This window comes from Thiothrix nivea DSM 5205 (assembly GCF_000260135.1).
Lineage (GTDB): Bacteria > Pseudomonadota > Gammaproteobacteria > Thiotrichales > Thiotrichaceae > Thiothrix > Thiothrix nivea.
Map to the genome: position 1 here is coordinate 2,010,711 of NZ_JH651384.1, position 57,671 is coordinate 2,068,381.

56 protein-coding genes (1 of these 56 only partly in view) are annotated in these 57,671 nt (G+C 54.6%); 24 read left to right on the plus strand and 32 right to left on the minus strand.

Going from position 1 to position 57,671, the window contains the following annotated elements:
* The 10 genes from THINI_RS10020 to THINI_RS10065 form a co-directional block, all read left to right on the plus strand.
* Positions 1-416 carry the 3' portion of a sulfite exporter TauE/SafE family protein gene (locus THINI_RS10020; protein ID WP_002708478.1) on the plus strand. Its footprint begins 286 nt before the window's first position, so 416 of the gene's 702 nt are visible here — the last part of the coding sequence; its start codon lies off the left edge, out of view; the stop codon is at positions 414-416.
* 114 nt (positions 417-530) lie between these two features.
* A complete protein-coding gene (locus THINI_RS10025) occupies positions 531-2,822 on the plus strand; it encodes an NADP-dependent isocitrate dehydrogenase (protein WP_002708479.1) in 2,292 nt (763 codons plus the stop codon).
* A gap of 174 nt (positions 2,823-2,996) precedes the next feature.
* Positions 2,997-3,803 carry a TatD family hydrolase gene (locus THINI_RS10030; protein WP_002708480.1) on the plus strand — a complete coding sequence of 269 codons (807 nt, stop codon included), beginning with the start codon at positions 2,997-2,999 and terminating at the stop codon, positions 3,801-3,803.
* Between the two features lie 86 nt (positions 3,804-3,889).
* Complete coding sequence (gene nadA / locus THINI_RS10035) at positions 3,890-4,942, plus strand: quinolinate synthase NadA (RefSeq protein WP_002708481.1); 1,053 nt, start codon at positions 3,890-3,892, stop codon at positions 4,940-4,942.
* Between the two features lie 311 nt (positions 4,943-5,253).
* The gene (locus THINI_RS10040) at positions 5,254-5,949 is read left to right on the plus strand and encodes a response regulator transcription factor (RefSeq protein ID WP_002708482.1); all 696 of its coding nucleotides are present in this window, start codon (positions 5,254-5,256) and stop codon (positions 5,947-5,949) included.
* Positions 5,940-7,577, plus strand: coding sequence for a sensor histidine kinase (locus THINI_RS10045; RefSeq protein WP_002708483.1), 1,638 nt, complete (start codon positions 5,940-5,942; stop codon positions 7,575-7,577). Before THINI_RS10040 ends, THINI_RS10045 begins: the two co-directional genes overlap by 10 nt.
* Before the next feature lie 96 nt (positions 7,578-7,673).
* Positions 7,674-9,008, plus strand: coding sequence for an NfeD family protein (locus THINI_RS10050; RefSeq protein ID WP_002708484.1), 1,335 nt, complete (start codon positions 7,674-7,676; stop codon positions 9,006-9,008).
* Positions 9,008-9,805: a slipin family protein gene (locus tag THINI_RS10055; RefSeq protein ID WP_002708485.1), complete on the plus strand. Its 798-nt coding sequence runs from the start codon at positions 9,008-9,010 to the stop codon at positions 9,803-9,805. The genes THINI_RS10050 and THINI_RS10055 overlap by 1 nt, the downstream gene beginning before the upstream one ends.
* Before the next feature lie 41 nt (positions 9,806-9,846).
* A complete protein-coding gene (locus THINI_RS10060; RefSeq protein ID WP_002708486.1) occupies positions 9,847-10,674 on the plus strand; it encodes a hypothetical protein in 828 nt (275 codons plus the stop codon).
* Positions 10,675-10,839: 165 nt separating this feature from the next.
* On the plus strand, positions 10,840-11,376 hold the full coding sequence (locus THINI_RS10065) for a M23 family metallopeptidase (RefSeq protein WP_245536610.1): 537 nt from the start codon (positions 10,840-10,842) through the stop codon (positions 11,374-11,376).
* A gap of 57 nt (positions 11,377-11,433) precedes the next feature.
* Here the strand turns inward: THINI_RS10065 and THINI_RS10070 are convergent, their stop codons facing one another.
* The 12 genes from THINI_RS10070 to rplU all read right to left on the minus strand — a co-directional run bounded on the left by THINI_RS10070 (position 11,434) and on the right by rplU (position 26,915).
* A complete protein-coding gene (locus THINI_RS10070; protein WP_002708488.1) occupies positions 11,434-17,277 on the minus strand; it encodes a CHAT domain-containing protein in 5,844 nt (1,947 codons plus the stop codon).
* A gap of 14 nt (positions 17,278-17,291) precedes the next feature.
* Complete coding sequence (locus THINI_RS26485; RefSeq protein WP_002708489.1) at positions 17,292-18,440, minus strand: L,D-transpeptidase; 1,149 nt, start codon at positions 18,438-18,440, stop codon at positions 17,292-17,294.
* A 34-nt stretch (positions 18,441-18,474) separates the two neighbouring features.
* The gene (locus THINI_RS10080; RefSeq protein ID WP_002708490.1) at positions 18,475-20,049 is read right to left on the minus strand and encodes a TIR domain-containing protein; all 1,575 of its coding nucleotides are present in this window, start codon (positions 20,047-20,049) and stop codon (positions 18,475-18,477) included.
* A gap of 101 nt (positions 20,050-20,150) precedes the next feature.
* The gene (locus THINI_RS10085) at positions 20,151-20,651 is read right to left on the minus strand and encodes a methylated-DNA--[protein]-cysteine S-methyltransferase (protein WP_002708491.1); all 501 of its coding nucleotides are present in this window, start codon (positions 20,649-20,651) and stop codon (positions 20,151-20,153) included.
* 133 nt (positions 20,652-20,784) lie between these two features.
* On the minus strand, positions 20,785-21,600 hold the full coding sequence (locus THINI_RS27005; RefSeq protein WP_169314611.1) for a lytic transglycosylase domain-containing protein: 816 nt from the start codon (positions 21,598-21,600) through the stop codon (positions 20,785-20,787).
* 309 nt (positions 21,601-21,909) lie between these two features.
* On the minus strand, positions 21,910-22,305 hold the full coding sequence (gene apaG / locus THINI_RS10095; protein ID WP_245536611.1) for a Co2+/Mg2+ efflux protein ApaG: 396 nt from the start codon (positions 22,303-22,305) through the stop codon (positions 21,910-21,912).
* 75 nt (positions 22,306-22,380) lie between these two features.
* Positions 22,381-23,514, minus strand: a complete 1,134-nt coding sequence (gene proB, locus THINI_RS10100) for a glutamate 5-kinase (protein ID WP_002708495.1) — start codon at positions 23,512-23,514, stop codon at positions 22,381-22,383.
* Positions 23,504-24,520 carry an Obg family GTPase CgtA gene (gene cgtA, locus THINI_RS10105; protein ID WP_002708496.1) on the minus strand — a complete coding sequence of 339 codons (1,017 nt, stop codon included), beginning with the start codon at positions 24,518-24,520 and terminating at the stop codon, positions 23,504-23,506. Before cgtA ends, proB begins: the two co-directional genes overlap by 11 nt.
* A 5-nt stretch (positions 24,521-24,525) precedes the next feature.
* Positions 24,526-25,254, minus strand: a complete 729-nt coding sequence (locus THINI_RS10110; protein WP_002708497.1) for a helix-turn-helix domain-containing protein — start codon at positions 25,252-25,254, stop codon at positions 24,526-24,528.
* Complete coding sequence (locus THINI_RS10115) at positions 25,247-26,179, minus strand: Dam family site-specific DNA-(adenine-N6)-methyltransferase (RefSeq protein ID WP_040839359.1); 933 nt, start codon at positions 26,177-26,179, stop codon at positions 25,247-25,249. The genes THINI_RS10110 and THINI_RS10115 overlap by 8 nt, the downstream gene beginning before the upstream one ends.
* A 134-nt stretch (positions 26,180-26,313) precedes the next feature.
* The gene (gene rpmA / locus THINI_RS10120; RefSeq protein ID WP_002708499.1) at positions 26,314-26,586 is read right to left on the minus strand and encodes a 50S ribosomal protein L27; all 273 of its coding nucleotides are present in this window, start codon (positions 26,584-26,586) and stop codon (positions 26,314-26,316) included.
* A gap of 17 nt (positions 26,587-26,603) precedes the next feature.
* A complete protein-coding gene (gene rplU, locus THINI_RS10125; RefSeq protein ID WP_002708500.1) occupies positions 26,604-26,915 on the minus strand; it encodes a 50S ribosomal protein L21 in 312 nt (103 codons plus the stop codon).
* Positions 26,916-27,081: 166 nt separating this feature from the next.
* Between rplU and ispB the strand changes: the two genes are divergently transcribed.
* Entirely contained in the window at positions 27,082-28,050 is a 969-nt protein-coding gene (ispB, locus tag THINI_RS10130) for an octaprenyl diphosphate synthase (RefSeq protein WP_002708501.1), read from the plus strand.
* A 7-nt stretch (positions 28,051-28,057) separates the two neighbouring features.
* On the opposite strand, the gene THINI_RS10135 is transcribed toward ispB, so the two are convergent.
* From THINI_RS10135 to THINI_RS10145, 3 genes are all read right to left on the minus strand, one after another.
* Complete coding sequence (locus THINI_RS10135) at positions 28,058-28,639, minus strand: DUF3501 family protein (RefSeq protein ID WP_002708502.1); 582 nt, start codon at positions 28,637-28,639, stop codon at positions 28,058-28,060.
* 11 nt (positions 28,640-28,650) lie between these two features.
* A complete protein-coding gene (locus tag THINI_RS10140) occupies positions 28,651-29,994 on the minus strand; it encodes a (Fe-S)-binding protein (protein ID WP_002708503.1) in 1,344 nt (447 codons plus the stop codon).
* 122 nt (positions 29,995-30,116) lie between these two features.
* Positions 30,117-30,536, minus strand: coding sequence for a rubrerythrin family protein (locus tag THINI_RS10145; protein WP_002708504.1), 420 nt, complete (start codon positions 30,534-30,536; stop codon positions 30,117-30,119).
* A gap of 138 nt (positions 30,537-30,674) precedes the next feature.
* Between THINI_RS10145 and THINI_RS10150 the strand changes: the two genes are divergently transcribed.
* On the plus strand, positions 30,675-32,006 hold the full coding sequence (locus tag THINI_RS10150; RefSeq protein WP_002708505.1) for a DUF3530 family protein: 1,332 nt from the start codon (positions 30,675-30,677) through the stop codon (positions 32,004-32,006).
* Positions 32,007-32,069: 63 nt separating this feature from the next.
* Here the strand turns inward: THINI_RS10150 and THINI_RS23385 are convergent, their stop codons facing one another.
* The 3 genes from THINI_RS23385 to THINI_RS10165 form a co-directional block, all read right to left on the minus strand.
* Complete coding sequence (locus tag THINI_RS23385; RefSeq protein ID WP_002708506.1) at positions 32,070-32,663, minus strand: C40 family peptidase; 594 nt, start codon at positions 32,661-32,663, stop codon at positions 32,070-32,072.
* A gap of 320 nt (positions 32,664-32,983) precedes the next feature.
* Positions 32,984-33,796, minus strand: coding sequence for an adenosylmethionine decarboxylase (gene speD / locus THINI_RS10160; RefSeq protein ID WP_002708507.1), 813 nt, complete (start codon positions 33,794-33,796; stop codon positions 32,984-32,986).
* 110 nt (positions 33,797-33,906) lie between these two features.
* On the minus strand, positions 33,907-34,326 hold the full coding sequence (locus THINI_RS10165) for an OsmC family protein (RefSeq protein WP_002708508.1): 420 nt from the start codon (positions 34,324-34,326) through the stop codon (positions 33,907-33,909).
* Positions 34,327-34,446: 120 nt separating this feature from the next.
* Between THINI_RS10165 and THINI_RS10170 the strand changes: the two genes are divergently transcribed.
* The gene (locus THINI_RS10170; RefSeq protein WP_002708509.1) at positions 34,447-34,698 is read left to right on the plus strand and encodes an HP1242/YdcH family protein; all 252 of its coding nucleotides are present in this window, start codon (positions 34,447-34,449) and stop codon (positions 34,696-34,698) included.
* 9 nt (positions 34,699-34,707) lie between these two features.
* Here the strand turns inward: THINI_RS10170 and gshB are convergent, their stop codons facing one another.
* The 6 genes from gshB to THINI_RS10200 form a co-directional block, all read right to left on the minus strand.
* Entirely contained in the window at positions 34,708-35,667 is a 960-nt protein-coding gene (gene gshB / locus THINI_RS10175; RefSeq protein WP_002708510.1) for a glutathione synthase, read from the minus strand.
* Positions 35,668-35,684: 17 nt separating this feature from the next.
* Positions 35,685-36,695, minus strand: coding sequence for an NAD(P)H-dependent glycerol-3-phosphate dehydrogenase (locus tag THINI_RS10180; RefSeq protein WP_002708511.1), 1,011 nt, complete (start codon positions 36,693-36,695; stop codon positions 35,685-35,687).
* A complete protein-coding gene (gene secB / locus THINI_RS10185) occupies positions 36,692-37,147 on the minus strand; it encodes a protein-export chaperone SecB (protein ID WP_002708512.1) in 456 nt (151 codons plus the stop codon). The genes THINI_RS10180 and secB overlap by 4 nt, the downstream gene beginning before the upstream one ends.
* 26 nt (positions 37,148-37,173) lie before the next feature.
* On the minus strand, positions 37,174-37,416 hold the full coding sequence (grxC, locus tag THINI_RS10190) for a glutaredoxin 3 (protein ID WP_245536612.1): 243 nt from the start codon (positions 37,414-37,416) through the stop codon (positions 37,174-37,176).
* Positions 37,417-37,433: 17 nt separating this feature from the next.
* Positions 37,434-37,859, minus strand: coding sequence for a rhodanese-like domain-containing protein (locus THINI_RS10195; protein ID WP_002708514.1), 426 nt, complete (start codon positions 37,857-37,859; stop codon positions 37,434-37,436).
* Between the two features lie 98 nt (positions 37,860-37,957).
* Positions 37,958-38,302: an ArsR/SmtB family transcription factor gene (locus THINI_RS10200; RefSeq protein WP_002708515.1), complete on the minus strand. Its 345-nt coding sequence runs from the start codon at positions 38,300-38,302 to the stop codon at positions 37,958-37,960.
* Positions 38,303-38,565: 263 nt separating this feature from the next.
* Here THINI_RS10200 and THINI_RS10205 point away from each other — a divergent pair, with 263 nt between their 5' ends.
* From THINI_RS10205 to THINI_RS10225, 5 genes are all read left to right on the plus strand, one after another.
* Positions 38,566-39,768 carry a murein hydrolase activator EnvC family protein gene (locus tag THINI_RS10205; protein WP_002708516.1) on the plus strand — a complete coding sequence of 401 codons (1,203 nt, stop codon included), beginning with the start codon at positions 38,566-38,568 and terminating at the stop codon, positions 39,766-39,768.
* Positions 39,769-39,947: 179 nt separating this feature from the next.
* Positions 39,948-41,351, plus strand: a complete 1,404-nt coding sequence (locus THINI_RS10210; RefSeq protein ID WP_002708517.1) for a S41 family peptidase — start codon at positions 39,948-39,950, stop codon at positions 41,349-41,351.
* Positions 41,351-41,902, plus strand: a complete 552-nt coding sequence (locus THINI_RS10215) for a DJ-1 family glyoxalase III (RefSeq protein ID WP_002708518.1) — start codon at positions 41,351-41,353, stop codon at positions 41,900-41,902. Before THINI_RS10210 ends, THINI_RS10215 begins: the two co-directional genes overlap by 1 nt.
* On the plus strand, positions 41,899-42,387 hold the full coding sequence (moaC, locus tag THINI_RS10220; RefSeq protein ID WP_002708519.1) for a cyclic pyranopterin monophosphate synthase MoaC: 489 nt from the start codon (positions 41,899-41,901) through the stop codon (positions 42,385-42,387). Before THINI_RS10215 ends, moaC begins: the two co-directional genes overlap by 4 nt.
* A gap of 127 nt (positions 42,388-42,514) precedes the next feature.
* Positions 42,515-42,859: a hypothetical protein gene (locus tag THINI_RS10225; protein ID WP_002708520.1), complete on the plus strand. Its 345-nt coding sequence runs from the start codon at positions 42,515-42,517 to the stop codon at positions 42,857-42,859.
* 12 nt (positions 42,860-42,871) lie between these two features.
* On the opposite strand, the gene THINI_RS10230 is transcribed toward THINI_RS10225, so the two are convergent.
* The 7 genes from THINI_RS10230 to THINI_RS10260 form a co-directional block, all read right to left on the minus strand.
* Positions 42,872-43,315: a molybdenum cofactor biosynthesis protein MoaE gene (locus THINI_RS10230; RefSeq protein WP_002708521.1), complete on the minus strand. Its 444-nt coding sequence runs from the start codon at positions 43,313-43,315 to the stop codon at positions 42,872-42,874.
* 3 nt (positions 43,316-43,318) lie between these two features.
* Positions 43,319-43,552 (minus strand): molybdopterin converting factor subunit 1, encoded by a 234-nt coding sequence (gene moaD, locus THINI_RS10235; RefSeq protein WP_002708522.1) that lies wholly within the window; start codon positions 43,550-43,552, stop codon positions 43,319-43,321.
* Between the two features lie 113 nt (positions 43,553-43,665).
* On the minus strand, positions 43,666-45,504 hold the full coding sequence (glmS, locus tag THINI_RS10240; protein ID WP_002708523.1) for a glutamine--fructose-6-phosphate transaminase (isomerizing): 1,839 nt from the start codon (positions 45,502-45,504) through the stop codon (positions 43,666-43,668).
* A complete protein-coding gene (glmU, locus tag THINI_RS10245) occupies positions 45,504-46,883 on the minus strand; it encodes a bifunctional UDP-N-acetylglucosamine diphosphorylase/glucosamine-1-phosphate N-acetyltransferase GlmU (protein WP_002708524.1) in 1,380 nt (459 codons plus the stop codon). The genes glmS and glmU overlap by 1 nt, the downstream gene beginning before the upstream one ends.
* A gap of 62 nt (positions 46,884-46,945) precedes the next feature.
* Positions 46,946-47,638 carry an acireductone synthase gene (mtnC, locus tag THINI_RS10250; protein ID WP_002708525.1) on the minus strand — a complete coding sequence of 231 codons (693 nt, stop codon included), beginning with the start codon at positions 47,636-47,638 and terminating at the stop codon, positions 46,946-46,948.
* Positions 47,638-48,180: a 1,2-dihydroxy-3-keto-5-methylthiopentene dioxygenase gene (locus tag THINI_RS10255; protein ID WP_002708526.1), complete on the minus strand. Its 543-nt coding sequence runs from the start codon at positions 48,178-48,180 to the stop codon at positions 47,638-47,640. Before THINI_RS10255 ends, mtnC begins: the two co-directional genes overlap by 1 nt.
* 6 nt (positions 48,181-48,186) lie before the next feature.
* Positions 48,187-48,801 (minus strand): methylthioribulose 1-phosphate dehydratase, encoded by a 615-nt coding sequence (locus THINI_RS10260; protein WP_002708527.1) that lies wholly within the window; start codon positions 48,799-48,801, stop codon positions 48,187-48,189.
* A gap of 168 nt (positions 48,802-48,969) precedes the next feature.
* Here THINI_RS10260 and THINI_RS10265 point away from each other — a divergent pair, with 168 nt between their 5' ends.
* The 3 genes from THINI_RS10265 to lon all read left to right on the plus strand — a co-directional run bounded on the left by THINI_RS10265 (position 48,970) and on the right by lon (position 52,801).
* On the plus strand, positions 48,970-49,425 hold the full coding sequence (locus THINI_RS10265) for a hypothetical protein (RefSeq protein WP_002708528.1): 456 nt from the start codon (positions 48,970-48,972) through the stop codon (positions 49,423-49,425).
* A 562-nt stretch (positions 49,426-49,987) separates the two neighbouring features.
* Positions 49,988-50,383 (plus strand): Hsp20/alpha crystallin family protein, encoded by a 396-nt coding sequence (locus THINI_RS10270; RefSeq protein WP_002708529.1) that lies wholly within the window; start codon positions 49,988-49,990, stop codon positions 50,381-50,383.
* A 6-nt stretch (positions 50,384-50,389) separates the two neighbouring features.
* Entirely contained in the window at positions 50,390-52,801 is a 2,412-nt protein-coding gene (gene lon / locus THINI_RS10275) for an endopeptidase La (protein ID WP_245536613.1), read from the plus strand.
* Between the two features lie 41 nt (positions 52,802-52,842).
* On the opposite strand, the gene THINI_RS10280 is transcribed toward lon, so the two are convergent.
* Entirely contained in the window at positions 52,843-54,414 is a 1,572-nt protein-coding gene (locus THINI_RS10280; protein ID WP_002708531.1) for an ATP-binding protein, read from the minus strand.
* Positions 54,415-54,666: 252 nt separating this feature from the next.
* On the opposite strand from THINI_RS10280, the gene THINI_RS10285 reads away from it, so the two are divergent.
* From THINI_RS10285 to THINI_RS10295, 3 genes are all read left to right on the plus strand, one after another.
* Positions 54,667-55,332, plus strand: a complete 666-nt coding sequence (locus THINI_RS10285; protein WP_040839364.1) for a response regulator — start codon at positions 54,667-54,669, stop codon at positions 55,330-55,332.
* Between the two features lie 407 nt (positions 55,333-55,739).
* Positions 55,740-56,441, plus strand: a complete 702-nt coding sequence (locus THINI_RS10290) for a lipoprotein (RefSeq protein ID WP_002708533.1) — start codon at positions 55,740-55,742, stop codon at positions 56,439-56,441.
* Between the two features lie 27 nt (positions 56,442-56,468).
* Positions 56,469-57,671: a clostripain-related cysteine peptidase gene (locus THINI_RS10295; RefSeq protein WP_169314612.1), complete on the plus strand. Its 1,203-nt coding sequence runs from the start codon at positions 56,469-56,471 to the stop codon at positions 57,669-57,671.

A 57,671-nucleotide genomic window follows, 5' to 3' on the forward strand; every position in this document is an offset into this window, starting at 1 on the left:
TCATCCTGTTCAACGTGTGGGGCGGCGGCATCCGTTTCCGGGAAAGCCCCAGGGGTGAATTCCTGACCATTGGTTTCGTGCAGACCGGCATGGGGATGCTGTCAGGCACAACCGGGCCATTGGCGCAGTCGACGCTGGTGCGCAAAGGGCTGGAACGGGATGAAATCGTGGTGACTTCCGCCGTTTTCATGAGCATTTCGCACCTCATCAAGCTGGCCTTGTTTGGGGTTATTGGATTCAATTTTGCGGAATACTGGCCGGTGATGCTGGCGATGATGGTGGCGGTAATTGCCGGAACCTGGGTGGGGACGCGACTGCGGCGTCGGGTTCCCAACGAGCAGTTCAAGCTTGCGCTCAAGTGGTTGCTGACGTTGCTGGCCATTCGGATCATCTTGCAGGCTTTGTTGTCTACCTGAAGCGAGAAGATGCAAATTGTCGACAATAATTATTTTGATAGATGGATTTGGTAGCGATTTACGAATATATTTTATAATATTGTCGTACAATACCGCTATCAGGAACCATTCCATATGAATAATGAAACACCCAAGGTCATTTACACGCTGACGGATGAAGCGCCGCTGCTGGCGACGTGTTCCCTGCTCCCTATCATCCGTACCTTCGCCTCTGGCGCTGGCATCAAGATCATCAAAAACGACCTGTCGCTGCCTGCCCGTACCCTTGCCGAATTCGCCGACTACCTGACGGAAGAACAAAAGGTTTCTGACGACCTGGGGGTACTGGCTGAACTGACACAGAAGGCTGACAGCAACATCATCAAGCTGCCCAACATCAGCGCATCCGTCCCGCAACTGATCGCAACCGTCAAAGAATTACAGGCAGCAGGTTACCCACTGCCGGATTATCCGGAAGATCCGCAAACCGAGGCAGACAAGGAACTGCTGCGCCGTTACTCCAAAGTGCTGGGGAGTGCGGTCAATCCGGTGCTGCGTGAAGGCAACTCTGACCGCCGCGTACCGGCTGCGGTCAAGCGTTACGCGCAAACCTACCCGCATGAAATGAAGGAATGGAGCCAGGCATCACGCACCCACGTTTCCCACATGAAGGATGGCGACTTCTACCACAGCGAAAAATGCCTGACTCTGGATCGCGCCTGCGATGTCAGCATGGATCTGGTCACAAAGAGCGGCAAAACCATCCTGCTCAAGCCGAAGGTTTCCCTGCTGGAAGGCGAAATCATCGACAGCATGTTCATGAGCAAAAAAGCCCTGTGCGAGTTCTATGAAAAGCAGATTGAGGATGCGCAGAAGACCGGCGTCATGTTCTCGCTGCACGTCAAAGCCACCATGATGAAAGTCTCGCACCCGATCGTGTTCGGCCACTGCGTGAAGATTTTCTACAAGGAACTGTTCGATAAACACGGTGAACTGTTCAAGGAGATCGGTGTCAACCCGAACAACGGCATGAGCAGCGTGTACGAAAAGATTGCCACCCTGCCGACCTCACTGCGCGAAGAAATCGAGCAGGATATTCACTCCTGCTACGAACACCGCCCGGAACTGGCAATGGTGGATTCTGCCAAGGGCATTTCCAACCTGCATTCCCCGAACTACGTGATCGTCGATGCCTCCATGCCTGCCATGATCCGCAACGGTGGCAAAATGTACGGCCCGGATGGCCGTTTGAAAGACACCAAAGCAGTCATGCCGGAAAGTACCTTCGCGCGTATTTATCAGGAAATGATCAACTTCTGCAAAACCAATGGCTCGTTCGACCCCAGAACGCTGGGTACTGTGCCCAACGTCGGCCTGATGGCGCAAAAGGCGGAAGAATACGGCTCCCACGACAAGACCTTTGAAATCCCTGAAGACGGCGTGGCGCGTATTGTGGATGATCAGGGCAAGGTGCTGATCGAGCAAAACGTGGAAGCCGGTGACATCTGGCGCATGTGCCAGACCAAAGACCTGCCGGTACGTGACTGGGTTGCACTGGCTGTCCGCCGCGCGCGTGAATCCCAACTGCCCGCCGTGTTCTGGCTGGATGAATACCGCCCGCATGAAGCCGAACTGATCAAGAAGGTGAAAACCTACCTGCAAGATCACGACCTGACCGACGTTGATATTTGCATCATGTCGCCACTGCGCGCGATGCGTTTCAGTCTGGAACGTATTATCCGTGGCAAGAGCACCATTTCCGTCACCGGCAACATCCTGCGCGACTACCTGACTGACCTGTTCCCGATTATGGAAGTGGGCACCAGCGCCAAAATGCTGTCCGTCGTCCCGCTGATGAGCGGCGGCGGTTTGTATGAAACCGGCGCGGGCGGTACGGCTCCGGTACTGGTGAAGCAATTGCTGGAAGAAAACCACCTGAGCTGGGATTCCCTCGGCGAGTTCCTGGCACTGACCGTTTCCTTCGAGCAGGTCGCCAGACAATACGGCAGCAACAAGGCCAAAGTGCTGGCTGAAACGCTGGATCAGGCCATCGGCGATGTCTTGCTGAACGACAAGTCACCCAAGCCTCGCACCGGCGAGCTGGATACGCGCGGCAATCACTTCTATCTGGCGATGTACTGGGCGCAGGAACTGGCCAAACAAACCGGAGAGCCTGAAATGGCGGAACACTTCGGCAAGCTGGCCAAAGTCCTGGAGGAAAATGAGGAAAAGATCATCGGTGAAATCAGTGCTGTCCAGGGGCAGCCGGTGGATATTGGCGGTTACTTCTTCGCTGATTCCGAAATGACCAAAGCGGCGATGCGCCCAAGTGCGACCTTCGTTGAGGCCATTATGGCTGCACGGATGCCGGGCTTCACTGCTGCGGAACTGGACGCACGTAAAGTAACGCCTGAGAAAATTGTCTGAACCGGGACTCGTATGATGTGGCAGATTAACTGTGATTTTTGGGTGTGCCACCGTCAAAATCACAGTTAATCACGCCAATCTGCGTAATCCCGGTTCAGACATTCCCCTAAACTTGAGTTTTCCTGCCTAACAACCCAAAATTCACGCCTCCAGCAGTAAACGCAAGCACCCCCAATGAGCAAAAAACGCGCCATCCCCATCTTCAGCCACCCGATCATCGAAACCCACTGCCATCTGGACTATCTGGAAGGCGAAGCGCTGGAAACCGCCCTACAAGCCGCGCAAGCTGTGAACGTCGAGCGTATCATCACCATTGGCGTATCACCCGACAACCTGGAAGCGGTCATGGCGCTGGCGCAACAATACCCGCAAGTATGGGGAACGCAAGGCATCCACCCACATGATGCCAACGACTACAACAACGCGGTGGAAACGCAAATCCGCGCCAATGCCTTGCATGACAAGATCGTGGCAATCGGCGAAATCGGGCTGGATTACCATTACGACTATTCCGACCGCACCAAACAGCGCACCGCATTCGAGCGCCAGTTACAGATTGCCATCGACCTCGATTTGCCGATCGTGGTGCATACCCGTGAGGCAGATGCGGATACGCAAGCCATCCTCGCCAATTTCGTCGGCCAGATGCCCAAACGCGGCGTCATCCACAGCTTCACCTCCGGGCAGGCACTGGCGGAATACTGCCTCGGCGAAGGCTTCTGCATCGGTTTCAACGGCATCAGCACCTTCAAGGCGGCAGACAACGTGCGTGACATCATCGCCCTGACCCCGCTGGAGCAAATCCTGCTGGAAACCGACGCCCCCTACCTCACCCCCGTTCCCTACCGTGGCCACAAGAACGAGCCAAAATACCTGCCCTTCATCGCCGAACAAGTCGCGCAAGTGAAAGGCATAACGCCAGACGAATTGCTGCCGCAGGTCTGGCGCAACAGCATGGCTGTCTTCTTCCCCGCAGCTTAATGGCTCTTCCTGACCGGCAACCTTGAATCTTCCCCGATTCTGCCCCATGCTTGAGCCATTATTTATATAAAGGTTAAGCACTTGCCATGACTGCCAAATTCCCCAATATCCCCGTCATCCAGGCTCCCCTGACTGCCCGCATCGAATCGCTGCGCCCACATTACACGCCGGAACAGAAAGAACAGGTCAAAACCAACATCGCACAAAAACTCAAGGAGCAGGACGCCGTGCTGGTCGCGCACTACTACGTCGACCGGGATTTGCAGGAACTAGCGGAAGCCACCGGCGGCTACGTCTCCGACTCGCTGGACATGGCGCGTTTCGGCAATGAACACCCCGCCACCACCCTGATCGTCGCCGGGGTACGTTTCATGGGCGAAACTGCCAAAATCCTCAACCCGGAAAAGCGCGTGCTGATGCCCACCCTGGAAGCCGAATGTTCGCTGGATCTGGAATGCCCTGCGCCTGAATTCATCGCCTTCTGCGACCAGCACCCCGACCACACCGTGGTGGTGTATTCCAATACCAGCGCGGAAGTGAAAGCACGCGCCGATTACGTCGTCACCTCCAGCATCGCGGTCGACCTGGTTTCCTGGCTGGACGAACAGGGCAAGAAAATCATCTGGGCACCCGACCGCCACCTCGGCAACTACATCAAGCGCGTCACCGGGGCGGATATGTTGCTGTGGCAGGCAGCCTGCGTGGTGCATGACGAATTCAAGTCGCGCGCGCTCGGCGAGCTGATCGGGAAATACCCCGACGCCGCCGTGCTGGTGCACCCGGAATCACCGGAAGAAATCATCAAACTGGCGGATGCGGTCGGCTCCACCACCCAAATCATCAATGCGGCCAAAAACCTGCCCAACAAGCGCTTCATTGTCGCCACCGACCACGGCATTTTCTACAAGATGCAGCAAGCCGCCCCCGACAAGGAATTCATCGAAGCCCCTACCATGGGTGAAGGCGCGACCTGCCGCAGTTGCGCGCACTGCCCGTGGATGGCGATGAATGGTTTGCACAACCTGCTGGAGGTGCTGGAAACCGGCAAAAACGAGATTTTCGTCGAGGAAAGCATCCGCGTGAAAGCCTTGCAGTCCACCCAGCGGATGCTGGATTTCGCCAAAATGCGCAAGGGCTAACCCGTGTATCTGCACACAATCTGCAAAACTTTTCCTGCATATCTCCACGGAATTGAAATATTCGCTGCACAACGCCTGGGTAGCATATGTACCTGACACTACTCACCGAACCGGGTGCTGACGATGAAAAAAATAATCTGCCTATCGTTAACGTCAGTTGTCCCGGTGGGTTTTAAAAACCCGAAGACTCCCCGGAATCCGGTCGGCGGCACGACACCCGCTGGCCGGAATTCCGCATCTTTCTGCCATTACCCTGTTGATTGTTCTAGCGTGATGCCCCCATCCTTGTCTACAGGCAATGGAGGATCAACATGAACAAACACATTCTGATTGCAGACGACGACCCGCACATACGCGACGTGATCAGTTTCGCGCTGGAAAAGGCCAATATGCAGGTCACGCAAGCCGAAGACGGGCGGCAGGCGCTGGAGCTGTTCCGCACCCACCCCACCGACCTGATCGTGCTCGACATCAATATGCCGGAACTCGACGGGCTGGAAGTCTGCCGCGAAATCCGTAAGTTTTCGGAAGCGCCGATCCTGTTCCTGTCCTCCCGCGATGATGAAATCGACCGCATTCTGGGGCTGGAAATCGGTGGCGATGATTACGTCACCAAACCCTTCAGCCCACGTGAACTGGTGGCGCGCATCAACGTCATCCTCAAACGCACGCAAGCCCTACCCCGGGCAGCAGAACCCGCCGCAGGCGAATTGCGCCATGGCAGGCTCAGTATCCAGCCGGAACAGCACTCGGCAAGCTGGAATGCCCAAGCCATCAGCCTGACCGCCACCGAATTCGCCATGTTGCAAATGTTTGTGCGCCAGCCCGCCCGCGTGTTCAGCCGCGACAGCATCATGAACAGCGCCTACGATGGCAATGTGTACGTCAGCGACCGCACCATCGACAGCCATATCCGTCATATCCGCCAGAAATTCGCCGAAACGGGCTGTGATAACGTGATTGAAACCGTGCACGGGGTTGGGTATAAACTTGCTTCATGCCAATAAACGCCCGCCTGCCGCTGCCCCGCAAAACGCTATTCCGCCTGCGCAGCATCTTGCTGATCGTGATGCTGACCATTTTGCTATTACCGTTGGGCGGGCTGTATTTTTTCCGCATTTATGAAAACGAACTGGTGCAGCAGACCGAGTTGGAGCTGATTTCCCAATCCGCCGCCTTTGCCGCCACCATCCGCCAATTTGTGCGTGACAAGCAAGAGGATGATTATGGTTACATCCATTTTTCACGTTCACTGACCGCCCCGCCCGGTTTCAATCTGGAAGGCTACCAACCGATTGACGACTACTACACGCCCATTAGCCCCAAGGTTGACCTGATCGACCCGATCCTGCCGCCGCGCCCCGATGCACGCCCCAGTACCCAGGCCACCGACCCGCTGGCGCACCAAATCGGCGAATACATGAGCCACATCATCCGTGATACGCAACAAATCACCCTCTCTGGCGTGCGCCTGCTGGACATGAACGGCACGGTCATCGCCGGGCGTGAAGAGATTGGCCTGTCACTGGCGCACATTCCCGAGGTCAAGGAAGCGCTGCAAGGCCATTACGCCAGCGTCATCCGCCAGCGCCTTTCCGATGAGCCGCCCCCGCCCCTGTACTCGATCAGCCGGGGAACCAATATCCGCGTCTTTACTGCCTTCCCGGTCATTGAAAACGGGCGCTTGCAAGGTGTCATCTACCTGTCCCGCACCCCCAAAAATATCATCAAGCACCTGTATGAAGAGCGCGAAAAGGTGTTCCTCTCCTCCCTGATCCTGATGTCGCTATCGGTGTTGCTGGTGCTGTTTGTCTCCTCCACCATTTCGCGCCCAATCCGCGAACTGCTGCAACAAACCGAACGGGTACGGCAGGGGGAGCAGCGCGTGGTGGAACCCTTGCGCAACCCTGTTACCCGCGAAGTGGCACAGCTTTCCGACAGTTTTGCGGGCATGTCGCACGCGCTGGCGGAACGTTCCGACTACATCCGCCGCTTCGCCACCCACGTCTCGCACGAATTCAAGACCCCGCTGACCGCCATGCAAGGCGCGCTGGAACTGCTTCACGACCATCTGGACTCCATGCCGCCGGAAAAGAGCGCGCAATTCATTAACAACCTGCTGGCTGACACCCAGCGCCTCAAGCAACTGGTCAACCGCCTGCTGGAACTGGCACGCGCCGATGCCCTGGAACCCAGCAACCAGACCACCACCCTGCCCGCCACCCTCAAAGCGTTGCACAACCGCTACCGGGAACGCGGGCTGGAACTGCATGTAAGCGAACTGCCCAATGCCTTACTGGGCATCGCCCCGGATGCGTTGGAAGTGGTGTTCACTAACTTGTTCGACAACAGCCTGCAACACGGCGCTACCCACATCAACATCCGCACCTGCCAGCGTAAGGATAAGCTGGAAGTACGCCTGCACGACAATGGCGAAGGCATTTCCCCCGCCAACCGTGACAAGATTTTCACCCCGTTTTTCACCACCAAGCGCAGCAAAGGCGGCACTGGCCTCGGGCTGGAAATCATTGCTTCCATCCTCAAGGCTTATGGTGGCAGCGTCCGGCTGGGCGAGGCTGAGCGGGGGGCAGAGTTTGTGCTGGAGTTGCCGGTAGAAAGCCGGCTGGCGCAATAATTAGCCATACAAACCTGTTTTCCCTGCCGTTTTTGGCAGCCCTGCCTGCGGGTTGCTATGCTCAAGGTATCCACTAACAGCACAAGGAGACAGGTCATGCGTTACTGCATACGGCTGATCGTGCTTTGGGCAGCCTTGCTGTTGCTGCCGCTGACCGTGCAGGCAGACGGTAAGATATTGGTCGTGCATGTGGAAGGTGCCATCGGCCCGGTCACGCAGGACTTGATCGTGCGCGGCATCGAACGCGCCGAGGCTGAAGCCGCTTCCCTGATCGTGCTGGAAATGGATACCCCCGGCGGGCTGGACACCTCCATGCGCACCATCATCAGCGCCATCCTGGCCTCGAAAGTGCCGGTCGCCACCTACGTTTCCCCTTCCGGCTCACGCGCCGCCAGTGCCGGTACCTACATCCTCTACGCCAGCCACCTTGCGGCGATGGCTCCTGCCACCAACCTCGGTTCCGCGACCCCGATCCAGATCGGTGGATTACCCGGCGTGCCCAACCCACCGCAGCCGGAAGAAACCGCCCCGAAAGCATTGGAGCCTGACAGCCCATTGGAAAAAAAGATCGTCAATGACGCCGCCGCTTACATCCGCAGCCTGGCCGAACTGCGCGGGCGCAATGGCGAGTGGGCGGAACAGGCCGTGCGCGAAGCCGTCAATATCACCGCCAGCGAAGCGTTGGACAAGGGTGTAATTGATCTGGTCGCCACCGATCTCGACGATTTTTTACGACAGGTGAATGGCAGGGAAATCGCCACCACCGCAGGCAAAGTGTTCCTCAATACCCAAAACCTGAGCGTTGAACACATCGAACCCGACTGGCGTTCCGATTTGCTGGCAGTGATTACCAACCCCAATATCGCGCTGGTGCTGCTGATGATCGGCATTTACGGCCTGATCATCGAATTTTCCAACCCCGGTTTCATCCTGCCCGGCGTAACCGGGGCGATCTGCCTGCTGCTGGCCGCTTACGCTTTCCAGATGCTGCCGGTCAATTATGTCGGACTAGGTTTGATCATGGTCGGTTTGACCTTCATGGTGATGGAATTCTTTATCGCCAGCAGCGGGGTGCTGGGCGTGGGTGGGCTGATTGCTTTCGTGATCGGTTCGGTGATTTTGTTCGATGACAAATACCTCGCCATATCCCTGCCCCTGTTTGGCGGCATCGCGCTGGTGGCGGGCGGATTCCTGTTGTGGATGCTGAACCGTTTCGCCAGCCTGCGCCACAAGCCGGTGGTCAGCGGGCTGGAACACATGATTGGCCAGATAGGCAAGACTGCCGAAACCTTCAGCAACAGCGGCCACGTTTTTGTCAACGGCGAATACTGGGCCGCGCACAGCGCCACGCCGCTCAGTGCCGGTCAACCGGTGGAAGTGCTGGCGGCGCGCGACATGGTACTGGAAGTCAAAGCCAAGGAGAAAAACTGATGTTTGTCGAATACCTTGCCCCGCTGGTGTTGCTGGGCGCAATCCTGTTCTCCGCAATCAAGATCCTCAACGAATACGAGCGCGGCGTGGTGTTTTTCCTCGGGCGCTTCCAGGCGGTCAAGGGGCCGGGGCTGATCATCATCATTCCCGGCATCCAGAAAATGGTCAAAGTTGACCTGCGCGTGGTGACGATGGACATCCCCAAACAGGACGTGATTTCGCGCGACAATGTGACCGTGCATGTCAGCGCGGTGCTGTATTTCCGCGTGGTCGACCCGGAACGCGCCATCATTCAGGTGGAAGATTACTACATGGCCACCAGCCAATTGGCGCAGACCACCCTGCGTTCGGTACTCGGCCAGCACGATCTGGATGAAATGCTTTCCCAGCGCGAAAAGCTCAACCTCGACATCCAGGCCAGCCTCGAAGACCAGACTGCTGCCTGGGGCATCAAGGTAACGAATGTGGAAATCAAGCACATCGACCTCGACGAAAGCATGATCCGCGCCATCGCCAAACAGGCCGAGGCCGAGCGCGAACGCCGCGCCAAAGTCATCCATGCGGAAGGCGAATTGCAGGCATCCGAAAAACTGCTGGCCGCCGCCAATGTCATGTCGGCCAACCCGCAAACGCTGCAATTGCGTTACCTGCAAACGCTCAATGACATCTCCACCGAGAACACCACGACTATCGTGTTTCCGCTACCGATCGACATGCTGAGATCTTTCCAAAACTGGATGGAAGGCCAGAATAACGGGAAACAACCTGCTGGTTCCAAACCCGGTCAATCCGGTTAACCGCCTGCCGCATCACCGGCAGGCCACTGCCGAGTGATGCCATGCGTTACCTAAAATTCCTGTTACTTGCGCTCCTGTGCTTCATCCCGTTTTACGCGGCGGCCTTCGCCCCGCCTGCACACATCCAGCTGGAAAGCCAGGACTGGGGTGAAGCCAAGCCCGATGACATCCAGACTGTGCTGGAATCGGTGATCGAAGTGATTTCCCCTTATACAGCAGGGCGTCAGTTCGGCAACATCCTGATCCACAATGACAAGACCGGCCCCATTTCCACCTATGAAAAAGGCCCCAATGGCGAATACATCATCATGCTTAACGTGCATGGCCGCTACTGGGCGCAACTGACTTACCAGTTTTCCCACGAAATGTGCCACTTGATGTCGAATTACGACCTCGCCCCCAATAACATGTCCCACCAGCAATGGTTCGAAGAATCCCTGTGTGAAGCCTTTAGCCTGTTTGCGCTGGAAAAAATGGCGCAACACTGGGAAGATAACCCACCCTACCCCCAATGGCAGGAATACGCCCCCAAGTTCCTCGAATACGAGCAGGACAACCTCAAACAGGCACACCGCAAACTGCCCAAGGGCATGAAACTGCCGCGCTGGTATCAGGAATATCAGAAAACCCTCAATGCTGACCCCTACGCGCAAGGGCGTAACCTCAACGAACTGGTCGCCAACCAGCTACTGCCTATTTTTGACAAACAACCGGACACTTGGAGCAGCATCAACTACCTCAACCTGGGCGAGGACACCGACGACAAATCATTGGATAAATATTTAACAGATTGGGAACAATATGCCCCAACACAATGGACACCCACAGTCCAAGAGATCAAACAAAAACTGCTCAATACCGCTGGATAACCTTTCTTCGGGAAATGGTTTTTTAAATCACAAAAGAAATTTATAATGCCCTATACAAAAAGATGAACTTCCTCGCAAAACATCCGTCATAAAAATAATAACAGCGGATAGGGAAATAGGGTGTACATTATGAACAAAAAACCTCTGCTACTTTTGTTAGCACTTATGATTTTCATGATCGGTTACTGGATACCGGAAGACCGCCACGCGCCCGTCGAAGGGGGCAAACTGTATGACAGGAGTCCAACGGCTTACGGTTACAAGATCGGCGGCATGAACGCCCAGAAAGGCATCAACATTTTTGCCAATAAAGGCACGCCCGTCGTTGCCTCCACCAGCGGGCTGGTACTTTACAGTGAAAACGCCCCCAGCGGCGACAACTCCGTATGGGTGCTCGGTGCGAAATGGCGTCTGCACCATTACGCCAATCTGGACAAAGTAGAAGTCAAACCGGCAAACTGGGTAAAAACAGGTGAACAAATTGGCACTATCGGTGTCCCCACCAATACGGCAGCACGCACACCCAACCTATACTACTCCATCCGCAGCCTGCCACCGCAGGTTAGTGAATGGAAACCCGAGCAACCTTTGGGGCTGGAACAGGTGTTCTACGTCAACCCGCACCAGTTCCTGAGCGACTACCAAAGTGATGACGGCGTAAAGGCAAGCTCAGAAGCAGAACCTGCAACCACGCACAAATAACAAACGCCGCAGCTGGCGGGACATCCACACCCTGGCGTCCCCCCTGCCCCTGCCGCGTTATACCTCCTGCTCCAACGCCATGACCGCTTCTGCCAACACCCTGGCCAGTTCCCTATCCCCCACCCCTTTACGGGCAGGCAACAGTTCCGCAAACAATTTCAATTGCCGCACGACCGAATCAAACTGGCGATCGCTGGAATGGACGGAACGGACAGCATCCCGGTAAAGGTTCGCCAACGCCCCAATCCGTGGAACTGCCAAAGGGCGAATCAGCAAATGCACCGCCACCTGCGCATCCACCGGCATGACCGCATCGAAGAAATCGTAGGAATGGGCGAAACGCTTGCGTGCCAGCTCCAGACAGCGGCTCGCCTGCTGCCCCAGATTGCGGCATTCATCACCGTCCGCATCGCCCAGCAGCAAGCCATCCAGTTGCAAGCGGTTGATCATAGCGTAGAAATTACAATCAGGGTCGTCAATATTGCCCTCGACCCGCAAATAGGCATCGCGGCTTTGTTGCAATGCCTTGGCGATTTGCGGCCAGCTTGAGCCGGAGCGTTGCCGTAACACAGCCTTGCGCTTCCAGGCACTGCCCAGCAAGGCCCAGCGTTCGGCATTCGCGCCCCCGTTAGCCTCATCCCCACCAACCACCTGTTTAAGGCCATTTACCTGTTTGACCTGAATGCCTTCAGTGACTTCCAGCAGACCAGTCACGCGATTAATAGCACTTTCCACCAACCGGTGGGCATCAACGCCACTCACCTCCACGCTGGCGCGGGCTTCCAGGTTTGCCAATTGTTCCAACGCCTTGACCGGAATGCCACCATGGCTATCCACACCATTGATAGCGGCCTGATAGGCAGCTTGCGCCTGTTGGAAGCTTTCTGGATTAGGCACATATTCCGCATACAAATTACCGATCGCAAACTGGACAGCAGCCAGCTTCTGCCATGCAGGCGGGGAACGCTGCAACAAGCCCCGCACGCTGGTGCACGTTTTGCGGTAAGCATCCTCGGTCGGGCGGAAAAACTTGCGGTTGGCATCCATGCGCAGTTTTTCCAGCTTGAGCACCAGTTCCTCGGGGTCGACCGGGTTCCAGGCACGTTCATCATCCGCCCGGCTAATCTGCGCATCCAGCACATAGGCCGGGTCGCCATAAGCCTGATACGCCCCCCAGGTATTGCAGTTTTGGTCCAGTTCGTAGGTTTTTTTGCGCGCCTGATGGACAGCTTCACCAAACGCCCGCTGCTCATTGACGAAGGCGTGGAAAAAGGTTTCGGCAAAGGTGGTGGCCGCCCCGTCATTGACCGCCCAGCCTGCCGCCACCACGCAGCGCACGCCGATTTCAATCAATTCCTGCGCCAGACTGTAAGCCAGCCGGTTATAAGCAACCGGCTGCGACTGGGTTCCTGCTGCCGCACTGCCCGCCAGTTCCGACAGCTTGCCATCTTCGCCGCCGCTGATGACAGCCAGATGGCAACAGTTCAGGAACACCAGTTCCGGCACCACCTCCATCTGGCCGATTTCAGCAGCCGTCAGCAGCAAGCCATCTGACAACACCACGCCGGTGCGTTTCCTGCCATCCTGATGTTGGGCATCAACGACCCCGTGGGCAGCTATTGTCAGGATACGGTAAGGGCGCTTGTAGAGCGCGTTGAACACATCCAGTGCCTGATGATGCGGCTCGGCAGTGGCCGGGTGTGGGTACAACGCCTCTACCTCATACCCCTGCGGTGCGCTGTTGAGGATGGTGCGGATAGCGGCAGCTTCCCGCGCTGCCCCCGGCAAAGGCTGCAAGCCCTGGCCACGCAAGGCCGAGTCATCCGTGTGGAAATGCACGTAAAAACCGGCACTGGAAGGGTTACCAATCACGCAGGCCGAACGTTGCACCGTGCTGGTCACGGAGCGGCGGAAGCGCATCGACACCAGTTGCCGCACCATGGAAACGCGCAGCACCAGCGGCTCATCATCCGCCTGTATCATTTCCCACGGCAGGTTGGCGGTATCCGCATCCACCACCAGCAGCAAATGGTTGGTTTCGCGCGCCACTGCCTTGAAATCCAGCGGTATCATCAACTGGAACAAGGTACGCGCCACATCGCGGTTATAGCGGCTGCTGCACAGGCTTTGCGCGATCAGCCGCTCGATCAGGTCGGGCTGGCGTTGTTGCACCACGCCCTCAGCACGCGCGCGTTCGGACAGGAACACATACTTGATGAATTCAGCCGGTTTCCTGGCGCTTGTGTCGCGCTGCTCCGGGCGGTCGTTGGTCACAATCAGGCGCGGCCAATAGCCGCTTGCCATATGGCCACCCAGGCAAGCGCGCATTCCCTTGCCCCTACTCAGCGTATCCGTCACCCTGACCGCAATCTGGTAACGCTGGAACTCTTTTTCCATCCGCCCCGGCAAATGCCGCACCGCATAGGCGGCGGTGATGGCCGTGTCGCGGTACAGTTCAACGAACTCCAGCCTGCCCACCCACAGCTTGCTGCGGGTATTGCGGTTGAAACGCTGGTTGGCTTCGCATACCCCGCGCACAATCGCATCAACCGAGGCTTCTACACTGATGTGGGTGGTGGAATTATGCCCGATCAGCAGGCTGTTGAGGCTGAGCACGGTGGCTTCGCCCCCATCTTCCACCAGCCCATTTTCCAGATTGTGCAGCAGGAAATTCAGCACACCTTCCGCCACGGCTTCGGTAATGCGCTGGGTGGAAATCTTGCTCCAGTCGCCCAGCCCGATAATCACCGCGCCCTTGCCAGTACCCCGGTGCTTTTCCTCATCACTGCGCTGGTTGAGGACAATGGTGCTGGAACCGACATCATCGGCATACACCCCCAAGCGTTCGCGCTGGCGCAAGGCTCCATTAACGATGTATTCATCAATAATGCTTTCCGCGCCGGAAATCGCATCCACTGCGTAATGCCCGCACATCACCGGCAACTGGGCGAAACGCAAATCCATCGCCCGCACGCTGATTTCCAGCCCCGGCAGCTTGCCCGCCGCAGGCTGGTAGCGCGGCTCGCCGTTGTAAACGCCGCGCATGAATTCCTCCGCGCTGGGGTAGGCTTCCGGCCCCGGCTCATAGGCGTGGGTGGCTATGTTGCCCCGGCTACTGCCCGGCAAGCCACGCACCAGCCTGTCGGTTTCCCCGCTTTCCAGCAACTCGCGGATAGCCGGGAAATATTCCGGCGTATCAGTCAATGCCCCGTGTTCCACCGGCATCAGCCAGTAGCAGGAATCCGGCAGCCCTGCCAGTGTCGCCGATTGCCAGGTAACAACGCCATCACCGCCATCGGTGGCAAGTAGTTGTAAACGCCCGCCCTGTTCCCTGATACCGCAATCGGTCGCCGCCGCCTGGCCAACAATGCAAATCATCTGGCCGGAATGAGGCAAAGCGCTGGCCGACAGGCTGGCATCGTGGCTGGCTGCTTGCAGGGTTTGTGCATCCAGTTCCACACCCAAACCATCACCAAACCACGGGTCGCGGTTATGGCTGAGCAAGCCGCGCCATGTGGCGGGGTCGGAATAGTCAGGCGCACTCCCACCCACCCCGTTGCGTGGCAGCAGCGCCAGTAAACCAGGATAAGCGCCCAACACCGCCAACATGTCCGGTAGCAAATGCTCGCCAGCCAGCCGCGCCAGTTTGCGGCTCACGCTGGATTTACCCAGCAGGGTGCTTACCGGCAGATAACAGCCCTGCTGGGGAACACCCAGCATCAGCAAACGCCCGCCGCGGCTGACCAGACGCTCCCACAAGCCCTGCGTTCCAGATAGCGTCGCGCGCGCCACCAGCCCGCCCATGCCGTGCGCCAGCAGATGCACCGGCTGCTGCCCGCTAGAGGTCAGGGTTTCCGCCAGCTTTTCAGCCAACGCGGCGGCGCTGTTCGCAAGCGGTTGCCGCCAGTCATAAGAGAAAGCAACCACATCATGGGTGGCTTGCAGGTCGGCGATCAACTGGCCGTAAAACAGCCCGACAACGGCTTCCGCCACCACACCCTTGCGTTCCAGACGGATGTTTTCGATGCCGTTTACCGTCAATACCTCCATATCCAGCCACAGGCGTTGCCCGCCCTGCGTGGCCAGATGGCTGCCCATGAAATCGGGCAGGATCACCACCACCGGGCGTTTACCTGCCGGTGCATGTCCCTGCCCGGTAGCGGAACGCCCAAGCTGGCCGAGTTCCTGCACCGTGTTCAATGGGCCAAACCCGGCACTGCGTTGGGGATTGCTTTCCGCCAGCCAGTCATGCAGTGCTTTGCGGGTGAAGGGGTTGTTGAAATAGCGGAAATGATTGACTTCCTGCCCCTGATCCAGCAATGCCAGCGTATCCGTCTGGCGCGCCAGGCCAGCGAACATGGAACGGGTATCCACCACCAGATCGTTTTTCTGCTGATCAAAGAACATCCAGTTAGTAAACATTAGCGCCAGCCGTTTGAGCGGATGCCCCCCATTCATGTCACCCGCAATCACCGCCATCTTGACGCCGGGGCGGCGCGGCGCGGTGGCCAGCAGCTTGCCCATGGGCGCATCTACCAGCATAGCCTCGATCCCCGGAACCATGTGCGCCTCGTAACGCCGGTTGGCAATTTCCAGCACAATGCGTTTGAACGCAGACAACATCGCGTTGCCCAGAGCGCCGGTAAAAGAGCCGACCAGCCAGTTCATCAGTGACAGTAGGCCGGAGAGGAACAAATCCAGGTTATCCGACAGTAATGGCGTGCCACCCGCCGGGCAGGCCACCCGCAGGTAACGTTCGATGCGGAAATTTTTCTGTTCCAGCAGGGCGGATAGCTCACGCAATTGCTGCTGTTCCTGACTGTCCCGCTGGCGTGCGAACTGCTGGTTCAGTTCCCGTTGGGTGACGTTGATTTCTTTTTTGTCCGGGCGCGGAATACGCTGGTACTGCTGGATTAGCCGCTCATCCAGCCTGCCGGTACACAGCAGGTCGCCAACCAGGCCGCCGCGTGAATGCGTCACGATGGCCAGCCGCGCCCCCGCAGGCAAGCTATTGGCCAGCAGCAGGGCATTGTCAATCGGGCTGGCGGAAAAGGTGCGGTGTTCAAAACCGTAAACGTGCCCACCAAACTGCCGTTGCAGCGCTTCCCAGTCCTGCCCGCCGTGCTTGCTCAAGCCACCGAAACTGCCCATGGTGCTGGAAGCCGTGCCGTGGATGAACAACAGGATGGGCTTGTTTTCCCTGACAGCCTGTTGCAGTGCGGGGTCGTCCGGGCGGATGTAATCCGTTGTCGCCAGTTCCTGATCGTGCCAGCGGTACAAACCTTGCCGGTCATCATCGCCAGTCAGGCGCGACTCGACCGCCCACATCAGTGCCTTTGCCCCCACCCAGGACAGGCTGAGATCCAGTTCGGCGCGGTATTTTTTCCCCAGCTGGTCTTGCAAGGCGTCCTCTGCCAGTTTCAGCAGTTGCTTCTGGGCTTCCTCGACAATCCTGTCAGGGCTAAGGTTGAGGATGGAAAGTTTCGACCACACCCAATCGCCCAACCCACGGTTTGCACCTTCGCGGTCACGCAGCTTGCCCAGGTCGATGACGCCATCCGCGCCAATGGCTTCCGGGTACAGGGTTTGCAGGCGCTCTTGCAACCTGGCAGCACTGATGAACAGGGTGGAACCGTCTTCCGTTTCCAGCGCCAGCAACTGCCCCTGTTTGGCTGAAGCCATGGCGGGCGTCGCATCGCTGCGGCTGGGTGACAGCAATTCATACACCGCCGCGACACTGACCACCGCGTCATTGATGAACGGATCTTGCGCCAGGGTGGTGGAACGGCTGGTTTCCCGCAGGATCGCAGGCGGTGGCTGCGCAGCCGCACTCCCCGTACCAGCGACGGCAGGCAAACGGAACTGCAAGGGTGAGGATGGGGCTGGAGTGGGATCAGGCATACGGGTAACCCTTGTCATTCACCGATATAAACCAGTGTGTTTTCAGGCGCTTGCCGGAACACGTTGATCACATCCTGGTTGAACATACGGATGCAGCCATGGGAAGCGGGCTTGCCGATCAGGCCCTCTTCCGGCGTGCCGTGGATGTAGATATAGCGGCTGTGCGAATCCACCTTGCCACCTTTGTTTTTGCCCGGCTCCAGGCCATCCAGCCAAAGAATGCGGGTTGTCACCAAGTCTTCCGGCACATCTACCGGGTCGGTAATGATCTCAGCCAGCTTGCCGGTGTTTTGCCTGCCGGTAAAAATGGTTCCCAGTTTTGCGCCATCCCCAAAACGATCACTGACGCGGTGCGCACCCAGCGGGGTTTGGTCGCTGCCGCTGTTACTGCCCGCGCCTTTGGTGGCAGTGGATACCCGGTAGGTTCCCAGTAACTCGCCACCCTGGCCGTACTGGAACAGCTTTTGCTGGCTGATGTCCACCAGGATAATGCCTTTCCCTGCGTACTGGGCGAAGCGTTTGCGCAGGTCAGTCAGCAACTGCTGGTAGTCGCCGCGATCGTCGATAATGTCGCTGTTGGCCGTTACGGGAGCGGTTGCGGTTGCTGGTTGCGCTGTTGCTGCAAGCGTGGCCTCAGCCGTTGGCTGCTTGCCGCCAAGATAGGTAGCAGTAAACTTCTCCAGCCCCATCTGGTCAACTGGCGCGAAATCTTCCTGGATTTCCCAACGCCCTGCATTTTTTTTCAGCCACAGGTAACCAACGAAGTCCTGGGTCTTGCCATCCCGGGCATAGGAAAAATTCAGGTAGGCAACAGCCTTGTCACCGTCATTGGACTCGATACGCAAGGAGTTCAGGGTAGTCTTGCTGACGCCCTGACAACGCGCCGCTGTATAGGCGGGGCGGAAAGTTTGGGCTTGTTGGCAATCCCGCTCTTCCAGCGCGGCGTAGAAGCCTTTTACCACGGCTTCCGGATCAGACTCAGCCGTCACGGTAATGCTGGCGGGTGGTGGCGCGGTATCCTGAACGCTGGCAGATGACTGGGCTGCCTGCTCCGCCAGGCCGGGGATAGGCATGTTTTCCTGTTGTTCCGCGCTGTCGCCGGTGCAGGCGCTGGCCGACAGCCACAATGCCAGCATCACCAAGCCATTGATTGTTCCATTCATTGATAGCATTCCCATACATGGTTATCCGTAGCCATTATTTTGCCAGATAGGCATCAAATACAAATCCGGTTTTGCCTGCTGAATCAATTTTCACCCAATAGCCGCGCTCACCGCTAACAGATTGCAGGGAGCTGACCCGCTCCAGCACTTTCACCTGCTCGCCGTTCTTGACGGTGAATGCTACCCCACCAGTCACGTCGGGGGCGGAACGCACATTCAAATGCGGCTGAGCCGTGACCCGCCTCCAATCATCCAGCGGGATCAGGAAGGCGTCGAAGGCGTAACCTGCCCTGCCCTGGTAGTCGATTTCCACCCATTGGCCGCTGTGCCCGCCCGCCACGGTGGCGGCACTCACCACCCTGAGCACGTTGACCTTGCCACCATCGGGAACCGTGCCCACCACCCCCGCGCGCTCACTGGCAGCGGAACGGACGTTAAGGTGAGGCTTGGCGTTGACCTGATGCCAATGGCTGGCGGTGCCACTACTGGTGCTGGTCGCAGCTGACGATGATGTGGCGGTGCGGGATGCGCTGGTGGCTTGTTGTTGGGCAAGCCGGAGCTGTTCCTCCAGCCGTTGCAATTTCTCACGCTGGGCTTGCAGCTCCCTTTCGGTGGCGGCCTGGCGGGTCATTTCCGCGATTTTTTGCTGGGCGGCTTCCAGTTGTTGCTGCGCGTCCTGCTCGGCCTGGCGGGTTATCGCCTCTGCCCGACGTTGCGCTTCGGCAATAGCCTCATCCTGGTTGGAGGATGGTATAACCAGACCCGGAGACATTTGCATGAAAGCGATCACTGCCGCCAGCACCATTACCCCGACTGCACCGATCATGAGAGGCGCACGGCTGGAATGGCGGTTTACCTGCCCGATGTCTGCCAGTGCTTGAGGTGCGGGTCTTTTGGCAGCGGCGGAATCCTCACCCACTTGTTCAGCATGGGGGATGCGCTGGCCAGCAACCTTTGATTTCCGGTTGGTGGCCAGTAGTTCATCCACTTCTTCGGCAATGGAGGAGAGGATGTCACGGCGGCAACGCATTTTTTCCAGCAGGGTACGTGCGTCATCCTGTGTTTCGGGGTCACGTAAGCCACGCTTAAGATCCAGCAGCAACGCACTTTGCGCCTCATAGCTCAAGATGCCATCGCTCTCAAGCTGCTCGGTAATTCCCCCCAAGTAAGAAATGGGTACAGGGGGTGGATCAGGCAGCGGATCGGGCAAGGCTTGGGGAGGCGGAATGTTTGTCAACGCCCTGCCCAAACTAAAAGCGGTTTCACGATCCTGCTTGCGGTAGTCCACGAACTGGATTTGCGACAGCAGCGGCGGTAACAGGTTGGTCGACATGCCGTCGCTTATTTGCACGGGCAAAATGGCTTTACCCAGTGCAGCGGCATAGTGGTACTCGCGGTTACAGGCGACTGACTCCAGCGCCTCCGGGCTGAGCGCGAACACGAATACATCGCAGTTGCGGATGGTTTCCAGAATTTTATCCCACCAGGCATGGCCGCCACTCAATTCCTGGTCAAACCAGACGGTATGCCCCAGTGCTTCAATATCGTCGGCCAATACCCTGACCGTGCTTTCCGATTTGCGGTTATAGCTGATGAAGATGTTAGCCATTGCTCCCCCTCCTTGCTGATGCCCACTGTCTATTCTAGTAGACTTTACTCCATTTGTCTGAAATTTTGGGCATTTTGTTGACCCAAGCCAGTCAGCAAAGGCTAGAGCAACCGTAATTCCGGCGCTTTGCTTTCCAGTTGCAACAGGTAGTGTTTAGCGGCAATTCCGCCTGCGTAGCCAGCCAGCTTGCCTGATTTGGCGATCACGCGGTGGCAGGGAATGAGGATGCTGATGGGGTTCTGACCGTTGGCAGTGCCGATAGCGCGCGCGGCCTGCGGCTGACCGAGTGCTTCAGCCTGTTGCGCGTAATTGCGCGTTTCGCCGTAGGGGATTGCTTGCAACGCCTGCCACGCGCGGCGCTGGAAATCAGAGCCTGCCGGGCGCAATGGCAGGTCGAAGACTTGCCGGGTTCCAGCGAAATATTCCTGCAATTGCACCACGGTTTGCCGGGTGAGGTGGTTGCCACCTTCCCTGATGCTGCCGAACGCGGCGAGAATTCGCGGCCAGTTGCCGGTAAACGCCAGCGCCAGCACAGCGCTTTCGTCCGCAGCAATAGACAAGTGGCCTATTGGTGATGCCCAGATTTCAAACGTGGCGTTCATGTGTTTTGCCTTGCAACTGTTTGTGCATGAAAACACAGTGTAGGCGATTGTCCGCAAGCTTGGAAAAAACCGTTAAAAGGGCGCAGTAGCGGCTAAAAAAAGCCCTGCGAACCATCAACAGGGCTGGAGAAAATTACTCAAGACCACGGAACACCGTAAATGCCTGCACCGGTTTTGCCCACCCGGAACCACGCGCTGCGGCTGGCGTCACCCGCGCATTACGCTGGAAACCGCTGGCCTGGGCAACAGGTGCCTGTTGCAGGCGATTGTATTCGCCCATGATTCTGGACACATAAGCCTGGGTTTCCCGGTAAGGCGGAATGCCGTTGTATTTGCGTACCGCCCCCGGCCCGGCATTGTAAGCTGCCAGCGCCAACTGCTTGTCACCATTGAACTCACGCAACATCTGCCCCAAGTATTTAACACCCCCCATGATATTCTCATGCGGATCCCAGGCATTATTGACGCCCATCATGTCGGCAGTACCCGGCATCAACTGCATCAAGCCCATAGCTCCGGCCCTTGATTGGGCGCTTGGGTTAAAGCAGGATTCCTGTTTCATGACCGCACGTACCAGGTTTTCATCCACACCATAGCGTTGGGCGTGCATACGGATGGAATTCAGATGGGGGGCAAGCTTACGCTCCAGTTGCGCCTGGGTTTGCCCGCCACAATGAAAACGGGGGACACCACCACTGGCTGGTTGTGACCGCGAGGCTGGAGCCGGTGCAACGGCTTTGGGCTGTTTTTGCTTCTGTGGCGCACCATATTTGGCGACCAGTTTGTATTTGTTACCCTTCTTGGGTGTGTTGGTCAACCAACGTGTGCCATCCTTGTCGACATAGGTATAGATCGCCGCTTGCGCCGACTGACTATAAACCGCACCACCGCACAGCATCGCCACCGCCAGCAAACTTTTTGCATGATCTGGTTTGTTTGGGGTTTCCATTTTTTTTACCGTTTTTTTGTTCTTATAATGACCGACTTTATAGGCGGGCACGACCTCTCGCAGATAGCGCGCCATCGTATCAAAACATGAATTAATAAAATTAATCTATAAAGACTATATCCCGGTATTTTGGGGATTGTCCAGCAGGCGGTGATGAATGGTCAGTTGATTTTTTGCCGGACTATTCTACACTCAAAGGCAGCAATTTCCTTAAAGTTTTGCGGGTATTCATAAGGATAGTGATGCCGCATGGTGGGTTCGCGTACCTTGTGCGCGAACCTTTTCATCCAGAAGCTACAATAGCGGTTATTAATGCAGAACTCGCGGATCAGCCAGACGGAAGGGGGAAATCTCCGCATCAAAGCGTTCCCCATCATCCGCCAGCATCTGGTATGAACCATGCATGACACCCAGCGGCGTATCCAGAATGGTGCCACTGGTGTAACGGAAGCCCTCACCCGGCTGCAAATACGGTTGCTCACCCACCACGCCTTCGCCCCGTACCTCTTGGGTGCGCCCTTCCGCATCGGAAATGATCCAGTGCCGGGTCAGTAGTTTCGCCGGAATACTGCCCTGGTTCACGATGGTCACGGTATAGGCAAATACATAACGTGCCTGTTCCGGATCTGATTCTTTCTCAATAAACTGGGTTTCGACCGACACTTGGATATTGTAACGTTCGCCATCCATTTCCTGTTCCTCCATACACACACTCTGCGCCAGAACATATAGCACTTATAGCGCACATCACAATTAATTCCGACCAATGCGGGATATTTTCTACAATAACACCAAATTATCGCGATGGATCAATTCCGGCGCATCCACATAGCCCAAAACCTGCTCGATTGACTTACTGGGCTGGCGTTTGATGCGGATAGCCTCTTCACTGGAATAATTCACCAAACCCTTGGCGATCAGGCGGCCATCTTCGCTAACGCAACTGACCACCTCACCCCGGTCAAACACTCCTTCCACCCTGGTCACGCCGATTGGCAACAGGCTTTTACCGGTTTTAAGGATAGCATCCGCAGCACCTGAATCCAGCCACAAGGTTCCCTTGGCAGCCAGCTGCCCGGCAATCCACTGCTTGCGGGCGGCGAGAGGAGCGGCATCTGGCAATAACAGGGTTCCAAGCATTTCCCCGGCACGCAGCCTCTCCAGCACCAGCGGTTCACGCCCGGAAGCAATCACGGTGGCACAACCAGAACGGGAAGCGCGTTGCGCCGCCAGCACTTTGGTGCGCATCCCGCCACTGCCAATCAGGGTACCAGCACCACCGGCAAATTCCACGTAATCGGGATTATTGGCACGACCTTCATGGATCAGTTGGGCATCGGCAAATTTACGCGGATCCTTGTCGTACAGACCGGATTGGTCGGTGAGAATCACCAGCACATCCGCCTCCACCAGATTCGCCACCAGCGCCCCCAAAGTATCATTGTCTCCCAAACGGATCTCATCAAAAGCAACCGTATCATTTTCATTGATTACCGGAATGACTTTAAGTTCAATCAGGGTAGTCAGGGTGCTGCGGGCATTCAGGTAACGGCGGCGGTTGGCAAGATCATCATGGGTGAGCAGCACTTGCGCGGAGTGGAAACCGTGTTGCTGGAATACTGTTTCATAGGCATGGATCAGCCCCATTTGCCCGATAGCAGCAGCAGCCTGCTTCTCAAACAACGCTTTGGGCTTGGTTTTCCAGCCCATGCGGCTCATGCCTTCGGCCACCGCGCCGGAAGATACCAGCACGATTTCGATGCCCTGCTGGTGCAGGCGCGCCATCTGCCCGGCCCAATCGGCCAGCGCCTCACGATCCAGCCCTTGCCCATCGCGGGTCAGCAGAGCGCTGCCAATTTTGACGACCCAACGCTGGGTCTTGGGCATGAATTCACTGCGGTAGTTACTCTGCATGTTCATCCAGATACTGCATGATGTGGAAACACAGGTTTTGCGTGCCTTCACCGGTGGCGGCGGAAATGCGGAATACCGGGCCTTCCCAGCCCAATGCATCGACGATTTCCTGGCAACGCGGTTCGCGTTCTTCCGGCGGCAGCACGTCGATCTTGTTCAGCACTAACCAGCGCGGGTAATTGGCCAGCTCGTCGCTGTACTTTTCCAGCTCGTTTTCGATGGTGCGCACAGCCTGTACTGGCTCATTCTCCTCCGCCAGCGGAGCCACGTCCACAACATGCAGTAACAAGCTGGTGCGGGAAAGATGGCGCAGGAACTGGATACCCAAACCGGCACCTTCCGCCGCACCTTCGATCAGGCCGGGAATATCAGCCATCACGAAACTTTGCAGCTCACCGACCCGCACTACACCCAGGTTGGGGTAAAGCGTGGTGAATGGATAATCGGCAATTTTGGGGCGGGCGGCGGAAACAGCACTGATCAAAGTGGACTTACCGGCATTCGGCAGACCCAACAGGCCCACATCCGCCAGCAGCTTCAACTCTAGCCGCAGGACGCGCAATTCACCCGGCGTACCCGGCTTAGACTGGCGTGGCGCACGGTTGACCGAACTCTTGTAGCGCAGGTTGCCAAGGCCGTGCCAACCACCTTTCGCCACCATCAAACGCTGCCCCTCTTCGGTCAGGTCGCCGATTAGTTCACCGGTTTCTTCATCGTAAGCAACTGTGCCGACCGGCACCTTGATTTCCTTGTCATCGCCGCGCTTGCCGGTCATGTTGTTACCCATGCCGTTCTCGCCGCGCTGGGCTTCGTAATAACGCTCATGCCGGAAATCGACCAGCGTGTTCAGGTTACGCTCCGCCACCAGATACACATCGCCGCCATCGCCACCGTCGCCACCGTTGGGGCCACCGTATTCGATGTACTTTTCACGGCGGAAGCTGACGCATCCGTTACCGCCATCGCCCGCCTTGACGCGGATCATTACTTCATCAACAAACTGCATAACTTTTATTCCAGCAACTTGGCTTCCCGCTCAAGCACTTCTTTAACAAATTCAGGGATTTCTTTACCCAAGTCATGGGCGACTGATTTGAGTTTCTCATAAACAGCAGCCTCATCACCCTGCCATACCAAATCAATCCGGCGGATTTGTCTGGTTGCAACATGCATATAATTTTCGGGAAAAGCCCAATAACAGGTGAGACAAACTTTCCTGTCCTTGAGGCTATTCCAGTTTTCACAATGCTCACACGACCATGACTTCGCCCGATTGGCAGAAGCAGACAGCAGCATGAAATCTTCTGGATTCAACTCCTGTCCATCACCATCCCCACCAACCTCATACGGTACGCGATGGTCGATTTGCAACTCACGCTCATCCATCACTTCCCGATAAATGAAACACCGGCAACCGTATTGCGCGATCAGGGCATCCTTGAGCCGCTTGGACAAACCTGTACGCCCTGATAATTTACGGATGCGCAAAGGTTGGAAATCACCAAAACGATACGCTGCAATCTTGCGCCCATCGGAACCCGTTACCCGAAAGGTTTCGAGAGGAATACCCTGTTCACGTACATCCCGCACAGCGCGAGGAGGATGGTTGTAACCGTATTTGTCTTTCAATTCCTCAGTGGTAATAAAACCATGCTCCAGAATATGGTCAATAACGGTTCGTGGGCGTTTGGCCGTGACAGACTGGCATCGCTCCAGCCATTCTGCCGGAATATCAGGCATGGTAAGAATCCACCCCAAACAAGGGATACTGGGGTGATTTCGGCACATGCCTAGGCATAACCGATGATCGCGCCTGTTTTTGCATCAACGCAGGTGAAAGGTATAGCGACTCGTAAGTCGTTTCATCACGCCCCAACAGGGTTGATTGACTGGATCGCCCTGCTTCCAACTCCACTCTGGACAGTTCCAGATAATCAGGCAGCAATTTACCAAACGTCTTATCACCCCTGCGGCCATCATAACTGACAATATAGGCAATGCCGCGATTATTCAGTTCTTCCAGCATTTCGACAAACCCAGCATGGACGATACCCGAAAGATAGCGGGAATCCCGCTCACCACAAACCCCCTGATAAGGAGGGTCCATATACACCAAATCGTCTCCCGTTACATTCCGCAAGACTTCACTGTAATCAAGAGCGGAAAAACGGGTTTTTCCTTTCAACAAAGCAGATACACCAAATATGTTGCCACGCATAGTCGCAGGGCGGGTTCCTTGACGACGCTTATCCGGGCTTTGGTTGAACATACCATCTGCATTGTAACGCACAGCGCCCTTGACACAACGCGCCAGCAAATACAGAAAAAGATACGGGTCTTGCGTTTGGTTAAACGCATCCCTTACCTGATAGTAATGATCAGCTCCATCTTTTTGATGCTGCCCATCCCAGACCTCTGCATAAGCACTAGCCACCTCATCAGGTTGTTCCACCATCAAGCGGAGCAGTTCCACCAATGGTTTGTTCAGGTCATTAATCCAGAAGGCTTCCGTCCTTTGGTAAGCCGATGCAGCAATACTGATGGCGGCGGAACCTGCAAAAGGCTCCACCAAACAACCAATATCCTTAGGAAAGTAGCGCAGGATAGCGGCTGCCAGATTACGCTTGCTGCCTTGATATTGAACGGGGTGAGGAACGTTTTTCATTGCCTGATCATACCTTATGGACTTAGAGGCTGCATTATCCCCGCCACCCTCCATCCACAACCAAACCTCAGAACCAGATACGCAAAAAGCCCCGACAGGCGGGGCTTTCAGCTATTCGCTTGAACGGGCGCTTATCAGTGGGCGCAGCCTTCAACTGGCTGGATACTGATGTACTTGCGGTTTTTCTCACCTTTTTGCTGGAAAACCACTACACCGTCTGCCTTGGCGAACAGGGTATGGTCTTTACCGATACCGACGTTTTCGCCTGCATGGAACTTGGTGCCGCGCTGACGTACCAAAATGTTGCCAGCCAGTACAAACTGACCACCAAAGCGCTTCACACCCAGTCGTTTGGATTCTGAGTCGCGACCGTTGCGGGTACTACCGCCTGCCTTTTTGTGTGCCATTGCTGTATCCCCTTACCTTACGCTGAAATGCCAGTGATTTCGATCTGTGTCAGGTACTGGCGGTGACCAGTACATTTCTGATGGTGCTTACGGCGGCGGAATTTCATGATCCGCACTTTTTCGCCGCGAGTCTGGGCCTTTACAGTTGCAGTCACCTTTCCGCCTGCAACGTAAGGTGCGCCGATTTGCACGGAATCACCTTCCCCGACCATCAGGACATTATCGAAATCAATGCTTGCGCCTTCTTCCACATCCAGTTTTTCAACCAGAAGGGTATCGCCTTGAGCGACGCGGTATTGCTTACCGCCTGTTACGATGACCGCATACATGATTAACGATTCTCCAAAAAATGTCCTGTTAAAGAGCCGCAGAATTTTACCTGCACCACCCGTCAAAAGCAAACAGGAAATAAAATATTAGCGCTGTTTGAGGGTATCGCTTGACATGCAGGGGTGCTGTTCCTAGCATTCGGGACTTTCAGCACCCAGCATTATCATGGATTTCAACGCAATTCGCCAACTCGCCGACGCCGACATGCAGGCTGTCAACGCGCTGATCCAGCGCCGTCTGCATTCCGAAGTCGTGCTGATCAACCAGCTCAGCCACTACATTATCGGCAGTGGCGGCAAACGCCTGCGCCCGTTGCTGGCGCTACTGGTTGCCCGCGCCTGCGGCTATCAGGGCGAAAAGCATGTGGACGTTGCTGCGATTGTGGAATTCATCCATACCGCCACCCTGCTGCACGACGATGTGGTCGACGAATCCAACATGCGCCGGGGCAAGGAAACCGCCAACAACGTCTGGGGCAACCAGGCTGCCGTATTAGTCGGTGATTTCCTGTATTCACGTTCATTTGAAATGATGGTGGATGTCGGCAGTATGCGCGTGATGGAAATCCTTTCCACCACCACCAACACCATTGCCGAAGGCGAAGTCCTGCAATTGCTCAACTGCCATGACCCGGATACTAGCGAAGAACGCTACATGGAGGTCATCCATTCCAAGACTGCCAAGCTGTTCGAGGCTGCCTGCCAATTAGGTGCAGTGCTGGCAGGGCTGGATACTGAACAAGAACAGGCCATGGCGCACTTCGGTATGCACTTGGGCACGGCGTTTCAGTTGGTAGATGACGTATTGGATTACACCGCAGATGCCGAAGAAATGGGTAAAAACGTCGGCGACGACCTCGCCGAAGGCAAGCCCACCCTGCCACTGATCATTGCCATGCAGCGCAGCCCGGCAGAAACCTCGGCTATCTTACGCAAATCCATCGAAGAAGGCGGGCTGGAGCAAATCGACACCATTATGCAGGCTATCGCTGACACTAAAGCCATTGACTACACCCTGGAACGGGCGCAAGGCGAAACCGAGGCTGCCATTACCAGCCTGCAATGCCTGCCGGAAAGCGATTACCGGCAAGCACTGGAATCACTGGCCTGGTTTGCGATTAACCGCAGCCACTAATCCAGATTCAAGCCAAATCAGCCGCCAGCGAATCGCGGGTAGCTTCCGGCACTTCCAATTCATAGCTGTAATTCGGATGCTCAATCCCCATCCGCAGCGACACCCGGTCACGCGCAGCCGCCACCATATCCGGCGTCAACTCAAAGCGTAGGAAATGCACGGAAGAGGTCTTCTCATCCGTTTCCCGCTCCAAATCTTCATTGGCAATCGGGTAAACCTTGTCGAAACCATCAACCTGCACCCAGGTTTTCTTCTCGATACCGATCAGTTTCGCCAGCCACACCTTGCGTTCTTCCACATCCGGGAATTCCACCATAAAAGTCGCTTTCCAGTTGGAGCCATCCGGAATCAACGGGTTGTAGGCTTCCAACTCTTCCGCAATGCCTGCTGCCTCGAAAATCTTTTCGATACGCAGCATTTCCTGAATCTGGTATTGCATGGTCAGGCGGTCTTCAAAATACAGCGTGGCATTCGGGCCGATATGCACCTTGCGGGCAGCCTTGTGCGCAATCACCTTCTCGCGGAAAGCTTTACGCTCCACTGAATACTGCTCCAGACTCATCAGGTCTGCCCGTGTCAACTTATCCATTTCACATCCTCCTACAGCCCGTAAGCAATCCGCAACATCGTTAGCGGATGAGTCGGCTCTGGCGCCCCGTCATCCAGCCCGTTTTCAATCTGATGCCCCGCCATCGGGCAGTCGCTACCATAGTAATCCGGCTTACCCTGCTTGACCTTGTTGAATACCGGGCGGCAGATTTTCATCGAAATATCGTGGAACTCGCTTTTCACCGCATACGTGCCATCATGGCCGGAACAGCGTTCCAGCAACTCCAGCTTGGTATCCGGAATCAGTTCCAGCAATTCGCGGGTCTTGTAACCAATATTCTGTACGCGCAAATGGCAGGCAGTGTGGTAGCTGACATTCCCCAACGATTTCTTGAAGTTGGTATTCAGCTTGCTTTCCTTGTGGCGCAGCATCAGGTATTCAAACGGGTCGAAAATACGCCCCTTGACGGTTTGCACATCGGCATCATCCGGGAACATCAACGGCAATTCCTGCTTGAACATCAGTACGCAGGACGGTACTGGCCCGACAATATCCCAACCGTCGTTGATCAGTTTCATCATGGCTGGAACATTCACATCCTTGGCCGCAGCGACCGCTTCCAAATCGCCCAGTTCCAGCTTGGGCATACCACAGCACTGTTCCTTATCCAGCAAAGTCACCGGAATACCGTTATGCTCGAATACCTTGCGTAAATCTTCGACGATATGCGGCTCGTTATAGTTGCCGTAGCAAGTGGCAAAAATGGCCACCTTGCCAGTAGTACGCCCTGCTGCAACAGCTTTGGACTCATCCAGCACCTTGTGGCGAACCACACGGTCACGGCCCTTGTCGCTGTGGTAGGACGGAATCTTGGCGTTTGGATGCACGCCCAGCACCTTGTCCAGTTGCGCACGGAAGGCCGGATTCTGGTTCATTTTATTGACCACATCGGCAACCACCGGAATGCCTGCCAGCTTGCCCACCCTATCCGTTGAACTCAGCACCTTGTCGCGGAACTTGGTTTCACCCTTCTTGAACTTGACCGCCTTAGCGCGCAGCATCAGGTGCGGGAAGTCGAGATTCCACTCATGCGGCGGAATGTACGGGCACTTGGTCATGTAACACAGATCGCAGAGATAACAATGATCTACAACCTTCCAGTAATCTTCCTTCTTGACCCCATCCACCTCCATGCTTTCAGATTCATCGACCAGATCGAACAGGGTAGGAAAAGAATTACACAGGCTGACGCAGCGGCGGCAACCATGACAGAGATCGAAGACGCGTTCCATTTCGTGCATGACCGCATCTTCGTTATAGAAATCGGGGTTTTTCCAGTCAAGTGGGTGACGGGTAGGTGCTTCGAGGCTGCCTTCGCGTTTCGGGGTTGCCATCTTTGTTATTCTCCTGTGAAAGAAACCCCTCCCAGCCTCCCCTTATCAGGGGAGGAGCGAAGAGCCTCCGACTCTATGCCTCCCCCTTTGAAAAAGGGGGACTGAGGGGGATTTTTCTTCGATTAAGCGTCCAGGTTATCCAGCGCTTTCTGGAAACGGTTGGCGTGCGAACGCTCAGCCTTGGCCAGGGTTTCAAACCAGTCAGCGATTTCGTCGAAACCTTCATCGCGCGCGTCTTTCGCCATACCAGGGTACATGTCAGTGTACTCGTGGGTTTCGCCCGCGATGGAAGCTTTCAGGTTGTCGGAAGTAGCACCGATTGGCAAACCGGTTGCCGGGTCGCCGGAAGCTTCCAGATATTCCAGATGACCGTGCGCGTGACCGGTTTCACCTTCCGCAGTGGAACGGAATACAGTTGCAACGTCGTTGTAGCCTTCAACGTCAGCTTTGGCTGCGAAGTAGAGGTAGCGGCGGTTGGCTTGGGATTCACCTGCGAAAGCATCTTTCAGATGCTGTTCTGTTTTACTTCCCTTCAGTTCCATGTATGGACTCCTCGGTTGTGTGGTTGATTAAACTGTTTGGAGCATTGTACTCTAAGCAAAAGCACGACGCGCTTCCAATCGTATATTTTGAATGTTTCATTCGATTTTAACAAATGTACCATTTCTAAGGAGAGGAAAATGAAAGCTGCCGCAGCCTTATACACGGTCGCCTCGGTTGCAGTGCTGGCGCTGATGATCATGCGCCCACCCGTCGAAGTGTCCAGCCCGGTAGAAACCTCGCCCGCGCCGGAAACCACCAGTGCAGCACCGCCAGCTAGCCAGGAGCCAGCAGAAACAAATGCCCCCATGCCAGCAGCACCTACGCCTGCCAGCACCGAACCAACGGCTCAGCAGCCGGTACAGATGCCTGCGCCCACACAAACACCCCCCCCTGCTGCCGACGCCGCTGTACCTGCCCCGACAGCCGTGATGCCTGCGCCTCCAGAGCAAGCGCCTACGCCAATGCAGATGACTGCGCCAGCTGCTGTGCCACCAGCGCCTGCCAGCCCCAGCCCTCCACCCCCAGAGCAAGCGCCTACACCAATGCAGATGACTGCGCCAGCCACTGCGGCACCAGCGTCTGCCAGCCCCAGCCCTGCACAGCCAGAACAAGCGCCTGCGCCAGCCTCTATAACACCACAGCCCCCATCGCCTGACGCCAATCAGACAGCGCCAGCGCCTGCCGGAGAAGCGTTACCGGACGAAAAAAAAAATGATGCAGGATCTGTAGCCAAACCAGCCCCGACGACCAACGCCACACCTGACTATGCGCGCGAACAACGCATAGCCAGCGAAATCCACGACTCCATCCTCGATGGTGAAGTGTTGACGCTAAATGATGGCAACCATGATTTCATGGGCATTCTGACGAATGCGGAACAGCCGCGTGGTGCAGTGATCATCCTGCATGGGCGCGGCGTCAACCCGGACTGGGAAGATGTCGCCCACCCCTTGCGTACCGGCTTGGCCACGAAGGGCTGGACAACGCTTTCCCTGCAAATGCCCGTACTGGAGAAAGACGCCAAATACTATGATTACGTCCCATTGTTCCCCAATGCTGACAAACGTATTGATGCAGGCATCGCCTTCCTGAAACAAAAAGGCATCAAACCGATCGTGCTGGCGGCGCACAGTTGCGGTGCTCACATGGCCATGCACTGGATTGAAAACAAGGGGGATGGCGACATAGCCGCCTACGTTGGGTTGGGAATGGGCGCTACGGACTATCAACAGGACATGACCCAACCGTTCCCGCTCGACAAAATGCAAGTGCCGGTACTGGATGTGTACGGCGAAAAGGAATACCCACAGGTCATCAGCATGGCACCCGAACGCCAGGCGCTAATGCAGAAAGCAGGCAACCCGAACTCCAAACAAATGGTGTTACCGGTTGCCGACCACTATTTCAAGGATAAGGGGGAAGAACTGACCGCTGTTGTCAGCACTTGGCTTAACAGCCTGCCACTTTAAGCCCCGGCCTGGTCATCAAACCGAAAAAAGCCGCTAACGCGGCCTTTTTCATGGCAAACCGATTCAGGAATAAGCCGGCTTGCAAGCGCCCGGAATACGCCCAAAGCCGATCAGCTTGCGCGCCCAGTAACCTGTCAGCGTATCCGTTGTAATCGCCTTGCCCGTGCGCGGTGCATGGACAAACTTGTTGTCGCCCAGATAGATACCTACGTGGCTGATGCGCTTGCCACTGGTATTGAAAAACACCAGATCGCCTTTAGCAGCCTGATCCTTGGAAACCCTGACCGAGGCGGAATACTGCTCGGCGGCAGTCCGTGGCAAGCTCACACCCGCCCCCTGCCCGAAAGCGAACTGGGTCAGGCCACTGCAATCAAAACCGGTTTTAGGGCTTTCGCCACCAAAACGGTACATTTTGCCCTGCTGCTTTTGTGCAACCCAAGCAGCGCGGTCAAGCAAGGTGACATCGTTGGATTGTTTCTCTACTGGAATGCGAGCCGGCTTGGCTTCAATGTTTTTGGCGTGAGCCAGTTGCACCTTGTAATGATTATTTTCTTTAGCGTCTGAAGTTTTGACAGTTTCTGAATTACAGCCTGCTAGTAACATGACCACCGCACCCACAACGCACAGGGCCAGCGGCTTCGTACCAACACTACTCATACTCAACTCTCTTTAATTTAAGGATTTTGATTGTCCATTCCATGACATAATTATCTTCCCTCAAGATCGCCCAAAGATTAATCATCAAGCGATACCGAAGAGAACGTTAACCATATTTACAGTAATGCACAACACAAACGAACGAAATTTAATCATTTTTTTTATTGAATATTTCAATTGTTTTAATTACGCCAATTTACAGGTATTTGTGGTTTTCTAGCAACACTTACAACTAGCACCAATCATGCATCAGCATCCATCACAACACGGCTGAAGCCCTGCCACCCATTACTGGCCAGGGCACTCAATTGCACCATGGCTCACAGGCTGCCCGTATTGCGCCCGTAGAAAATTTCTTTCATTTCCTTGCGCAACTGCATTTCGATCTGCTTCAAATCTTTTTCGAAATAGTCATTTTTACCTAGACCAAACAGGTAGTTATCCAACTCAAATTCTTTCAGCATCATTTTGGTGTGAAAAATATTTTCCTGATAAACATTCACATCCAGCATGGAATAGTTGCGCTTGGTTTCAGGCGACAGGAAGTTCTGGATGGAGTTTATCTTGTGGTCAATGAAGTGCTTCTTGCCCTTCACGTCGCGGGTAAAACCACGCACACGATAGTCCGTAATTACAATATCGGACTCGAAACTATGTATTAAATAATTCAATGCTTTCAGCGGTGAGATGCGTCCACAGGTAGAAACATCAATATCCGCACGGAAAGTGCTGATCCCGTTATCGGGATGGCTCTCAGGATAGGTATGCACTGTCAGGTGGCTTTTATCCAGATGCGCCACTACGTCCTCTGGATAAGGCCCCGGGCGCGCGGAATTGGAAAGCTTCTCCTCTGGAATGACCGGCTCCTCGGATACCAGGATGGTAACGCTGGCCCCTTGGGGGTCATAATCCTGCCGCGCCACGTTGAGGATATTAGCACCAATGATGTCCGCCACATCCGTGAGAATTTTGGTCAACCGGTCTGCGTTATATTCTTCATCAATATAGGCAAGATATTCCTCCCGGTGTGCCGGGCTCCTTGCGTAACAGATGTCATAAATATTGAAACTCAGGGTTTTGGTCAGGTTGTTGAACCCGTGCAGGCGAATCTGCTTCTGGTGACGCTCAACCAATTTTCATCATCCTCTAGATCAAAGGCGTAAAAAACAGCCGGTTGACCAGCAACCAGCATGGGAGTGAACTATGCAAAACTATGCCTTTGCGTGCAAGTGAAATTAATGCTTCAAGCGGCTTCGCGCATTTCAAAGTCGTGGGTGACCTCTGCCGTTTTCGCCAGCATGATGGAAGCGGAACAATATTTCTCTGCCGACAGCTTGATGGCACGCTCAACCTTGTCTTCTGCCAAGCTTCTCCCCGTGACAATAAAATGCAGATGGATACGGGTAAACACCTTGGGTTCCTTTTCCGCCCGCTCGGCTTCGATCTGTACTTCACAATCCACAACCTGCTGCTTGGATTTTTGTAGGATCAGCACCACATCAAAGGCGGAACAGCCGCCCAGCCCCAGCAACAGCATTTCCATCGGGCGCACACCCAGATTGCGCCCACCCAGCTCCGGCGGGCCATCCATGACAACTGAATGGCCACTACCAGACTCACCAACGAAACTCATGTTATCCAACCACTTGACCCTGGCTTTCACGCTACGCTCCCGTCATGGAAAAAGGCTGATGTTAACATACAATGGTTTTGACTTAGCGCACGCCAACCATCAAACTCTGGAGGTAAGCTTAATCAATAACCTAATGAAGGAGAGTAGTAAATGTTTGGTGAATCCCACGACTTGGCTATTGAATTTCCCAAGTACAAAGAAATCATCCACGATCTGAAGATGAATGACAGGCACTTCGCGCGTCTGTTTGACGAACATGAGGAGGTGGATGCTCAACTGAACCGGATTGAGCAGGGCATTGAAGCCCATGCGGATGAGTTTGTCGAAAGCCTCAAGCTGCGCCGATTGCACCTCAAGGATGAGTTGTATGGGCTGGTCAAACAGGCCACCAACCAAGCCTGATCAGGCAAGCTACGCCAGCCTGTTGTCAACCGCATCCCATAACAGGCTGGCGATGTTGGCCGAGTAAATGGCATCCAGCTCCCGGATACAGGTGGGGCTGGTAACATTAATCTCGGTGACATAATCACCGATAACATCCAGCCCGACAAACACCAGCCCCATTTCCCGCAATACCGGCCCGATAGCGGCACAGATGGCAAATTCACGCTCAGTTAAATCCACCCCGATGCCCGTTCCGCCAGCGGCAAGATTTGCCCTCCCCTCACCCTCTGCCGGAATCCTCGCCAACGCATGAGGAAACGGAACACCATCAATCAACAGAATGCGTTTGTCACCCTGCCTGAATTCCGGCAGAAAACGTTGCGCCATAACGCTACGCTGACCATGCGCGGTAATCGTTTCCAGAATAACATTACGATTGGGATCATTCTGCCGCACCTGAAAGATCATGGCACCACCCATCCCATCCAGCGGCTTGACCACAATATGCTGCTGCTCTTGCAAAAACTCGCGGATACGCGCCATGTCGCGGGTTACACGGGTTGGCGGGGAAAATTCCGGGAACCAGGCAGTAAACAGCTTCTCATTGGCTGCACGGATACTTTCCGGACGGTTTATCACCAACGTCCCGCGCTTCTGCGCCAACTCCAGCAAATAAGTACTGTAGATGTATTCCATATCGAAAGGCGGGTCTTTGCGCATCAGGATGACCGGCAATTCATGCAAGGGTTTTACGAGCGCCTCACCAAATTCATACCAACCTTTGGGGTCATCCTTAACCGTTACCGGATTCATCCTGGCATACGCCACACCATCATCAGCGTATATGTCGCCTTGCAAAATATGAAATAACGGACACCCACGCCGCTGAGCCTCCAGCATCATGGCGAAAGTGCTGTCTTTCTTGATGTTGATGGTACTGATCGGGTCCATGACGACACCGATTGCATAAGGATTTGCTTGCTGCATGGGCAACAACCCCCGTATCAGAATTCCGCCTTAAGATCGCGGGAAATCAGCTCCTGCACCGCCTGACGGGGAGGAAGCTGCTCATAAAGAATGCGGTATACAACGTCGCAGATAGGCATTTCCACACCCGCCGTTGCGGCCAGCTTGCCGATGGAACGGGCGGACTTGGCACCTTCTACAGCCTGCCCGATTTCAGCGATGGCTGTTTCCATATCTTTACCCTGCCCCAATGCCAGACCCAGGCGGCGGTTACGTGACTGGTTGTCGGTACAGGTCAGCACCAGATCACCAACACCCGCCAGCCCCATCAGGGTTTCAGGCTGCGCCCCCAGTTTCGTACCCAGACGCATGATTTCCGCCAGCCCACGGGTCACAATGGCAACACGCGCATTGGCTCCGAAGCCGAGGCCATCGGAAATCCCGGCAGCAATGGCAAGCACATTTTTGATAGCACCACCCAACTCAACACCGAGAATATCCTGACTGAAATAGACACGGTAGTTGGGAGCCTGAAACGCTTCCGCCACAGCCTGCGCCAGCCCTGCATTTGTTGCAGCAACTGTCATGGCCGTTGGCAAACCACTTGCCACTTCACCTGCAAATGTCGGCCCGGAAACAACGCCGTATGATTTACATTGCGGCAGTTCTTCTTCCAGTACCTGATGCAGCAGCTTCCCCGTATCCAGCTCCAGACCCTTGGTAGCCCAAAGCACTGCATCCCGCTCAGTCAGCGAGAGGGAAAGCTTTTGCAGCAAACTGCGGAAACCATGACTTGGCACGACGATAAGGTGGTAATCAGCAAACGCCGCCACTGCCTGCAAATCACTGGAGCAGACCAATTTGTCGGGGAACGCGATGCCCGGCAGGTAATACGTGTTTTCACGCTCCCGATTTAGGGTTTCCACCTGGACGGGATTGATGTCCCACAACAGCACATCCAACCCATTGCGCGCCAGTTGCAGAGCCAGCGCAGTTCCCCACGAACCGGCCCCGTAAACAGCGATGGACTGGATGTGTTCTGTCATCATGCGGCGGCGACTTTCGCCTGTTCTTCCTGCAAACGGCGGGCATACAGGGCATCAAAATTGATGGGTGACAAATGCAACTCAGGGAAGCTGCCTTTCGACACCAAGCTAGCAATCACTTCCCGCGCATACGGGAACAGGATATTGGGGCAATAAGCTGCCAGCAGATGATTGAGCTGCTCCTCTGCATACCCCTGAATGAAGAACACCCCAGCCTGCTTAACCTCGACCAGGAACGCGGTCTTACCTGCACTTTGGACTGTGATGGTGATAAACAGCTCAACCTCAAAATTGTCATTGGCCAGGTTGTTGACTTTGGTATTCAGGTCGAGATTGGTATCCGGCTGCCAGTCCTGGGTAAAAATCGCTGGCGAATTAGGTGCTTCAAAGGATACATCCTTGATATAAACACGCTGGATAATGAATTGTTGTTCTTGTTGTTGTCCTTGACTCATACGCTATAACCCCTTTTACATGATTTTTAAGATTCAAACAGCAGGGCATCCAGTTTGCCCGCCCGATCCAGCGCGGCCATATCGTCATAGCCACCGATGGAAAGGCCACCAATGAAGATTTGCGGCACGGTTTCCCGGCCACTCAAGCGCTCCATCTCTTCCCACAATGCCGGATCACCACCGACATCGACCTCTGTATATTCAACGCCCTTGCGCTGGAGCAGCGCCCGCGCCCGCAGGCAATACGGACAAAATCGCGTCGAGTACATGGAAACACTGGCCTGCTTCATCGCTTGCTGACCGGCAAATTCGCCGACTCCCAAGCCACGATGCCACCGGCCAGATTACTTACATCCTGAAAGCCTGCTTTGGTCATCAGATGGCAAGCATAAGCGGAGCGGTTGCCACTACGGCAATACACCAGCACAGGCTTTTCCCTGGCCTGCTCCAACTCACCCAAACGGTTTTTCAACTGCCCTAGGGGTATGTGACGCGCCCCCTTGATTTTACCACCACGCAGTTCATTGTCTTCACGCACGTCCAACACCAAGGAACCATCCCTGTTGAGGATCTGCACCGCTTCGGCACTGTTGACCTGTTTATACTTGCGGGTAAAACGACCGATTTCAGTCCAGATAATCATTCCCAGGATGGCGACCAAGCCCAGGATCAGGACGGGATGATTGCGGGCAAAAACAAGATACTCTTCCACATTAGACCTTTTCGCTGTAAGCAGGAGCTAAAGATATACATCAGGAAGAATAACGTAAACCCCTACCTACCCGTTTTTTGTGATCCGCCCAGTAATGTTCAGTGTGGCGCGCTGCAGAAAACTTCCTGCATCATGCTAATCAGACGCAAGGTACGGTAGTCGCCAACCCGGTAATAAACCCGGTTGGCATCCTTGCGGGAAGCGAGAATGCCTTTGTCACGCAGAATCGCCAGATGCTGGGAAATATTGCTTTGGGAAGTACCCACATTATCAACAATATCCTGCACGCTGACTTCCTTATCCCCCAAGACACACAGAATCTTCAACCTTAATGGATGCGAAATGGCCTTTAATGAACGGGAAGCACGGTCAATATCCTCTTCCTTGACCAGCATGTCATCAATAGTGAAATCACAACTACCACCGAACGCAATGCTACCCATAGGTTTCCTCATCGAAAATAATTATTCCCAAGCACTTACTCTTGACGAACTCACTCAGCAAGCAACTTAGTATATTAGTATAGATAGATACAATAATATATCCTATTAAACCGCATGTCACCCCGTAACCTTACAATTCCCGCAGTTTTTAGGGATTTAGCCATTCGACAATGCTTTCCAGACCCCGGTGAACTATTCACGCCCATTCTTTTTCTTATGGTAGACTCTGTGGCATTACAAATACTCCGGAATTCTGACAAACGGTGAAACTCTATCCATATTTGTTCATTCTCCTGCTGCTGCCCTGGGCATCACCCAATGCCGCAGACACCCAGAAGCAACAACAGTTGCAACATGAAATCCGCCAGCTTTCCACCAACTTGAGTTCGCAGAAGAACGAATCGCAGGCGTTGCAGGATGAGGTCACCCGACTGGAACAAAAACTGGGTAATATTTCCAACAAAAATTATGAGACTGAAAAAAAAATCGAAACCACCATCACCAAGCTGGCAGAAGCCAACCAGAAAAAAGTCAAACTGGATGTGGAGCTGACAACACAAAAATCCGGCCTTGCCCAACAGTTACAAGCATTGTATTCAGCGGGCGAACAATCCCACCTGCGCCTGCTGCTGCGGCAGGATGAACCTTCCGACATCAGCCGCACCATCCGTTACTTCGAATACCTGAATGAAAACCGGGTAGAACGCATCCAAGGCATCCAGAAAACCCTCGGGGAAATCGACGCGGTACGCACCAGCATCGAAAAAGACCGCATTAGCCTTCAGGAACTCACCCAAACGCTGGAGCAACAGAAAGCCGACATTGAAAGCACCCTGAAAGCACGCTCCACCGCATTGGCCAACCTCAAAACTGACATCCGCAGCAACCAAAAGCGTCTTGACAAGCTGAAAGCGGAAGACGCCAAGTTTCAGGCCATGCTTGACCGCCTGGCAGCAAGCCAAGCGGCAAAAGCACAGGAAACCGCCACCGTGTCACGCCAGCCCCTGCCCGCCAAGGAAGAGAAAAAACCGGTCAGCGGCGGCAGACCGGTCAGCACCAGCTTCACCCCCGACCGGCCTTTCTCCACCTTGCGCGGCAAGCTATCCTGGCCAGTCAAAGGCAAAATCATCCACAGCTATGGTTCTTCACGGAATGAAAAACAACGCTGGAAAGGGGTCGTCATTGCCGCTGCGGGCGGCTCCAAAGTCAAGGCTGTGGCCAAGGGGCGGGTAGCCTTTTCCGGCTGGATGGATGGCTACGGTCACTTGCTCATCATTGAACATGACAACAACTACATGAGCCTATATGGTTACAACCGTGCGGTGTATAAAAAAGAAGGCACTATTGTCAATGCCAATGAAACGATTGCCGCAGTAGGGAATTCCAGCGGGCAAAGCCAAGATGCGCTGTATTTTGAAATCCGGCAAGGTACAACGCCCCAAAACCCGGCACGCTGGTGCCGATAAACAGCCTGACCCTAAAATCAGGGTTTACGCTTGAAAAAGCCGCCGATTGCACCATTTTTACAACAACTAAAGTGCATTTTTGCCACACAATGGTAAGATGGGAAACTTTTGCAGAGCCACCAAAAGAGCATCCTGTTACTTAAGGACCCGGGCAGCCACATTACTGGAGATAAATGATCATGCATACACGTTACCGCGTTCTGGCAGGTGCCATTGCCGGGGTACTGGTAGGCGCTACCGCAAGCGTCAGCCTGAATGTCTTTGCTTTCAGGCAAACCATTGAAAACCAGCCCTCCCTCGATGATCTTCAACAATTCTCGGAAGTCTATTCCCGCATTAAGGAAAACTATGTTGAGGATGTCAAGGATAAGGATCTGATGACCAATGCCATCCGCGGGATGCTTAGCGGCCTTGACCCCCATTCCGCCTACCTGGATGAAGAAGAATTCAAAGAACTGCAAGTCGGCACCAGCGGCGAATTTGGCGGACTGGGCATCGAAGTTGGCATGGAAGACGGCTTCGTCAAGGTCATCTCCCCGATTGATGACACCCCCGCGCAAAAGGCAGGCTTGCAGGCAGGCGACCTGATCATCCGCCTGGACGAAACTCCCGTCAAAGGCATGACCCTGAATGAAGCCGTCAAGGTCATGCGTGGCAAACCCGACACCAACATTGACCTGATGGTGGTACGCGAAGGCAAGGACAAACCCTTCAAGGTCAGTATCAAACGCGCCATCATTCAGGTCAAAAGCGTCAAACAACGGATGCTGGAGCCTGGTTACGGCTACATCCGCGTCACCAGTTTCCAGGCCAAAACCACTGAAGCCCTGATGGAGGCCGCCGAAACCCTGAAAAAAGAGAACAAAGGCAAATTACGCGGCCTGGTACTGGATTTGCGCAACAACCCCGGCGGTGTGCTCAACGCTGCTGTAGGTGTCTCCGACGCATTCCTTGAATCCGGCAAAATCGTTTACACCGAAGGTCGGGTAGAAGACGCCAAGATGGAATACACCGCCAACAAAGGTGACATCATCGAAAACGCCCCCATCGTCGTGCTGGTCAACCAGGGGTCAGCCTCCGCCTCGGAAATCGTCGCGGGCGCACTCAAAGACCACAAGCGCGCCCTGATTGTTGGTCAAAAAACCTTCGGCAAAGGGTCTGTCCAGACCGTCTTGCCTCTGGATGAAAAGACCGCCGTCAAACTGACCACCGCCCGCTATTTCACCCCATCTGGCCGCTCTATCCAGGCGGAGGGCATTGTCCCTGACATCGAACTCAAGCCACTCAAGGTCAAGGGGGAAGAAGAAGATGAAAACGCCTTCGACCCATTGTCTGAAGCCAACCTGAGCAAACACCTCAGCAACCCCAACGGCAAAAACGGGCAAGCGCCAGAGAAAGAAGAAGCCCCCACGAAAGACGAGAAAACCGACCAGGAAGTGGAATCCGATAAGGCCAAATCCCCGCTGGCAGAAGAGGATTACCAGCTGTTTGAAGCCCTCAACATCCTCAAAGGCATGGATCTGGTGCAAAACCGTGTTAAACCGGAAGCGCCGCCCACTGCCGCCAATAAAAAGGTGATGTAATGCCTAGGGTACTGATACCACTGGCCGCAGGCTGCGAAGAACTGGAAGCCGTCACCATCATTGACCTGCTTAGACGGGCGCGCATTGATGTGGTAACCGCCAGCCTGACAGCTGGGCCAGTGCATTGCTCCCGCGGCACTGTCCTGCTGGCTGACCGCCTGCTGGATGAGATCGCGGATGAAGACTTTGACATGATAGCGCTACCCGGCGGCCTGCCGGGAGCCGACCACCTGAACGCCGACCCACGTATTCATCGCCTGATCAACCGCTTGGCAGCCGCAGACAAACACGTCGCCGCCATCTGCGCGGCCCCCAAAGTGCTGGTGGGAAACGGCGTGGCCAATGGCCACCGGCTGACGGCTTTCCCCGGCGCACTCGATGCCCTTGACACCTCACAGGTACAGCTCACCGGCCAACCCGTCGAAGTGGACAACAAATTCATTACCTCGCGCGGCCCCGGCACTGCCATGGATTTCAGCCTGCAACTGATCGAAACCCTCTTGGGCAAAGCAGCACGGGATCAGGTGGAAGCCCCCCTGCAACGCCCATGAACGAACTGACCCATTTTAATGCCCAAGGCCAAGCCCACATGGTGGACGTAGGCAACAAAAGCACCACCCACCGGGTTGCAGTTGCCGAAGGGCGTATTGAAATGCAACCCGATACCCTAGCCAAAGTGCTGCAAGGCAACCACAAAAAAGGCGACGTGCTGGGTATTGCCAGGATTGCGGGCATCATGGCGGCGAAAAAAACGGCTGACCTGATCCCCCTCTGCCACCCGCTCGCCCTCACCCGGGTAGACATCGCACTCACCCCCCTGGCTGAAGCTAACGCCATCCACTGCCGTGCCACTGTGGAAACCCACGGCCAGACTGGCGTGGAAATGGAAGCACTGACCGCCGTCCAGATTAGCCTGCTAACCATTTACGACATGTGCAAGGCTGTCGATAAGGGAATGTCGATGGAAGGCATTTGCCTTCTACAAAAAACAGGTGGAAAATCAGACAATTGGAAAAGAACAGCTGACTCAAATTAAGAAAATCCCTAAATCGCCCTCCCCCAAGAGAGTAATATTTTTGCCAAAAATCTGCACTACACTTATAATCGCGTGTCTTTTTTGCACAATCCCTTAAAGCAACAATGAATTCTCAAGGAAGGGCGACATGAAATTGTATTCTGCTTTTTTTTACCCGCGTGCCAAACAATACCTGCTGTTGACTGGCTCTATTGCCTTGCTGGCAGCCTCCACCAGCACCGCCGCCACGACCGTGACGCTGGTAGCAACCATCAAGGAACAACCCGTGCTTGCCCCCGCATCCTGGACGGTTTTCTCCATCAAGGACAAAGAGCAAAAATCCCCGATTGCCACCCTGCCCCGCCATAGCGGGACAGTCAACCTCCCGAATGGCTTTTATTGCGCTAAAGTCCAGATGCAACATAAAAGCGGGGAAGCCGAGTTTTGGGTGGAATCCGGCGTGGACAAGGTTGTCAGCATCCCCCTCGATTAAGCAACAACGGCCTTAACCGGGCGTATTCTTTTCTACCCAACGCTCTGAACCGTCTGCCAGCGTTTCCCGCTTCCAGAAGGGCGCTGTATGCTTAAGCACCTCCATCATGTGGCGGCAGGCCTCAAAGGCTTCAGCCCGGTGGGCTGACCACACCGCTACTAGCACAATGGCTTGGGAGGGCGTAATTTTCCCCACCCGATGCACGATCAATACATTATCCAACGACCATTCCTGCTGTGCGTTGCCAGCCAGTTGCACTAGCTGACGCTCGGTCATGCCGGGGTAATATTCCAGATACATTTCCCGCACGGCATCCCCTTCATTGAAATCACGCATGGTGCCAACAAACACCGCAGTTGCGCCAGAACGGACACTATCATCCTGTTGCTGCTGCGCCTGCCAATCAGCCAGATAACGCCACGGGTCAAACCGATCCGTCAGCAATTCAATGTGCATTGCTCAACCTCCTGTCACAGGTGGGAAGAAAGCCACTTCGTCGCCCGACTGAACCAGCGATTCAGCCTCGGCATACTCATGGTTGATGGCAGCCAGCACATTCTCAGGCAATGCGCTTTCCCCACTGCTACGCAACCAGACATCCCGCACGCTCAGAGACTCTGCCACATCCAGCAACACATGGCTTTTTCCTAAACGTTCGCGCAAACTGGCAAAGAACAATACCTTCACTGACATAACAAGGCTCCATGACAACAGCATAAAAAAGGCCGCTTGCTTGCGGCCTTTTAGGATACCCCAGTTTGCAGTGACGGGGATATGGTGTTACCCGCCGGAGAATGGCCTGCCGCTTACTCCACTGTTACCGACTTGGCCAGGTTGCGCGGCTTGTCCACATCCGTCCCCTTTTGTACTGCGACGTGGTAGGACAGCAGTTGCAGCGGGACAGTATAGACAATTGGAGCCAGTAATTCCGGCACATGCGGCACTTCCAGCACATGCAGGCTGTCATCGGCCTTAATATGCGCTTCCCGGTCGGCAAACACATACAACTCGCCGCCACGGGAACGGACTTCTTCCAGATTGGACTTGAGCTTTTCCAAAAGACCAGTGCTCGGCGCAACTGTCACGATCGGCATCTCGCTATCCACCAATGCCAGCGGGCCGTGCTTGAGTTCACCAGCCGGATAGGCTTCGGCGTGGATGTAGGAAATTTCCTTGAGCTTGAGTGCGCCTTCCATCGCCACTGGGTAGAGTTCGCCGCGCCCGAGGAACAGGGAATGGTGTTTTTCGATGAAGCGTTCTGACAACACCTCAATTTTAGGGTTCAGATCCAGCGCTTGTTCTATCAAGGCGGGCAGCTTACGCAAATCTGCCGTAATCTGCTCAACCCTGGCTTTGTCTGCGCCTTTCGCCTGCATCAACAGTACCATCAGCAACTGAAGCGCAACCAACTGGGTGGTAAACGCCTTGGTGGAAGCCACCCCAATTTCCGGCCCGGCCATGGTCATCAGCGACATGTCGGATTCGCGGGTCAGGGAGCTTTCCGCTACATTGCAAATGGTCAGGGTTGCCATGCAGCCGTGGTTTTCCTTGATTTTTTCCAGCGCTGCCAGAGTATCGGCGGTTTCACCGGACTGGGAAATGGTCACGAACAACATGTTCTTGCGCGGCGGCTGGCGGCGGTAGCGGTATTCGCTGGCCACTTCCACATGGCAGGGAATATCGGTGTTGGCTTCAATCCAGTAACGCCCGACCAAACCGGCGTGGTAGCTGGTGCCACAGGCAATGATCTGGATTTCTTCCACCTGCGCCAGTTTTTCCAGCGCATCCGGTGCGCCCAGCAGGGAAGGCAGCACATGATCGCCCGCCAGACGGTTTTCCAGTGTGGCTGCAACCGATTGTGGCTGCTCGAAAATTTCCTTGAGCATGAAATGGCGGTATTCACCCAGCTCGGCGGAACACATGGCCGCGCTGGACTCCTTGACCGGGCGGCTGACGCGCTCACCATTGGCATCGTAAATGTCGATCTTGTGGCGATTGATTTTCGCCACATCGCCGTTTTCCAGATAAATGAAACGGCTGGTGACCGGCAGCAATGCCTGGATGTCGGAACCGATGAAATTCTCACCGATACCCAAACCGATGACCAGCGGGCTACCGTGGCGCGCCACGATCAGCGTATCGGTTTCATCGGGGGAAATGACTGCCAGCGCATACGCACCTTGTAGTTCACAGCGCGCCGCCATCACGGCATCCAGCAAACTGATACCCTTGCGACGGAATACATCGATCAGGTGAGCAACCACTTCGGTATCGGTGTCGGAGTCGAAACGGTAGCCGTCGTTTTTCAGGCGCTCGCGCAATTCCACATGGTTTTCAATGATGCCATTGTGCACGATACCAACCCATTCGCCACTGAAATGTGGGTGGGCGTTGCGCTCGGCAGGCACGCCATGGGTAGCCCAACGGGTATGGGCAATGCCCAATTTGCCGTCGATGGGTTCATCAGCCAGCCGGTCGGTTAGCGCGGCCACTTTACCCAGCGCCCGGCTACGCACCAGATCACCCGTGTCGCGTACAACTGCAACGCCTGCCGAGTCATACCCCCGGTATTCCAGCCGACGCAGCCCTTCCAGCAGGATTTCCACCACCGGGCGTTGCGCGATGGCTCCAACGATTCCACACATTATTTTTTCTCCTTGACTGGGCGCTGCCAGCCTTTCAAGGTCATTTGTTTGGCGCGGGACAGGGTAAGCTCGCCTGCCGGGGCATCTTTGGTGATGGTCGAGCCTGCGCCGATGGTGGCTCCCTCGCCAACAGTGACAGGCGCAACCAGTTGGGTGCAGGAACCGACAAACACCTTATCGCCGATGATGGTCTTGTGCTTGTTGGCACCATCATAGTTACAGGTAATCGTACCTGCACCAATATTGACATCATCTCCCATCTCGGTGTCGCCGATGTAGCTCAGGTGATTGACCTTGCTACCCTTGCCGATATGGGCTTTCTTGGTTTCAACGAAATTGCCGATTTTGGCCTTGGCTGCCAGCACAGTTCCGGGGCGCAGGCGGGCAAATGGGCCAATGTCGCAGTTTTCCGCAATCACGGTATTTTCAATCACCGAATGAGACTTCACGTGGGTGTTATCACCGATCTCCGCATTCTCGATCACGCAGTTGGCGTCAATCACCACGTTATTGCCAAGCTTGACCTTGCCAATCAGGACGACGTTAATGTCCAGAAAAACGTCCTGGCCGACTTCCACTTCGCCACGGATGTCCAAACGGGCAGGGTCAGCAACCGTCGCGCCATCCAGCATCAGCTTTTCGACCTGACGTTGCTGGCATGCGCGTTCCAATCGGGCAAGCTGCACGCGGTTGTTAGCACCCTCCACTTCCACCGGGTCAGCGCATGACACCGTATTGATGCTGCCGCCTTCCGCTACTGCCAAGCCGACGCAATCGGTCAGGTAGTATTCGCCCTGGGCATTTTGTGGGGTAATGTGTTGCAACCAGCGTTTCAGATCCCTGCCACGCGCGGCGATAAAACCGGTATTCACTTCACGGATCAAACGTTGCTCGTCGGTAGCGTCCTTCTCTTCCACAATTGCCTGTACCTGCCCTTCAGCATTGCGCACGATGCGCCCGTAGCCTTTGGGTTCCGCCAACCCGGTGGTCAGGATGCACAAAGAGGAATCCTGCAAACCCTGTGCCAGCCCCTGCAAAGTGGCAGAGCGGATCAACGGGACATCGCCGTAGGCAACCAACACGACATCATCAGCATCCACCAAGTGGATAGCCTGGCTGACCGCATGGCCAGTGCCTTTTTGCACCGATTGCACCACCCAATTGAGGTTTTCGCCCTGAATGCGTTCACGCACGAGGTCACCGCCATGACCGTAAACAATCGCCATGTGGCAAGCCACGTTGCGGCTTTGCAAAGCAGAACAGGCATCAACCACATGTTGTAACATTGGCCTGCCAGCAACTGGATGCAGCACTTTTGGCAGAGAGGAACGCATCCGGGTACCTTGACCCGCTGCGAGGATAATTGGAAAAATATTCATTCAAATGAAGCCTAAGCCGTTTAAATTATTGCCCGAAAGTATAGTCAACAGATATTTAACCACTAGTTGATGGCCGTCACATCCATTTCATCAAAATTGTTAATCCATGGGTGCTGCAAGCCGTCAGTTGGCTGATTTTCGCGGACAAGGCAGCAGGTTTTCAGCCCTGCTTGCTGTGCCGCATCCAGCTCCTCACGAATATCAGACAGGAACAGGATTTCCTGTGCTGGCAAGCCAATCACATCCACAATCCGCCGATAAGCATCCGCCTCACGTTTGTGGCCAATTTGCGTGTCGAAATAACCGCTGAACAAAGGTGTCAGGTCGCCCGCATCAGAATAGCCGAACAGCAATTTCTGCGCATGTACCGAGCCGGAGGAATAGACATACAACTTCAGCCCAAGATCGTGCCAGTGTAACAGGTTACGCACAGCATCCTCATACACATGGCCGGTGAAATCGCCCTTGCGGTAGCCCTCTTCCCACATCAAGCCCTGGATGGCCTTCAACGGGGTAACTTTTTTGTCTTCAGCAATCCACTGCCGCAGTTGCGCTATTGCATCTGCCAACGACAAGTTGGCTGTACCGACCTCCATGCGCACGTCATCAACCAGTTGGGCGACTGCGGGGTCTTGCCGGTGTTCTACCACAAATGCCTGCATGTGCTGGTCGGCATAAGGGAACAGCACATCCTTGACGAATGACAGGCTGGTCGTGGTACCCTCAATGTCGGTGAGTATGGCCTTGATGGTCATCAGTTTTCCAGCCGCGGGAAACGTTCGGCGATGTCGTTACCGGTAAAATTAGCCACCCAGCCGTCCGGGTTGGTAAACAAACGAATAGCCCTGAAATGCGGGTTTTCCCCCATATCGAACCAATGGGGAACCCCCGCCGGTACGCTGATCAGGTCGCCTTTTTCGCACAACACCGTGTATACCTTATCGCCTATATGCAGGTAGAACAAGCCTTGCCCATCGACAAAAAAACGTACCTCAAACTCAGAATGGGTATGCTCATTAAGAAATTTCTGCCGCAGCGCAAGCTTGTCGGGATGAGCTGGAGTCAAGCTGACCACATCCACACTCTGAAAGCCGTTTTCCGCCATCAAACGGTCGATGTCAGCGCGATAAGCGGCAATCACTTCACCTTGGGTGGAAACATCCGTCAACGGCGCATTTGCCTGCCAGCGCTCGAAACGCACGCCCTGCGCCTGCAACAGCCCGCTAATGGCATCATAATCCGTATAGGCTTGCGCCTGTTGCGGATTATCGTCCGCATAAATCTTCAATTCGCTCATCACCCTCTACCTATCCAGCAACAACTGCCGGTAATAACACTCGAACAGGAATTCTAACGCCTCAACATGCCGTTGGGCATCAGCCACCGTCACGCCCCACGTATACAAGCCATGCCCTCGGATCAGGTAACCAACGGTTTGCGGGTTGGCATCCAGATAAAGACCGACTGCTTGCGCTAAAGCAGGAATATCCTGACTGTTGGGAAACACTGGAATAACCAGACAACTGTCATGGGTATCCACGCTGGGAAAAGCTTTTTGCACCTCATAACCTTCCAGCACGACTTGCGACTGCCGCATCGACAGCACCGTCGCATTGACAGAATGAGTATGTAACACACAACCCATAGCCGGGTCACGCTGGTACATCAGGGTATGAAGGCCGGTTTCCGCCGATGGGCGCTTATCTGCATCCAGCGAAACACCCTGCAAATCCACCCGCAGGAAACCGCTTTCCGCATCCAGCCTGCCCTTGTGCTGGCCAGAACTGGTGATCAGCAGCGTTTCTGCGCCCAAACGCGCGGAAAAATTGCTGCTGGTGGCAGGAACCCAACCTCTGGAATGGAAAAACTGCCCCGCAACGATCAATTCGTCACGCAGGCGCTGCAACATGTCGGACATGGTATTTCTCATGACGCAAAGCATAGTATTTTCCCAGCATTCCGCCCGTTTGTCAGACAATTTGCAAAAAGTTCCCGAAATCGTAAAAAAGCCCTTTACATTAGAAAAGTCTAATATTAGAATTATCTCATATTGAAACTTTACACCAATTTGCTAGGAGACTTAAACATGAAACTGCAAGCTATCGCATTCGCTTCCCTGATCGCCCTGTCCACTGCTGCTTCCGCCGAGTTCTTCGACGGTTTTGACAACGGTTCCGGCGCTGGCAACGGCTACGGCAACGGTACTGCCGCTTCCAACGCTTACGGCAATGGCTACGGCAACGGTGCTGGCGATGTCAACGGCTGGGGCCGTGGCAAAGGCGACGCAGACGGTGAAGTTGATTTCAGCATCACTTTCAAAGGCAAGGGCCGCACCAACATGGATACCGACATGGCTGCCAACGGTAAAGGCAATGGTGACTGGTACGGCGCTGGTAACGGCTATGGCTACGGCAACGGTGCTGGCAACGGCTACGGCTACAACAACTTCGCCAAAGATGGCAACGGCTTCCCGATGATGCCTCAGCAGATGCCTGCTGCCCCACAAGCGCCAGCACAAGCTGCACCTGCTGCTGCCAAGTAATTTCCAAGGTGGGGAAACTGCCGACGGGTAGTGCTTCGGTGCTGCCTGCCCGGCTTCCCCCACACACTCCTAGCAAGGGAGCCGTTCTTCGGGATGGCTCTCTTGCTTTTTTTGTTTCAAGGGTAAAGACAAATCAACTGTTCACAGCTTCCTGCTAATACCCTGACCACACAGAATTTTCGCTCTGTCAGGGTCACTTCCGACATCGGCTGGTTGAAGAAAGACCATCCCCATTGGCCAAAGCTGACCAGCATCATCGCGGTCACTGCCATCCGCGAAGCAAGGACAAGACCACGGAAGAAACCCGTTACTTCATCAGTAGCATAAACGCTTCCAACCCGGAACGGCCGGGGCAAGTCGTGCGGGCGCATTGGGGCATTGAGAATAACCTGCACTGGGTGCTCGACTACCTAGCTGAAATACAGCAAAAAGGGCTGGGTAGTAATAAGCAAGCACTAATAAACCATACTTTTTTACTCAACTATTGTCATCCAGTATTGAAATACTGCGCCTCACCCCGATCTTCCTCCCATGAACATTAACCATGCGATAGGTCAAAACCATGCCATTTCGTCCCAACAACCGAATATGGAGTGAAGCCTTCGAGCTGCTGGCCGAGGCCGAACGCCTGCAACGCCAGTGTTTCCGCCCAGTGCCCGCACAAACGCCGACCTGGGAGCCGCCCGTCGACCTGATCGAAACCCGCGACGCGGTGCTGGTGACAATCGCCCTGCCCGACGTCGCGCCCGAACGGGTGGAAGTCCACATCAACAGCGGCCAGCTCATGGTCAGCGGCGTGCGCCCCTTGCCACAACACATGCAGGGCGCGCGCATCCACCGGCTGGAACTCCCCTACGGACGCTTCGAGCGCCGCATCCCACTCCCAACTGGCCACTACGAACTCAGCAGCCATGCCATGAAACACGGCTGCCTGCAACTGAACCTGCGCAAGCTTTGAGGAAAGATGATGAACGACACCGACAAGCAAACCCTGCAAATACCCGACTGGGCTGAAACCAGCAGCGAAGAAGCACCTGCCGATGACAGCCTGATCCTCACCCCGATGCGCAACGTGGTGCTGTTCCCCGGCATGGCGATCCCCATCACCATCGGGCGCGAACAGTCGCTGGCCGCCGCGCAGGCAGCCGTCAACAGTGGCCGCAAGATCGGCTTGCTGCTGCAAAGCCACCCCGAAGTCGACGAACCGCAAGGCAGCGACCTGTACGCTACCGGCACCATCGCCAACATCCTGCGCTACGTCACCACCCCCGGCGGCGCGCACCATCTGGTCGTGCAGGGTGAGGAACGTTTCCGCGTACTTGATTACGTCAGCAGCCAGCCCTATCTGGTCGCGCGCATCGAAGCCCTGCCCGAAGCCGACGACAGCGACCCCGACATCCAGGCGCGGATGCGGCATTTGCAGGAAAAAGCCATCGAAACCGTGCAACTGCTGCCGCAAGCGCCGCCGGAAGTCACCGCCGCCATCCAGAGCATGGAAGGGGCTGGCGCGCTGGCCGATCTGGTCAGCAATTTCCTCGACATCAGCCCGCAGGAAAAGCAGAAGATTCTGGAAACCACCGACCTGCGCGAACGCCTCGACAAGGTAGCCGACCACGTGCGCCAGCAGCTCGAAGTGCTGAAACTGACCCGCGAAATCGACCAGCAGACCAAGCAGTCGATGGACGCCCGCCAGCGCGAATTCATGCTGCGCGAACGCCTCAAGGCCATCCAGAAAGAGCTGGGCGAAGACGACGGCAACGACGCCGAAATCGAGGAACTGCGTCAGGCCATCGCCGACGCCGACATGCCGCAGGAAGCCGCCGAGCAGGCGCAAAAGGAACTCAAGCGCCTGCAAAAAATGCCGGATTCCTCGGGCGAATATTCCATGATCCGCACCTACCTCGACTGGCTGACCAGCCTGCCGTGGAGCAAGCTGGACGCGGAAAACATCGACATCGCCAAGGCGCGCGCCGTGCTCGACGCCGACCACTACGGTCTCGACAAGATCAAAAAACGTATCCTCGAATACCTCGCCGTGCGCAAGCTCAACCCGCAAGGCCGCAGCCCGATCCTGTGCTTCGTCGGCCCGCCCGGCGTCGGCAAAACCTCGCTGGGGCAAAGCATCGCCCACGCTTTGGGGCTGCAATTCGTGCGCGCCAGCCTCGGCGGCGTGCATGACGAAGCCGAAATCCGTGGCCACCGTCGCACTTATATGGGCGCGCTACCCGGCAACATCATCCAGGAACTGCGCAAGGCCGGCACCCGCAACCCGGTGTTCATGCTGGATGAAATCGACAAGCTCGGCGGTGGCGGTTTCCACGGCGACCCCGCCTCGGCGCTGCTGGAAGTGCTTGACCCGGCGCAGAACGGAACCTTCCGCGACAACTATCTGGCGCTGCCGTTCGATCTCAGCAAAGTGGTGTTCATCGCCACCGCCAACGTGCTTGATTCCATTCCGGGGCCGCTGCGCGACCGTATGGAAATCATCAGCCTGCCCGGCTACACCGAGGACGAAAAGGTCGAAATCGCCAAGCGCTATCTGGTCAAGCGCCAACGCGAAGACCACGGTTTGAGCGCAGAGCAGGTCAGCATGAGTGAGGAAGCCTTGCGCAGCATCGTCGCCGACTACACCCGTGAAGCTGGGGTGCGCAACCTCGACCGCGAAGTCGGCGCAGTCATGCGCTACGCCACCATGCAAGTCGCCGAAGGCAAGGCGGAAACAGTCGACATCGACGCGGAAGACATTCCCGCCATCCTCGGCCCGCAACGCTTCGAGAGCGAAGTGGCGATGCGCACCAGCGAACCGGGTGTTGCCACCGGCATGGCCTGGACACCGGTCGGTGGCGACATCCTTTTCATCGAAACCACCAAAATGCCCGGCAAAGGCCGCCTGAGCATTACCGGCCAACTTGGTGACGTGATGAAGGAAAGTGCCCAGGCCGCCCTTAGCCTGATCAAGTCACGCGCCAAACAACTGGGCATCAGCCAGCAGGTTTTCGAGGAAAACGACATCCACCTGCACGTCCCCGCCGGAGCGATCCCGAAGGACGGGCCAAGTGCAGGCGTTTCCATCTTCACCGCACTGGTGTCGCTGCTCACCGACCAGAAGGTGCGTAGCGATGTCGCCATGACCGGCGAAATCAGCCTGCGCGGGCTGGTGCTACCGATCGGCGGGGTGAAGGAAAAATGTCTGGCGGCGTTACGCGCTGGTATCCACACCGTGCTGCTGCCTGCCCGCAACCGCAAGGATTGGGAAGATGTGCCGGAAAATGCGCGCGGGCAGTTGCAGGTGGTGTGGCTGGAAAAGGTGGAGGATGTGCTGGCGGCGGCGCTGGAAGGGGAGAGCTATCGGGCCGAACTGAAATCAGCGGCTTGAATGGCCGCAGGCTGGCGCTATCAGTGGCATGTGCCTGCAATTCACCCTTGCAGGCCATCCTCCTCCCACTCAAACCGCACAAAATTTCGCACCTGCGCACTAAACTCCATCCCCACCAAAAAGATACAGTGCTGCCCATCGCGGTAAGGCGCGGCGTAATCCTGCTGCTTGATCTGCACCAGTGCGCCGCCATCGCCTTCCGCACCATCCACCAGCTTGAATTCAAAGATATACACCCGCTTTGCCTCGTTGATAAAGGGTAAGCGCAAGGTCATATCCACCCGCCCCTTATTGCTGCTTTCCTCGGCGCGTGTGTCCAGGCTGAGGGAACACAGGAAAGCGTACATCACGGAGGCATAATAACCTTCATAGCTGGCTATCGGGTTGTTGGTGTAATTCTGGTGGGCAATATTGTCGAACAGGGCGCGGAAATGCCGTTCCAGCGCGGCAAAATCATTACGGATCAGGGCCTGGCGAATGGCGCTGCGTTCCGGGCGGGTATCGGTGAGGTAGTTATCCAGCAAATAACCCATCAGGCTGTAACGCACTTCATTGTTGGGGTAAGTTAGCGCGTATTCCGGCAAACTGCCCGGCACATCCACAATTTTTTCCTTGATGGTCAAATAGCCCGTCTGGAATAACAAGGTTTCCAGATGGATACGGTCAACGTCAAAATCCCCCAAAGCTTTATAATCCATGCGCACGGCTTCGAGGTCGGGCAAATAGAAAGGGCGTTTGCGCAAAATATGCACTAAGAATGACGGGGTGGCGGTTTCAAACCAATACGGCAGAAATTCTTTCCCTTTGGCAATAAACAGCAGTACATCAAACGGGTTGTAAACACTTTCCCCCAGCCAGTTGTAGCCGTTGTACCATGACCGCACCATTGCCATGTCTGCGCCTTGCAGATGTTCAGCAAAATGGTATTCCAGTTCGGTTTGGGTATAACCACATAGGGCGCTATAACGCGGGTCAAGGGTGATGTCTTCCAGGTTGTTCAGGCCGCTGAACAGTGAGACCTTGGAAAACTTGCTGACCCCGGTGAGGAAGGCAAAGCGGATATTGGCATCCTGCCCCTTGATCACCGAATATAGGTCGCGTAGCCCGTTGCGCATGTCAGCCGCAACCTCTGGATGGGTGATATTGTCAAGGATGGGCTTGTCGTATTCATCCACCAACACCACCACGTCGCGCCCGTATTTGGCTTTGGCATTGCGGATCAGTTCACCGAAGCAGGCGGCAGGGTCTTGATGGTGGCGGCAACTGACCCCCAATTGTTCTTGGTTCAGTTCCAGGATTTGCTGGATACGCCGTTCCAAGGCAGCACGGCTTTCCAATAGACCCTCGGCGAAACTGATGGAAATGACGGGATATTGCACTGCCCAATCCCAGTGCGGGTGGATGTGCAAACCGCGAAACAGGGTTTCATTGCCTGCAAACAACTGATGCAAGGTATCGACCAGCAGTGACTTGCCAAAACGGCGCGGACGTGAGAGGAAGTAATATTTGCCCCTGTCGGCCATCATTTGCACATACGGGGTTTTGTCCACATAAACGTAGCCGTCTGCGATGAAGTTTGCGAGGGTGCTGATGCCGATGGGTAGCTTTTTCATGTGCCGCACTTGTCTTGGGTGATAGGGGGATTATAGCCCCAATGCCTGCCGCATCCCATCGACCCGTATTAGCTAGTGATTTCTGATTCGACAATACTGCTTTACATACCTATTGCCGAATATATGCTCTATATCAAATTTCCATAAATAATACTTGTTTAAGTCTATATCACTTGTCGAATTATTCTTCTGTATACCTATACTATTGATATGGTTTTTGGAGTGTCGAGAGTGAGTAGCGGGGGCTTTTTTATGCGTATTTTGATTGTGGATGACCATCCAATATTCCGTGAGGCGTTGGGCAGTTTGCTGGAGCGATTTTATCCCGGTGCAGCCGTGTTTGAAGTGGGTTCAGTGGAGGAAGCTGTAGGTGTCCTGACCCAATATGTGCAATTCGATCTGATTATGCTGGATGTCTTTTTGCCGGGTGACGATGGTGCAACGGGGCTTGCCCTGATTCGTGAAAAGACGCCGCAAACGCCCGTTGTCATCATGTCGGGTGCGGATGATGCCGATATTGCCCACAAACTAATTGAGCAGGGCGCGCGCGGCTATATCGCCAAATCTGCCGGGGCAGGGGAGGTGAAAAATGCATTGCACCTGATTCTGGCAGGCGAAATCTACATTTCCCCTTCCCTGCTGGCTGGAAATGGAAACCGGATTGTCGTTGCACCGGAAGATGAAGCCGCAGCAGCAGAGCCAGAAGTTGACGATTTGCCGGGAGTAGCGAGTCTGACACCACGCCAGCAGGCGGTTTTGCGGTTGATGGCCAAAGGTCTACCCAATAAGTCTATTGCCAGGGAACTTCACTGCTCGGATGGTACTGTCAAGTTGCATGTCAGCGCGATTTTGCGGGCGTTACATGTGCGTAATCGCACCGAGGCGGTGCTGGCGGCTTCCCGATTGGGAGCAAACTAGCTCTAGCCATGACGGGGAACCGTCCAGAATCAGCCACAACCGAATATGACGGGTGCGGGGATAGAGTTGATGGTAAATAATCCTTTAACTATTTGACTCTATAGTCTTTTCGTGATCAATGACTACGACTTAATAATTCATAACTTATTGATAATTAAATGATGGAATTCAAAATAATTGTAGCCATTGCTTGCCGAGACACTATATAAGCATGATTTCTGGATTGCCTACGTTGTTATTGGAAAATGGCAATAGCTATTGGGCTAAATGGAGGCTTTTATGAGATAGGAAGCCATGTCCTCAATTTCTATGCGAAATAGCTATGTATATCCTCCTATATTTTTTATTCAATGATTTATGATATTTTTAGATTAAAGTTTTTTCATGAATGGCTAAGGGTGGCTTTTATGAAACGTGTTAATCGAGAAATCTTTACTATTTGCTTAACTGCTGTCTTATCGGGGTGTTCTGCCTACTATCCTATTTCTGTTGACGAATCAAATATTAAACAGAGACTCGAGAAGTCTGAATTTCAAGGGATTCCCGTTGCTGAAACACAATATCAAGCAATGGAAAATATGAAAACATATGCAGATTGGTACTTGTTAAAATCAAATGACTTAAAAAAAGCATCTTTCAGATTTAGTGATGGCAGTTTGGGAATGACAATTGCAGGGTTGGCTGCTGGCTTTGCAGATAAACCAAAGGGTGCGGCAGAGGCAATTTTCTTAAGTAATATGTTAGATATTCCAAGTTCACGTTATCAAATTGAAGTACAGTCAACCAACTATGAAAAAGCATCAGATGCCATGTTGTGCATGTATCAGTCCCTGAAACCAACAATGTCTAAAAAGTTACAAAAAGAAAATAATTTTAATGAGTGGCTTGATGTGCCAGATGTGAGCTTTTTAAATAAAAAAATTAACGATGTTAAGCAAAAGTTAAGAAATGTACAAAACTCGGTCACATTAGCCAAGCCTGATATTGCAAAAATTGAATCTGCCATAATGGAAAAGTTAACTAAAAAATCAGGTGGCAGGAGTATAAGTGATGAGAAAGCAAGATCTGAATTTGAATCTGATCTTGAAAAGTGCATTGCAGAATTTTAACGGAGGGTTCTGGTAATGAATAATCACATGGCAGAATGGACTATAATGATATTCATGAATGGTGATAATGACTTAGAAAGATGGGCTGTAATGGATTTTAATGAAATCGCTAAAGTTGATTTTGGCAGCATGGTTAATGTCGTTGTTCAGTTTGACAGGATAGGCGATTATATATCAACAAATCCTCAATGGACAGGATGTTTGCGCTTTAAAATGTTCAAGGGAATAGAGCCACTTCCAACGTTTGCTGTTCAAAATATGGGTGAGTTAAATATGGGGAGTGGTAAGGTACTTGGTGACTTTGTTCAGTGGAGTAGGCAAAATTACCCTGCAAAGCATTATATGCTGGATGTTTGGAATCATGGTCAAGGTTGGCGTCTGGCCACAGATACAGGGATCTCAGTGTCAGGAAGGTATAAGTACATCTCTTCCGATTCCACTCAAGGTGATATAATGTATAATCGTGAACTTCAAGATAGCCTATTCAATGTGTTAAAAGGTGAAAAGTTAGATGTTATAGGCTTTGATGCCTGCTTAATGGCAACGATAGAAACCGGTTTTGCGATGCGAAATATTGCGCATGTGATGGTGGCAAGTGAGGAAATAGAGCCTCTTTCTGGTTGGCGTTATAATCATTGGCTGCAACTGTTGGTTGATGACCCATCAATGGATGCGGTAGCGCTGGGAAAAATGTTAGTGGACTCATACAGAAATACATCTGAACATGATGAGGAGTTTCGCGCAACATTTGCAATGACACTTTCCGCAATACAGCTTTCTAAAATGAATGATTTGGCATTTGTGGTTCATGATCTTTCGGAGGAAATGATTCGCCATTTAAAGAAAGATATATTGAATATTCAAAAGGCTCGTGCAAGTTGTTATAAATATGCAATGGGGGAGGCTGATGTACATAGTATTGATTTGTCGAAATTTTGTGAGAATTTACAAAACACCACGAGTTTTTTGATAATTAAGAAAAAAGCCAAATTGGTTTGTAAATTGATCGACTTGTTGATAATTGATAATTATGCATCGAAGTATTTGCAAGGTGATTTTGGTTCAAAGGGAATTGCCATTTATTTCCCTGAAACCCATGCCTTGTTTTTGCAAGATAAATATAGTACAGGATATTTAAATGGCAATCCTGAGTATCCCGTTGAGTTTGTGGATAAATTTAAATGGGATGATTTTTTACAAAGCTATTATTCTGTGCTTGAAGAAGTGTAG

Excerpts from the sequence above, each read along its gene's own strand:
- THINI_RS10025 (WP_002708479.1), top strand. The coding sequence starts at position 531 with ATGAATAATGAAACACCCAAGGTCATTTACACGCTGACGGATGAAGCG.
- THINI_RS10030 (WP_002708480.1), top strand. The coding sequence starts at position 2,997 with ATGAGCAAAAAACGCGCCATCCCCATCTTCAGCCACCCGATCATCGAA.
- nadA (WP_002708481.1), top strand. The coding sequence starts at position 3,890 with ATGACTGCCAAATTCCCCAATATCCCCGTCATCCAGGCTCCCCTGACT.
- THINI_RS10040 (WP_002708482.1), top strand. The coding sequence starts at position 5,254 with ATGAACAAACACATTCTGATTGCAGACGACGACCCGCACATACGCGAC.
- THINI_RS10045 (WP_002708483.1), top strand. The coding sequence starts at position 5,940 with ATGCCAATAAACGCCCGCCTGCCGCTGCCCCGCAAAACGCTATTCCGC.
- THINI_RS10050 (WP_002708484.1), top strand. The coding sequence starts at position 7,674 with ATGCGTTACTGCATACGGCTGATCGTGCTTTGGGCAGCCTTGCTGTTG.
- THINI_RS10055 (WP_002708485.1), top strand. The coding sequence starts at position 9,008 with ATGTTTGTCGAATACCTTGCCCCGCTGGTGTTGCTGGGCGCAATCCTG.
- THINI_RS10060 (WP_002708486.1), top strand. The coding sequence starts at position 9,847 with ATGCGTTACCTAAAATTCCTGTTACTTGCGCTCCTGTGCTTCATCCCG.
- THINI_RS10065 (WP_245536610.1), top strand. The coding sequence starts at position 10,840 with ATGATTTTCATGATCGGTTACTGGATACCGGAAGACCGCCACGCGCCC.
- THINI_RS10070 (WP_002708488.1), bottom strand. The coding sequence starts at position 17,277 with ATGCCTGATCCCACTCCAGCCCCATCCTCACCCTTGCAGTTCCGTTTG.
- THINI_RS26485 (WP_002708489.1), bottom strand. The coding sequence starts at position 18,440 with ATGAATGGAACAATCAATGGCTTGGTGATGCTGGCATTGTGGCTGTCG.
- THINI_RS10080 (WP_002708490.1), bottom strand. The coding sequence starts at position 20,049 with ATGGCTAACATCTTCATCAGCTATAACCGCAAATCGGAAAGCACGGTC.
- THINI_RS10085 (WP_002708491.1), bottom strand. The coding sequence starts at position 20,651 with ATGAACGCCACGTTTGAAATCTGGGCATCACCAATAGGCCACTTGTCT.
- THINI_RS27005 (WP_169314611.1), bottom strand. The coding sequence starts at position 21,600 with ATGGAAACCCCAAACAAACCAGATCATGCAAAAAGTTTGCTGGCGGTG.
- apaG (WP_245536611.1), bottom strand. The coding sequence starts at position 22,305 with ATGGAGGAACAGGAAATGGATGGCGAACGTTACAATATCCAAGTGTCG.
- proB (WP_002708495.1), bottom strand. The coding sequence starts at position 23,514 with ATGCAGAGTAACTACCGCAGTGAATTCATGCCCAAGACCCAGCGTTGG.
- cgtA (WP_002708496.1), bottom strand. The coding sequence starts at position 24,520 with ATGCAGTTTGTTGATGAAGTAATGATCCGCGTCAAGGCGGGCGATGGC.
- THINI_RS10110 (WP_002708497.1), bottom strand. The coding sequence starts at position 25,254 with ATGCCTGATATTCCGGCAGAATGGCTGGAGCGATGCCAGTCTGTCACG.
- THINI_RS10115 (WP_040839359.1), bottom strand. The coding sequence starts at position 26,179 with ATGAAAAACGTTCCTCACCCCGTTCAATATCAAGGCAGCAAGCGTAAT.
- rpmA (WP_002708499.1), bottom strand. The coding sequence starts at position 26,586 with ATGGCACACAAAAAGGCAGGCGGTAGTACCCGCAACGGTCGCGACTCA.
- rplU (WP_002708500.1), bottom strand. The coding sequence starts at position 26,915 with ATGTATGCGGTCATCGTAACAGGCGGTAAGCAATACCGCGTCGCTCAA.
- ispB (WP_002708501.1), top strand. The coding sequence starts at position 27,082 with ATGGATTTCAACGCAATTCGCCAACTCGCCGACGCCGACATGCAGGCT.
- THINI_RS10135 (WP_002708502.1), bottom strand. The coding sequence starts at position 28,639 with ATGGATAAGTTGACACGGGCAGACCTGATGAGTCTGGAGCAGTATTCA.
- THINI_RS10140 (WP_002708503.1), bottom strand. The coding sequence starts at position 29,994 with ATGGCAACCCCGAAACGCGAAGGCAGCCTCGAAGCACCTACCCGTCAC.
- THINI_RS10145 (WP_002708504.1), bottom strand. The coding sequence starts at position 30,536 with ATGGAACTGAAGGGAAGTAAAACAGAACAGCATCTGAAAGATGCTTTC.
- THINI_RS10150 (WP_002708505.1), top strand. The coding sequence starts at position 30,675 with ATGAAAGCTGCCGCAGCCTTATACACGGTCGCCTCGGTTGCAGTGCTG.
- THINI_RS23385 (WP_002708506.1), bottom strand. The coding sequence starts at position 32,663 with ATGAGTAGTGTTGGTACGAAGCCGCTGGCCCTGTGCGTTGTGGGTGCG.
- THINI_RS10170 (WP_002708509.1), top strand. The coding sequence starts at position 34,447 with ATGTTTGGTGAATCCCACGACTTGGCTATTGAATTTCCCAAGTACAAA.
- gshB (WP_002708510.1), bottom strand. The coding sequence starts at position 35,667 with ATGCAGCAAGCAAATCCTTATGCAATCGGTGTCGTCATGGACCCGATC.
- THINI_RS10180 (WP_002708511.1), bottom strand. The coding sequence starts at position 36,695 with ATGATGACAGAACACATCCAGTCCATCGCTGTTTACGGGGCCGGTTCG.
- secB (WP_002708512.1), bottom strand. The coding sequence starts at position 37,147 with ATGAGTCAAGGACAACAACAAGAACAACAATTCATTATCCAGCGTGTT.
- grxC (WP_245536612.1), bottom strand. The coding sequence starts at position 37,416 with ATGTACTCGACGCGATTTTGTCCGTATTGCCTGCGGGCGCGGGCGCTG.
- THINI_RS10200 (WP_002708515.1), bottom strand. The coding sequence starts at position 38,302 with ATGGGTAGCATTGCGTTCGGTGGTAGTTGTGATTTCACTATTGATGAC.
- THINI_RS10210 (WP_002708517.1), top strand. The coding sequence starts at position 39,948 with ATGCATACACGTTACCGCGTTCTGGCAGGTGCCATTGCCGGGGTACTG.
- THINI_RS10215 (WP_002708518.1), top strand. The coding sequence starts at position 41,351 with ATGCCTAGGGTACTGATACCACTGGCCGCAGGCTGCGAAGAACTGGAA.
- moaC (WP_002708519.1), top strand. The coding sequence starts at position 41,899 with ATGAACGAACTGACCCATTTTAATGCCCAAGGCCAAGCCCACATGGTG.
- THINI_RS10225 (WP_002708520.1), top strand. The coding sequence starts at position 42,515 with ATGAAATTGTATTCTGCTTTTTTTTACCCGCGTGCCAAACAATACCTG.
- THINI_RS10230 (WP_002708521.1), bottom strand. The coding sequence starts at position 43,315 with ATGCACATTGAATTGCTGACGGATCGGTTTGACCCGTGGCGTTATCTG.
- moaD (WP_002708522.1), bottom strand. The coding sequence starts at position 43,552 with ATGTCAGTGAAGGTATTGTTCTTTGCCAGTTTGCGCGAACGTTTAGGA.
- glmS (WP_002708523.1), bottom strand. The coding sequence starts at position 45,504 with ATGTGTGGAATCGTTGGAGCCATCGCGCAACGCCCGGTGGTGGAAATC.
- glmU (WP_002708524.1), bottom strand. The coding sequence starts at position 46,883 with ATGAATATTTTTCCAATTATCCTCGCAGCGGGTCAAGGTACCCGGATG.
- mtnC (WP_002708525.1), bottom strand. The coding sequence starts at position 47,638 with ATGACCATCAAGGCCATACTCACCGACATTGAGGGTACCACGACCAGC.
- THINI_RS10255 (WP_002708526.1), bottom strand. The coding sequence starts at position 48,180 with ATGAGCGAATTGAAGATTTATGCGGACGATAATCCGCAACAGGCGCAA.
- THINI_RS10260 (WP_002708527.1), bottom strand. The coding sequence starts at position 48,801 with ATGTCCGACATGTTGCAGCGCCTGCGTGACGAATTGATCGTTGCGGGG.
- THINI_RS10265 (WP_002708528.1), top strand. The coding sequence starts at position 48,970 with ATGAAACTGCAAGCTATCGCATTCGCTTCCCTGATCGCCCTGTCCACT.
- THINI_RS10270 (WP_002708529.1), top strand. The coding sequence starts at position 49,988 with ATGCCATTTCGTCCCAACAACCGAATATGGAGTGAAGCCTTCGAGCTG.
- lon (WP_245536613.1), top strand. The coding sequence starts at position 50,390 with ATGATGAACGACACCGACAAGCAAACCCTGCAAATACCCGACTGGGCT.
- THINI_RS10280 (WP_002708531.1), bottom strand. The coding sequence starts at position 54,414 with ATGAAAAAGCTACCCATCGGCATCAGCACCCTCGCAAACTTCATCGCA.
- THINI_RS10285 (WP_040839364.1), top strand. The coding sequence starts at position 54,667 with ATGCGTATTTTGATTGTGGATGACCATCCAATATTCCGTGAGGCGTTG.
- THINI_RS10290 (WP_002708533.1), top strand. The coding sequence starts at position 55,740 with ATGAAACGTGTTAATCGAGAAATCTTTACTATTTGCTTAACTGCTGTC.
- THINI_RS10295 (WP_169314612.1), top strand. The coding sequence starts at position 56,469 with ATGGCAGAATGGACTATAATGATATTCATGAATGGTGATAATGACTTA.